52 protein-coding genes and 1 pseudogene (1 of these 53 running past the window's edge) are annotated in these 56,025 nt (G+C 64.5%); 36 read left to right on the forward strand and 17 right to left on the reverse strand.

From position 1 onward, the window contains the following. The 4 genes from benB to HDG33_RS08185 form a co-directional block, all read left to right on the forward strand. Positions 1-211 carry the end of a benzoate 1,2-dioxygenase small subunit gene (gene benB, locus HDG33_RS08170; RefSeq protein ID WP_184023816.1) on the forward strand. The gene continues 281 nt to the left of window position 1, outside the view, so the window shows 211 of its 492 coding nt (coding positions 282-492); its start codon lies off the left edge, out of view; its stop codon occupies positions 209-211. Positions 212-236: 25 nt separating this feature from the next. Beyond that, positions 237-1,259, forward strand: coding sequence for a benzoate 1,2-dioxygenase electron transfer component BenC (gene benC, locus HDG33_RS08175; protein WP_184023818.1), 1,023 nt, complete (start codon positions 237-239; stop codon positions 1,257-1,259). Continuing rightward, complete coding sequence (locus tag HDG33_RS08180) at positions 1,256-2,047, forward strand: 1,6-dihydroxycyclohexa-2,4-diene-1-carboxylate dehydrogenase (RefSeq protein ID WP_184023821.1); 792 nt, start codon at positions 1,256-1,258, stop codon at positions 2,045-2,047. The genes benC and HDG33_RS08180 overlap by 4 nt, the downstream gene beginning before the upstream one ends. Before the next feature lie 165 nt (positions 2,048-2,212). Further along, positions 2,213-3,430 carry a benzoate/H(+) symporter BenE family transporter gene (locus HDG33_RS08185; protein WP_184023824.1) on the forward strand — a complete coding sequence of 406 codons (1,218 nt, stop codon included), beginning with the start codon at positions 2,213-2,215 and terminating at the stop codon, positions 3,428-3,430. A gap of 13 nt (positions 3,431-3,443) precedes the next feature. Here HDG33_RS08185 and HDG33_RS08190 read toward each other — a convergent pair whose 3' ends face one another. The 5 genes from HDG33_RS08190 to HDG33_RS08210 form a co-directional block, all read right to left on the reverse strand. Beyond that, positions 3,444-4,901 (reverse strand): efflux transporter outer membrane subunit, encoded by a 1,458-nt coding sequence (locus HDG33_RS08190; protein ID WP_260330362.1) that lies wholly within the window; start codon positions 4,899-4,901, stop codon positions 3,444-3,446. A gap of 81 nt (positions 4,902-4,982) precedes the next feature. Continuing rightward, positions 4,983-6,098: an ABC transporter permease gene (locus HDG33_RS08195; RefSeq protein ID WP_184024287.1), complete on the reverse strand. Its 1,116-nt coding sequence runs from the start codon at positions 6,096-6,098 to the stop codon at positions 4,983-4,985. Between the two features lie 32 nt (positions 6,099-6,130). Continuing rightward, the gene (locus HDG33_RS08200) at positions 6,131-7,111 is read right to left on the reverse strand and encodes an ABC transporter ATP-binding protein (RefSeq protein WP_184023830.1); all 981 of its coding nucleotides are present in this window, start codon (positions 7,109-7,111) and stop codon (positions 6,131-6,133) included. Then, entirely contained in the window at positions 7,108-8,073 is a 966-nt protein-coding gene (locus HDG33_RS08205) for an HlyD family secretion protein (protein WP_184023833.1), read from the reverse strand. The genes HDG33_RS08200 and HDG33_RS08205 overlap by 4 nt, the downstream gene beginning before the upstream one ends. Then, positions 8,070-8,765: a TetR/AcrR family transcriptional regulator gene (locus HDG33_RS08210; RefSeq protein ID WP_090810826.1), complete on the reverse strand. Its 696-nt coding sequence runs from the start codon at positions 8,763-8,765 to the stop codon at positions 8,070-8,072. The genes HDG33_RS08205 and HDG33_RS08210 overlap by 4 nt, the downstream gene beginning before the upstream one ends. Before the next feature lie 349 nt (positions 8,766-9,114). Here HDG33_RS08210 and HDG33_RS08215 point away from each other — a divergent pair, with 349 nt between their 5' ends. The 12 genes from HDG33_RS08215 (at position 9,115) to HDG33_RS08270 (ending at position 24,728) form a co-directional block, all read left to right on the forward strand. Further along, positions 9,115-11,031, forward strand: a complete 1,917-nt coding sequence (locus HDG33_RS08215) for a potassium transporter Kup (RefSeq protein ID WP_184023836.1) — start codon at positions 9,115-9,117, stop codon at positions 11,029-11,031. Positions 11,032-11,375: 344 nt separating this feature from the next. After that, entirely contained in the window at positions 11,376-12,872 is a 1,497-nt protein-coding gene (locus HDG33_RS08220) for an alkaline phosphatase family protein (RefSeq protein WP_184023839.1), read from the forward strand. Between the two features lie 353 nt (positions 12,873-13,225). Beyond that, positions 13,226-15,034, forward strand: a complete 1,809-nt coding sequence (gene treA, locus HDG33_RS08225; protein ID WP_311548230.1) for an alpha,alpha-trehalase TreA — start codon at positions 13,226-13,228, stop codon at positions 15,032-15,034. Between the two features lie 149 nt (positions 15,035-15,183). After that, on the forward strand, positions 15,184-16,479 hold the full coding sequence (locus HDG33_RS08230) for an MFS transporter (RefSeq protein ID WP_184023846.1): 1,296 nt from the start codon (positions 15,184-15,186) through the stop codon (positions 16,477-16,479). A gap of 261 nt (positions 16,480-16,740) precedes the next feature. Further along, positions 16,741-17,604, forward strand: coding sequence for an ABC transporter permease (locus HDG33_RS08235; RefSeq protein ID WP_184023848.1), 864 nt, complete (start codon positions 16,741-16,743; stop codon positions 17,602-17,604). Between the two features lie 2 nt (positions 17,605-17,606). Then, positions 17,607-18,659: an ABC transporter ATP-binding protein gene (locus HDG33_RS08240; protein WP_184023850.1), complete on the forward strand. Its 1,053-nt coding sequence runs from the start codon at positions 17,607-17,609 to the stop codon at positions 18,657-18,659. 11 nt (positions 18,660-18,670) lie between these two features. After that, complete coding sequence (locus tag HDG33_RS08245; RefSeq protein ID WP_184023852.1) at positions 18,671-19,732, forward strand: extracellular solute-binding protein; 1,062 nt, start codon at positions 18,671-18,673, stop codon at positions 19,730-19,732. 3 nt (positions 19,733-19,735) lie between these two features. Continuing rightward, the gene (locus tag HDG33_RS08250) at positions 19,736-20,623 is read left to right on the forward strand and encodes an ABC transporter permease (RefSeq protein ID WP_090810837.1); all 888 of its coding nucleotides are present in this window, start codon (positions 19,736-19,738) and stop codon (positions 20,621-20,623) included. A gap of 73 nt (positions 20,624-20,696) precedes the next feature. Beyond that, a complete protein-coding gene (locus tag HDG33_RS08255; protein ID WP_184023854.1) occupies positions 20,697-21,887 on the forward strand; it encodes a Xaa-Pro peptidase family protein in 1,191 nt (396 codons plus the stop codon). Positions 21,888-21,953: 66 nt separating this feature from the next. Continuing rightward, complete coding sequence (locus HDG33_RS08260; protein WP_184023856.1) at positions 21,954-23,201, forward strand: amidohydrolase family protein; 1,248 nt, start codon at positions 21,954-21,956, stop codon at positions 23,199-23,201. 74 nt (positions 23,202-23,275) lie between these two features. Then, positions 23,276-24,196, forward strand: coding sequence for a LysR substrate-binding domain-containing protein (locus HDG33_RS08265; RefSeq protein ID WP_018422579.1), 921 nt, complete (start codon positions 23,276-23,278; stop codon positions 24,194-24,196). Positions 24,197-24,323: 127 nt separating this feature from the next. Further along, positions 24,324-24,728, forward strand: a complete 405-nt coding sequence (locus tag HDG33_RS08270; RefSeq protein WP_260330363.1) for a hypothetical protein — start codon at positions 24,324-24,326, stop codon at positions 24,726-24,728. Positions 24,729-24,753: 25 nt separating this feature from the next. Here the strand turns inward: HDG33_RS08270 and HDG33_RS08275 are convergent, their stop codons facing one another. Then, positions 24,754-25,464: a FadR/GntR family transcriptional regulator gene (locus tag HDG33_RS08275; protein ID WP_184023858.1), complete on the reverse strand. Its 711-nt coding sequence runs from the start codon at positions 25,462-25,464 to the stop codon at positions 24,754-24,756. Between the two features lie 500 nt (positions 25,465-25,964). Here HDG33_RS08275 and HDG33_RS08280 point away from each other — a divergent pair, with 500 nt between their 5' ends. From HDG33_RS08280 to HDG33_RS38205, 4 genes and pseudogenes are all read left to right on the forward strand, one after another. After that, positions 25,965-27,254: an MFS transporter gene (locus HDG33_RS08280; RefSeq protein ID WP_184023860.1), complete on the forward strand. Its 1,290-nt coding sequence runs from the start codon at positions 25,965-25,967 to the stop codon at positions 27,252-27,254. A gap of 48 nt (positions 27,255-27,302) precedes the next feature. Beyond that, entirely contained in the window at positions 27,303-28,850 is a 1,548-nt protein-coding gene (locus tag HDG33_RS08285; RefSeq protein ID WP_184023863.1) for a UxaA family hydrolase, read from the forward strand. Between the two features lie 146 nt (positions 28,851-28,996). After that, positions 28,997-30,415 carry an FAD-binding oxidoreductase gene (locus tag HDG33_RS08290; protein ID WP_184023866.1) on the forward strand — a complete coding sequence of 473 codons (1,419 nt, stop codon included), beginning with the start codon at positions 28,997-28,999 and terminating at the stop codon, positions 30,413-30,415. A gap of 55 nt (positions 30,416-30,470) precedes the next feature. Then, positions 30,471-30,602: pseudogene (locus HDG33_RS38205) on the forward strand (RNA polymerase subunit sigma); the annotation flags it as partial. Positions 30,603-30,639: 37 nt separating this feature from the next. Here HDG33_RS38205 and HDG33_RS08295 read toward each other — a convergent pair. Both HDG33_RS08295 and HDG33_RS08300 read right to left on the reverse strand, forming a co-directional pair. After that, positions 30,640-31,014, reverse strand: a complete 375-nt coding sequence (locus tag HDG33_RS08295) for a DUF3564 domain-containing protein (RefSeq protein ID WP_184023869.1) — start codon at positions 31,012-31,014, stop codon at positions 30,640-30,642. 87 nt (positions 31,015-31,101) lie between these two features. Further along, positions 31,102-31,407, reverse strand: coding sequence for a c-type cytochrome (locus tag HDG33_RS08300; RefSeq protein WP_409258988.1), 306 nt, complete (start codon positions 31,405-31,407; stop codon positions 31,102-31,104). Between the two features lie 225 nt (positions 31,408-31,632). Here HDG33_RS08300 and HDG33_RS08305 point away from each other — a divergent pair, with 225 nt between their 5' ends. The 3 genes from HDG33_RS08305 to HDG33_RS08315 all read left to right on the forward strand — a co-directional run bounded on the left by HDG33_RS08305 (position 31,633) and on the right by HDG33_RS08315 (position 34,303). Continuing rightward, on the forward strand, positions 31,633-32,622 hold the full coding sequence (locus tag HDG33_RS08305; RefSeq protein ID WP_184024290.1) for a zinc-dependent alcohol dehydrogenase family protein: 990 nt from the start codon (positions 31,633-31,635) through the stop codon (positions 32,620-32,622). A 158-nt stretch (positions 32,623-32,780) separates the two neighbouring features. Next, a complete protein-coding gene (locus HDG33_RS08310) occupies positions 32,781-33,782 on the forward strand; it encodes a universal stress protein (RefSeq protein WP_184023877.1) in 1,002 nt (333 codons plus the stop codon). A gap of 50 nt (positions 33,783-33,832) precedes the next feature. Beyond that, positions 33,833-34,303, forward strand: coding sequence for a universal stress protein (locus HDG33_RS08315; protein WP_184023880.1), 471 nt, complete (start codon positions 33,833-33,835; stop codon positions 34,301-34,303). Between the two features lie 33 nt (positions 34,304-34,336). Here the strand turns inward: HDG33_RS08315 and HDG33_RS08320 are convergent, their stop codons facing one another. The 3 genes from HDG33_RS08320 to HDG33_RS08330 form a co-directional block, all read right to left on the reverse strand. Further along, entirely contained in the window at positions 34,337-35,437 is a 1,101-nt protein-coding gene (locus tag HDG33_RS08320; RefSeq protein WP_184023883.1) for a PAS domain S-box protein, read from the reverse strand. A gap of 122 nt (positions 35,438-35,559) precedes the next feature. Continuing rightward, complete coding sequence (gene fnr / locus HDG33_RS08325; protein WP_184023887.1) at positions 35,560-36,342, reverse strand: fumarate/nitrate reduction transcriptional regulator Fnr; 783 nt, start codon at positions 36,340-36,342, stop codon at positions 35,560-35,562. Positions 36,343-36,358: 16 nt separating this feature from the next. Beyond that, on the reverse strand, positions 36,359-36,766 hold the full coding sequence (locus tag HDG33_RS08330) for a response regulator (RefSeq protein WP_184023890.1): 408 nt from the start codon (positions 36,764-36,766) through the stop codon (positions 36,359-36,361). A 663-nt stretch (positions 36,767-37,429) separates the two neighbouring features. Between HDG33_RS08330 and HDG33_RS08335 the strand changes: the two genes are divergently transcribed. Next, positions 37,430-37,891, forward strand: a complete 462-nt coding sequence (locus HDG33_RS08335) for a universal stress protein (RefSeq protein ID WP_184023893.1) — start codon at positions 37,430-37,432, stop codon at positions 37,889-37,891. A gap of 68 nt (positions 37,892-37,959) precedes the next feature. On the opposite strand, the gene HDG33_RS08340 is transcribed toward HDG33_RS08335, so the two are convergent. Together HDG33_RS08340 and HDG33_RS08345 are read right to left on the reverse strand one after the other, a co-directional pair. Next, entirely contained in the window at positions 37,960-38,463 is a 504-nt protein-coding gene (locus HDG33_RS08340) for a universal stress protein (protein WP_184023896.1), read from the reverse strand. Positions 38,464-38,486: 23 nt separating this feature from the next. Continuing rightward, a complete protein-coding gene (locus HDG33_RS08345) occupies positions 38,487-39,326 on the reverse strand; it encodes a universal stress protein (protein WP_184023899.1) in 840 nt (279 codons plus the stop codon). Positions 39,327-39,532: 206 nt separating this feature from the next. On the opposite strand from HDG33_RS08345, the gene HDG33_RS08350 reads away from it, so the two are divergent. The 3 genes from HDG33_RS08350 (at position 39,533) to HDG33_RS08360 (ending at position 41,143) form a co-directional block, all read left to right on the forward strand. Then, positions 39,533-39,880, forward strand: a complete 348-nt coding sequence (locus tag HDG33_RS08350) for a polyketide synthase (RefSeq protein WP_221311331.1) — start codon at positions 39,533-39,535, stop codon at positions 39,878-39,880. Positions 39,881-39,944: 64 nt separating this feature from the next. Then, positions 39,945-40,691, forward strand: a complete 747-nt coding sequence (phbB, locus tag HDG33_RS08355) for an acetoacetyl-CoA reductase (RefSeq protein WP_184023902.1) — start codon at positions 39,945-39,947, stop codon at positions 40,689-40,691. Between the two features lie 137 nt (positions 40,692-40,828). Then, positions 40,829-41,143: a hypothetical protein gene (locus tag HDG33_RS08360; RefSeq protein ID WP_184023903.1), complete on the forward strand. Its 315-nt coding sequence runs from the start codon at positions 40,829-40,831 to the stop codon at positions 41,141-41,143. Positions 41,144-41,211: 68 nt separating this feature from the next. Here the strand turns inward: HDG33_RS08360 and phaZ are convergent, their stop codons facing one another. After that, on the reverse strand, positions 41,212-42,510 hold the full coding sequence (gene phaZ / locus HDG33_RS08365; RefSeq protein ID WP_184023904.1) for a polyhydroxyalkanoate depolymerase: 1,299 nt from the start codon (positions 42,508-42,510) through the stop codon (positions 41,212-41,214). A gap of 349 nt (positions 42,511-42,859) precedes the next feature. Here phaZ and HDG33_RS08370 point away from each other — a divergent pair, with 349 nt between their 5' ends. After that, entirely contained in the window at positions 42,860-43,099 is a 240-nt protein-coding gene (locus HDG33_RS08370; protein WP_184023905.1) for a hypothetical protein, read from the forward strand. Between the two features lie 80 nt (positions 43,100-43,179). Here the strand turns inward: HDG33_RS08370 and HDG33_RS08375 are convergent, their stop codons facing one another. Then, positions 43,180-43,686, reverse strand: a complete 507-nt coding sequence (locus HDG33_RS08375) for a PRC-barrel domain-containing protein (protein ID WP_184023906.1) — start codon at positions 43,684-43,686, stop codon at positions 43,180-43,182. 129 nt (positions 43,687-43,815) lie between these two features. Between HDG33_RS08375 and HDG33_RS08380 the strand changes: the two genes are divergently transcribed. Continuing rightward, entirely contained in the window at positions 43,816-44,265 is a 450-nt protein-coding gene (locus tag HDG33_RS08380; RefSeq protein ID WP_184023907.1) for a hypothetical protein, read from the forward strand. 20 nt (positions 44,266-44,285) lie between these two features. On the opposite strand, the gene HDG33_RS08385 is transcribed toward HDG33_RS08380, so the two are convergent. After that, entirely contained in the window at positions 44,286-44,789 is a 504-nt protein-coding gene (locus HDG33_RS08385) for a flavin reductase family protein (protein WP_184023908.1), read from the reverse strand. A 490-nt stretch (positions 44,790-45,279) separates the two neighbouring features. Between HDG33_RS08385 and HDG33_RS08390 the strand changes: the two genes are divergently transcribed. The 7 genes from HDG33_RS08390 to HDG33_RS08420 all read left to right on the forward strand — a co-directional run bounded on the left by HDG33_RS08390 (position 45,280) and on the right by HDG33_RS08420 (position 54,298). Further along, complete coding sequence (locus HDG33_RS08390; protein ID WP_184023909.1) at positions 45,280-47,019, forward strand: methyl-accepting chemotaxis protein; 1,740 nt, start codon at positions 45,280-45,282, stop codon at positions 47,017-47,019. Between the two features lie 441 nt (positions 47,020-47,460). Beyond that, the gene (locus HDG33_RS08395) at positions 47,461-49,176 is read left to right on the forward strand and encodes a thiamine pyrophosphate-binding protein (RefSeq protein WP_260330378.1); all 1,716 of its coding nucleotides are present in this window, start codon (positions 47,461-47,463) and stop codon (positions 49,174-49,176) included. 248 nt (positions 49,177-49,424) lie between these two features. After that, on the forward strand, positions 49,425-50,459 hold the full coding sequence (gene pstS / locus HDG33_RS08400; protein ID WP_184023911.1) for a phosphate ABC transporter substrate-binding protein PstS: 1,035 nt from the start codon (positions 49,425-49,427) through the stop codon (positions 50,457-50,459). Between the two features lie 138 nt (positions 50,460-50,597). Next, a complete protein-coding gene (locus HDG33_RS08405) occupies positions 50,598-50,819 on the forward strand; it encodes a DUF3562 domain-containing protein (RefSeq protein ID WP_184023913.1) in 222 nt (73 codons plus the stop codon). An 86-nt stretch (positions 50,820-50,905) separates the two neighbouring features. After that, positions 50,906-53,332: a filamentous hemagglutinin N-terminal domain-containing protein gene (locus tag HDG33_RS08410; RefSeq protein ID WP_184023915.1), complete on the forward strand. Its 2,427-nt coding sequence runs from the start codon at positions 50,906-50,908 to the stop codon at positions 53,330-53,332. 280 nt (positions 53,333-53,612) lie between these two features. Beyond that, complete coding sequence (locus HDG33_RS08415) at positions 53,613-53,786, forward strand: hypothetical protein (RefSeq protein WP_184023917.1); 174 nt, start codon at positions 53,613-53,615, stop codon at positions 53,784-53,786. Between the two features lie 110 nt (positions 53,787-53,896). Further along, positions 53,897-54,298 carry a hypothetical protein gene (locus HDG33_RS08420; protein ID WP_184023919.1) on the forward strand — a complete coding sequence of 134 codons (402 nt, stop codon included), beginning with the start codon at positions 53,897-53,899 and terminating at the stop codon, positions 54,296-54,298. Between the two features lie 91 nt (positions 54,299-54,389). Here HDG33_RS08420 and HDG33_RS08425 read toward each other — a convergent pair whose 3' ends face one another. After that, positions 54,390-55,919, reverse strand: coding sequence for a CYTH and CHAD domain-containing protein (locus tag HDG33_RS08425; protein ID WP_184023920.1), 1,530 nt, complete (start codon positions 55,917-55,919; stop codon positions 54,390-54,392). Positions 55,920-56,025 lie beyond the last annotated feature (106 nt).

Consider the following 56,025-nt stretch of genomic DNA (forward strand, 5'->3'; position numbering starts at 1 on the left):
CAACGTCGAAGTGGAGAGCGCGGACAACGGCGTGTACACGGTGCGCTTCAACTGGCACACGCTGAGCCATCGCTACAAGACGAACTACAGCTACTTCGGCATGTCGCGCTACGTGATCGACTTCAACGGCGCGCAGCCGCAAATCCTGAGCAAGTACGTCGTGCTGAAGAACGACTACATCAATCAGGTCATCGACATCTACCACATCTAGCCGGTGCGGTTGCAGGAGACAGGTCATGGAACACACTATTGCACTTCAGTTCGAAGACGGCGTCACGCGCTTCATCAGCTGCCGTGAGAACGAAACGCTGTCGGATGCCGCTTACCGGCAGAAGATCAACATTCCGCTCGATTGCCGTGAAGGCGCGTGCGGCACCTGTCGGGGGCTGTGCGAATCGGGTGCGTACGACATGCCCGAATCGAGCTACGTCGAAGATGCGCTGACCCCCGAGGAAGCGAGCCAGGGCTATATCCTCGCGTGCCAGACGCGGCCGCGCTCGGATCTGGTGATTCGCGTGCAGGCGTCGTCGGCGGCGTGCAAGACTGGGGTGTCGCGTTTCGAAGGCACGCTCGCGGCGGTCGAACGGCTGTCGGATTCGACGATCCATTTCTCGATCGATATCGACGGCGCGGGCGCGCCGAGCTTTCTCGCGGGTCAATACGTGAACGTCGAGATTCCGGGCGCGAGCGGCGAGAGCCGGTCGTACTCGTTCAGCTCGGCGCCGGGCGCGACGCGCGCGGCGTTCGTCGTGCGCAACGTGCCGGACGGCAAGATGAGCGGCTTTCTGAGCAACGATGCGCAGCCTGGTCAGCAGATCGGCTTCACGGGTCCGTATGGCAGCTTCTATCTGCGCGATCCGCAGCGTCCGGTGCTGTTCCTCGCGGGCGGCACCGGCATCGCACCGTTTCTGTCGATGCTCGACGTGCTGAAGGCGAGCGGCAACCTGCAGCCGGTGCGCCTCGTGTACGGCGTGACCAACGACATCGATCTGGTCGCGCTCGAACAGATCGAAGAGGCGCAGCGCTCGCTGCCGAATTTCAGCTATCGCACCTGTGTCGTCGATTCCGCGAGCAGCCACGAGCGCAAGGGCTACGTGACCGCGCATGTGGATAGCGAATGGCTGAACGACGGCGACGTCGACGTCTACTTGTGCGGCCCGGTCGCGATGGTCGAAGCGGTGCAGGGCTGGCTGCGCGACAGCAGCGTCGAGCCCGCGAACTTCTACTACGAAAAATTCTCGGCGAGCAACGTAGCATGACTTCGACCTTTACCGATCGCTTCAAGGGCAAGGTGCTCGTCGTGACCGGCGCGGGCCAGGGCATCGGCCGTGGCGTCGCGTTGCGCGCGGCGCGCGAGGGCGCGGCTTTGGTGCTGGTCGACCGTTCCCCGATCGTGCACGAGGTGGCCGAAGAGATCGCACGCACAGGCGGCGAAGCGCGCGCGTTCATCGCCGACCTCGAAACCTATGCGGGCGCGGCCGCGATGACGACCTTCGCGATCGAGGCGTTCGGCCGCATCGACGCGCTCGTCAACAACGTCGGCGGCACGATCTGGGCGAAGCCGTACGAGGAATATGAAGCAGAGCAGATCGAGGCCGAGGTGCGGCGTTCGCTGTTCCCGACGCTATGGTGCTGCCACGCGGTGTTGCCCGTGATGCTGAAGCGTGCGAGCGGGGCGATCGTCAACGTGTCGTCGATTGCGACGCGCAGTATCTATCGCGTGCCGTATGCGGCTTCTAAGGGCGGCGTCAACGCGCTGACCGCGAGCCTCGCGTTCGAGCATGCCGAACACGGCATCCGCATCAACGCGGTCGCGACCGGCGGCACCGAAGCGCCGCCGCGCCGCGTGCCGCGCAATACGGCACCGCAAAGCGAGCAGGAAGCGACGTGGTATCAGGGCATCGTCGATCAGACGATCGCGTCGAGCCAGATGCATCGCTACGGCACGATCGACGAACAGGTCGGCGCGATCCTGTTCCTCGCTTCCGATGACGCGTCGTATATCACCGGCACCGTGCTGCCGGTCGGCGGCGGCGATCAGGGCTAGCGAGCGGCTGCGGCTGAACAATGCCGACAGGCCGCGCGGCGATCGTCCTTCATACTATCGGCCCGGAATGACTCCGCGCTCTGACGGTGACTTGCGGCGGCCAGCGGCAACCTGCGCCGCGAGGCGCGTGTCACCGACAGCGGGCCGCCTTGACCCACATCGACGATGAATCCCACCCCTACCCAGGCGCCGACCACGCGCGCCGTTGCGGGCGACTGGTCCGTGTCCGCCGTCGTGGCCGGCTTTCTGGCCGTGCTGATTTCGTACGCGGGCCCGCTCGTGATCTTCTTCCAGGCGGCGCAAGCGGCCCACATGCCCAACGAGATGGTCGCGTCGTGGGTATGGGGCATCTCGATCGGCGCGGCCGTCTCCGGCATCTTCGCGAGCTGGAAGCTGAAAGTGCCGGTCGTGACCGCGTGGTCGGCGCCCGGCACCGCGCTGCTGGTCGGACTGTTTCCCGCGTTGACGCTGCATCAGGCGGTGGGCGCGTATCTGAGCGCCGCCGTGATCATTCTGCTGATCGGTATCTCGGGCTATTTCGACCGCATGGTGCGCAGCATTCCGAAGGGCATCGCCTGCGGGATGATGGCCGGCATTCTGCTGCAGTTCGGCACGCATGCGTTCAAGGCGGCGGCGTCGATGCCCGCATTGGCGTTCGGCATGATCGGCGCGTACATCGTGTTCAGGCGCCTGCTGCCGCGCTATTGCATCGTGCTGGTGCTGTTGACGGGCACGGTGCTCGCCATTGCGCTCGGCGCCGCGCACCTGGGCGCGCTGCTGCTGCAAGTCACGCGGCCGATCTTCATCAAACCCGAATGGACGCTGAGTTCGACGCTGAGTCTTGCCTTGCCGCTCGTGGTTGTCAGTCTGACCGGGCAGTTTCTGCCGGGGATGGCGATTCTGCGCGTGTCCGGCTATCACACGCCGGCCCGGCCGATCATCACCGCGACGAGCATCGCGTCGATCGGCGTGGCGTTTTTCGGTGGCATCACGATCGTGATCGCCGCGATCACGGCGGCGTTGTGCACGGGCAAGGATGCGCACGACGACCCGGACAAGCGCTATATCGCGGGCATGGCGAACGGCGTGTTCTATCTGATCGGCGGCACGTTCGCCGGTGCGATCGTCGCGCTGTTCACGATGCTGCCGAAGGAGTTCGTCGCGATTCTGGCGGGCCTCGCGTTGATCGGTGCGATCACGTCGAACGTGATGGGCGCGATCCAGGACGAAGACCATCGCGAGGCCTCCGTGATCACGTTTCTCGCGACCGCATCCGGTATGACGTTCCTCGGGCTCGGCTCCGCGTTCTGGGGCATCGTGATCGGCTCGTTCGCGTACCTCGTGCTGAACAAGGTGCGGCGCGAGACGCCTGCAAACCGATGACCAACCGATCGACTCAAGGCCGCGCCCCGAGCGCCTGATACAGCGCGGCGGTATCGGCATAACGCTGCGCGGCGGCTTTGGTGCGATCGAGTCCGGTCTGCAATTCCTGGCGCTGCGTATCGAGCAGTGTCAATTGACTGATGCCGCCGGCCGCATACCGCTGACTCGCGATACCGGCGCCGCGTTGCGCGCTGCGTTGAGCCGCATCGAGCGCCTGCAATGCAATCGCGTCCTGATCGAGCGCGCGCAGCGCGTCGGCGACCTGTTGCAGTCCCTGCAGCACGGTTTGCTTGTAGACGGCGAGCGCCGCTTGCCAGGCCGCCTCCGACGAACGCTTGCGCGCCAGCAGCTCACCGCCGTGGAACAGCGGCTGCGTGAGACCCGCTCCGAAATTCCACACGTTGAAGCCCGTCAGCAGATCGGACACGTTGACGCGTTCGGTCGCCGCGCTGCCCGACAGCGTGATGCGCGGATACAGGTTCGCGGTCGCGACGCCGATGTTCGCACTCGCCTGATGCAGCAGCGCCTCGGACGCGCGAATGTCGGGCCGTTGCCGCGCGAGCGTCGACGGCAAGGTCAGCGGCAGATCGGCCGGCAGCACTAGCGTGTCGAGGTCGAGCGCGGCGAGGTCGTGGGTGGTGGCCAATTCCGCCGGCGCGCGTCCCAGATAGATCGCGAGTTGATGATCGGTCTGCGCAAGCTGCGTGCGCAATGGCGGTAACGTCGCGCGGGTTTGCTGCACGAGCGTGCGCTGGCTCAGCAGATCGACTTCGGAGATGCCGCCCGCGCGATAGCGGCGTTCGGCGATATCGAGTTGCTGCATCTGGTTGGCGAGCAGCGCTTCGGTGAGGGCGAGCTGCCGCGCAAGCGACGCGCGCCGGATCGCCGCCGTCACGACGTTGCCCGCGACCGTCAAACGCGCGGCTTCGAGTTCGTATTGCTGATAGTCGACCTGCGCGGCCACCGCTTCGAGCGCGCGGCGATTCGCGCCGAACAGATCGAGCGTGTACGACACCGTGACCTGTGCGCTGTACAGCGTGAACGGCGCAAACGCGCGGCCCTGCGTCAGCTGACCGAAGCCGAGCGCCTCGGGATCGATTTTCTCGCGCGTGGTCGACAGGTTCGCATCGACTTGCGGCCATAGCGTGCCGCCCGCCTGCGCGCGATAGTCCTGCTGCGCTTCGTCGAGTTTCGCGCGGGCTTGCGCGAGGGTCGGGCTATCGTCGAGCGCATGTTGCACGAGCGCGTCCAGCGCCGGCGAGCCGAAAGCGCGCCACCAGCCGTCGCCGGGCACCTCGGTCGGCACGAAGTGTTGCGCGGCGCCGCCGGGACCATCGGCTGCGACGGTGCTCGCCGCAAGCGGCGCGGCGGTATAGCTCGACACGCTGGTCACGTCGGGTCGATGGAAATCCGGGCCGACGCTGCACGCGCACAGTGCCCCGCTTGCGCAGAAGACGGCCAGCCGGCGCATGGCGGAACGCTGGGACCAACAAGCCGCGCGATGAAAAACCGTGTCACGAAAGCCAGGAGCGGAACACATTGCAGGCCTTCCTCAATCGAGCGTGCGCCGATAGAACTTCACGGCGATACCCATGACGACGAACAGAAAGATCAGCAGCGGCCATACATGGGGCCACATGTCGGCCCAACCGACGCCCTTGAGCAGAATGCCGCGCACCAGCCGGTTGAAGTAGGTGAGCGGCAACAGGTTGCCGATGTACTGCGCCCACTTCGGCATGCCCGCGAACGGAAACATGAAACCCGACAGCAGGATGTTGGGCAGAAAATAGAACATCGTCAGTTGCATGGCCTGCAACTGGTTCTGCGCGAGCGACGACAGCGTAATGCCGATCGTCAGATTGGCCGCAACGAACAATAGAGCGGACAGATACAGCGCGATCAGACTGCCTTCGAACGGCACGTTGAACACGAAGCGCGCCGCCGCGAGAATGATGCTGACCTGCACCAGGCCGATCGCCACGTAAGGCACGATCTTGCCGGTCATCACTTCGAGCGGCAGCACCGGCGTGGCGAGCAGATTTTCCATCGTGCCGCGCTCGCGTTCACGCGTGATCGCGAGGCCCGTCATCATCACCATCGTCATCGTCAGGATCACGCCCATCAGGCCGGGCACCACGTTGTACTGGGTCAGGCTTTCGGGGTTGTAGAGCCGGTGCAATTGAACGTCGAAAGCGGCGGGGCCGACCGCGAGCGTCGACAACGGACCCGTGAGGTCCTTGCGCAACACCGACTGCGCGATCGACGGCAGCGCGCCGAGCGCGGTGCCCACCGCGGTGGGGTCCGTCGCGTCGGCTTCGACGAGCAGCGATGGCCGCGCGCCCTTGGCCAGATCGCGCGTGAAACCGACGGGGATATTCAGCACGAACAGCACCTTGCCCTGCGCGAGCGCGCGGCGACCGGATTCTTCGTCGGGCAGCGTCGATACGATGTCGAAGTAATCGGAGTTGCGCATCGCCATCAGGAAACTGCGCGTGAACTCGCTGTGATCGGCGGCGATGACGGCGGTCGGCAGATGCTTGGGGTCGGTATTGATCGCGAAGCCGAACAGCGCCATCTGCATGATCGGCAGCACGATCATCATCGCAAACGTGATGCGGTCGCGCTTCAGTTGCAAAAACTCCTTGCGCACGACGCTCCACCAACGCATCAGCGAAAAGCGTGGAAGTCGGCGGGCGGAATTCACGATGCTTTGCCCGAAGGGGTGGCGTAATTGTCGGTCGAGCGGTTCATCATGAAGATGAACACGTCCTCGAGGCCGGTTTCCTGTGGTTCGATCCGCAACGCTGGGTCCGAATGAGCCAGCTGGTCGATCGTGGCGTGGAGTTCGGGCGTGTCCGGACCGCTCACGTGCAGCGACGAACCGAACGCCACCGTCTGCTCGACGCCGGGCGAGCGGCGCAGCCGGTCGCCGAGCTCGACGAGATTCTGGCCGTACACGGCCCACGTCACGAGCCCTTGCGAATCGATGACCTGTTTCGACGTGCCCTGCGCGAGCAGCTTGCCGTAGGCGATATAAGCGAGCTTGTGGCAGCGTTCCGCTTCGTCCATATAGTGGGTGCTGACGAGCACCGAGATGCCGCGCGCCGCGAGGCGATGCAACTCTTCCCAGAAGTCGCGGCGCGCGCTCGGGTCGACACCTGCGGTCGGTTCGTCGAGCAGCAGCAGTGCCGGCTCATGGAGCATGCACGCGGCCAGCGCGAGACGCTGCTTCCATCCGCCCGACAGTGCGCCGGCCAACTGCTTCGCACGGCTTTGAAGGCCAAGCTGTTCGAGCGCGCGATCGACCGCCTCGCGGCGGTTCTTCATCTCGTAGATGCGCGCGACGAAGTCGAGGTTTTCGCGGATCGTCAGATCTTCCCAATAGGAGAAGCGCTGCGTCATATAACCGGTGCGCCGCTTGATCTGCGCGCTGTCGCGCACGATGTCGTAGCCGAGACACGTGCCGCTGCCGGAGTCGGGCGTCAGCAGTCCGCACATCATGCGGATGCAGGTGGTCTTGCCGCTGCCGTTGGGGCCGAGAAAGCCGAAAATCTCGCCGCGCTGCACGCGCATCGTGACATCGTTGACCACGTGCTTGGTGCCGAAATGCTTGTTCAGCCCCTGCACGTCGATCGCGTACACGGGGTCGCTGGCATTGCCGGGGGGCGCGGGCGCACTCATTGCAGCGTGACCGTGACGGGCTGGCCGGGCCGCAGCTTTGGCGCATCGGCGGTCTGAGGTCGGGCTTCGACCATGAACACGAGCTTCGCGCGGCTTTCGTTGCTGAAGATTACCGGCGGCGTGTACTCCGCCTGGTCCGAAATGAAGCTGAGCACGGCCGGCACATCGGCCGCGCAACCGTCGCAATGAATCGATACGCGACGGCCCGGCGCGAGCGAACCGACCACTCCCTGGGGCACGAAAAAGCGCACCTTGACGTTCTCCGGCGGCAGCATGCGCACGACGGGGCTGCCGGCCGGCACCCATTCGCCGCTGCGATACATCGTGTCGAACACGAGGCCGGCGTGCGGCGCGTGCACGCTTTTCTGATCGAGCTTCCATTGGGCCTGGCCGAGCTGGGCCTGCGCCGCGTCGACCTGCGCCTGTTGCGCGCGGATCTGTTCGATCCGCCCAGGCAGACGCGCGACGGCCAGCTGGCTTTGCAACTCACGCACGCGCGCGGCGCTCGACAACGCGGTCGCGCGCGAGTCGTCGAGCTGGCTTTGCGCGATGCCGCCCGCGCCGAATTGCTGTTGGTCGCGGCGGAACTGCGTCGCGGCGCGCGTCGCATCGGCTTCGGCCTGCACGAGTTGCGCGCGCGTCACATCGACTTCCGGCGGACGCTTGCCGGTTCCAAGGTCGGCAAGCTGGGCGCGGGCCGAGCGCAGTTGCTCGGCCGCCTGCGCGACGGCGTCGGTTTCGTTCTGCGCTTCGAGCGCGAAGAGCGGCGTGTTCTGCGCGACGGTCTGCCCGCGCGAGACCGCGAGCTCGGTCAACTGTCCCGCCTGCGAAGACGCGAGGTACAGGAACTCGCCTTCCACATAGCCTTGCCACGTGTTCGCCGGTGGTCGCGAACAGCTTGCGCACGCGATGCACAGCGCGAGCAACGCGGCACGTCGAGATGAGCTGGCGAACACGATCATGACGGCTTCCCCTTCGCGCGGCGTGCGGTGGACGTCGCCCCGGTTGCGGCCTTCGCGTTGGTCTCGACCGCCGTGGTTGCGCTCATGCCCTGCGCGAGCAGCGCGACGACATGGCGTTCGAGCGTCGCGCGATCGAACGAGGTGCGCGGATTCAGGCGCTGCCAGATCCTCGCGGTTGCCTGCGGCAGCATCACCAGAGCGAGCACCGAGTTGAACAGCAGCAACGGTTCGAGCTGGGCGTTCAACTGACCCGACGCGCAGCCACGCGCGATGTTCTGACCGAACGCGGCGAGCTTTTGCACGGGGATGCGCGCAAACGCGCGCTCGCGCAGCAAACCGCCTTCGTTGACGATCTCGCGCAGCCAGAGCGAAGGCAGCCACGGCATGGTTTCGGTGACATCGAACATGCGCTTGACGATGCCTTGCGTCAGCGCGAGCGGTTCGTCGTGTTCGGGATCGACCGGGTCCCAGATCGCGCCGAACGCGGCGACGAGCCTTTCCTCGAACAACGCGTCGAGCAGCTTTTCGCGCGTCTGGAACCAGTAGTGCACCATCGCGGACGTCACGCCGCTCGCCGCCGCGATCTGCGCAACCGTCGTGTTGGCGATACCGCGCTCGGCGAACAGCGCCACCGCGACATCGAGCAGATGTTCGCGTGCGTCGAAGTCCTGCGGATGAGGACGGCGACCCATTCGGGAACGGGCGGCTTGCGGCATGGACACCAGACTAATTGATGAGTTAGTTAGTTTTAACTCATTGATAGTAGGATATTTTCCGGTATGGCGAAGGAGGGGAAACCCCTGGCGGCGGGCGGCCTTCGCTTTCGCCGTTCCGCCTGACGTTAAGCTGACCATGGACGGCAACTGGCATCCCCGCGCGAGGCGCATTTTCGCCGGAAATTTCTATACTTTCTCTAGCGCACACCCGGCACGATCCAGCCCGTACGACCCAAACGAATTCACATCAACGAAACGAAAGAATCGAAGCGAACCCGCGGCGCGCTCCTCACGGCTCACGCGCGATTCGTATGAGGAGGCAGACATGGCACATTCCGCATCCGCCGCGCCGGCGAAGGAAGGCCACGGCGAAGCGTCGCCGGCTCTGCCAGCGCTCGCGCTGGCCGCGCTCGGCGTGGTCTATGGCGACATCGGCACGAGCCCGCTCTATACGCTCGCCACCGTGTTCGATCCCAGCAACGGTCTCACGCTCAATGCTTTCAATATCGTCGGCATCGTCTCGCTGATCTTCTGGTCGCTGATGATCGTCGTTTCGCTCAAGTACGTCGTACTGATCCTGCGGGCGAATAATCATGGCGAAGGCGGCATCATGGCGCTGCTCGCGCTCGCGGCGTCGTCGATCGCGTCGCGGCCGCGTTTGCGTCGCGGCCTCCTCGTGGTGGGCGTGATGGGCGCGGCGCTGTTCTTCGGCGATAGCGTGATCACGCCGGCCATTTCCGTGCTGAGCGCCGTGGAAGGGCTCGAAGTCGTCGAGCCCGGGCTCAAGACCTATGTGATTCCAGTGACGCTCGCCGCGCTCATCATCCTGTTCGTCACGCAAAGGCACGGCACGGGCGGCATCGGCGCCGTGTTCGGGCCCGTGATGGTGCTCTGGTTCGTCGTGATCGGCGTGGCGGGCGTCGCGAACATCATGGCCGCGCCGGTCGTGCTGTATGCGCTCAATCCGCTGGAAGGGCTCGGCTTCGTCATGCATCACCGCTGGCTCGCGTTCGTCGCGCTCGGCGCGGTGGTGCTCTCGCTGACGGGCGCCGAGGCGCTCTACGCCGACATGGGCCATTTCGGCAAGCGACCCATCCGCCTTACCTGGTTCGGCGTCGTTTTTCCCGCGCTCGCGCTCAACTATCTGGGCCAGGGCGCGCTGCTGCTGGCGAACCCCGGCGCGGTGCAAAACCCGTTCTACCGTCTGTTCCCGCAGTGGGCCGTCGTGCCGATGATCGTGCTGGCGACGATCGCCACCGTGATCGCCTCGCAGGCCGTTATTTCGGGCACCTATTCGATGACAATGCAGGCCATGCAGCTTTCCTTCCTGCCGCGCATGAACGTCGTGCATACGTCGGAGCGCGAGATCGGGCAAATCTACGTGCCCGGCATCAACTGGATCCTGTTGATCGCCGTGGTTGCGGCGGTGTTGGGCTTCCGCTCGTCCACGGCGCTCGGGTCCGCGTATGGCATCGCCGTGACCGGCACGATGCTCATCACCACGTTCCTGACGTTCTTCGTCGTGCATTACGCGTGGCGCTACAACTGGCTGCTGTGCCTGCTGTCCACCGCGTTCTTCTTCGTGATCGACGCATTGTTCTTCTCGGCGAATCTGCTCAAGATCGTCGATGGCGGCTGGTTCCCGCTCGTGATCGGCGCGATCGTGTTCACGGTCATGGCGACGTGGGGACGCGGCTGGGAAATGATGCTGGCCGAGGCGCGCGTGCGGGCGGGAAAGACGCCGCTCAAGCCGTACCTCGCTGCGCTGCTCGAAAGTTCGCCGACGCGCGTGGGCGGCACGGCGATCTTCCTGACGCCGGACGCCGAAGCGGTGCCGCACGCGCTCGTCAACAACCTGCGGCACAACCGTGTGCTGCATGAGCGCACGGTTTTCCTGAGCGTCATAACGAAGAACGTGCCGTGGGTGGCCGAAACCGAGCGCGTGCAGATCCGGCCGCTGTGCACGGGTTGCTGGCACGCAACGGTGAAGTACGGATTCAAGGACGAAGTGGACTTGCCGCGCACGCTGGCCGCCTACAAATCGCCGGAACTGGCCTTCAATCTGGACGACACATCCTGGTTCCTGAGCCGCGCGGCCGTGGTGCCCAAACGCGGCCATGGCATGGCGCTATGGCGCGAGCGGCTTTTCGCGGTGATGCTGCACAACGTGGGCAATATCGCGGCGTTCTTCAAACTACCGGCCAATCGCGTGATCGAAGTCGGCGCGCGGGTGGAGATCTAGAGCGTGCCGTTCAGCAAGCGTGGAGCAGCGGCCGGCCTGCTTCGATACTCCTCGGCCAATTCGGGCATCGAGTAGGAGTGGTCTCCTGTAAGTTCGTCAGTCTGGTTGGCGTGACCAGGCTGCGTGAGCACCGTAACCGCCGCGCCTGCGTAGTCAGCACGCGGAGGCGAATCGCCCTTGTCCCACGCTAGCGTTGAGCGCCGCTTCGCAACGGCCCTCGGATACCTCGGGTTCGAAACTTGCTGCCCACGGCCAACCCGCCGCTCGAATCGGCGCGCGCGTTTTGCTTCGCGGCAGGCTGGCATGGACGGACGCCCGCGCCGCATCCAACGAGGAGACGTGTCATGGGCGACGAGACTCACCAGAATCACGGACACGACCGCCGCCGCTTTCTTGCGGGTGTGGCCGCGGTGGCCGGCAGCGTTGCGCTATCGGGTTGCGGAGGCGGCGGTGGATTGGGCGCAGACGACCAACCGGGCGGAGGGAGTGCCAGCGACCCCGCGCCCTCGATTACCGACATTCCATCGCCCAACGCCGCCGACCGCTACAGCCTGCCGCGCCCGGCGTTGCCCGCGCCGGCCAGTTCGGGCATCGACTTCATCGTGCTGGTCACGATGGAAAATCGTTCCTTCGACCATTTCCTCGGCTGGGTGCCGGGGGCCGAGGGCATGCCCGCGAACCAGCACTTCAAAGACGCGTTCGGCGCGACGCAAACGCCGTTTTCCCTCGCGGCAAATGCCGCGTACGGCTATCAGGCGTGCGCCTACCAGGACCCCAATCACGGCTTCTCGGGGGGGCGCACGCAACTGGCATCGGGTGCGATGAATGGCTGGCTGCTCACGCCGGGCACGAGCCTGATCCCGGGCGACCTGCTGCCTATCGGCTACTACACGTCGGCCGATCTTCAATTTTTCAACGCCGTGGCGAGCAGTCATACGATCGGCGACTTCTACTTCAGCGGCATCCTGACCAGCACCTTTCCCAATCGCCTCTATCTGCATAGCGGCGCAACCGATCGGCTCGACGACAGCACCGACACTTCGTCGCTCGCCACGATCTGGGACAAGCTGAGCGACGGCAATATCGACTGTCGCTACTACTACCACGACGTGCCGTTCACGGCGCTTTACGGCACGCGTTATCTGGGCATTTCGCGCCCGTTTGTGGATTTCCTCGTGAATGCCGCGGCCGGGACGCTGCCGCCATTCTGCATGGTCGATCCGTCTTTCACGGGCGAGCCGGAAGGCGTTTCCACCGACGATCATCCGCATGCCGACATCCGCGACGGCGAGGCGTTTCTCGCGCAGGTCTACGAGGCGCTGCGCACGAGCCCGACGTGGAGCCGCACGCTGATGATCGTCGTCTACGACGAATGGGGCGGCTTTCTCGAGCACGTGGTGCCGCCCACCAGGCCGATCAGCAACAGCGAGCTCACACTCGGCAACGACGGCAAGCTCGGCTTTCGCGTGCCGCTCGCGCTGCTCGGCCCGCGCGTGCGCGCGAACTCGATCACGCGCTATCCGTTCGACCCCAGCGCGATTCACGCGCTGCTGCAATGGCGCTTCGGCATACAGCCGCTTGGCGTGCGCGGCAGCGATCCGGCGACGTTCAATCTCGCCTACGCGCTCGCTCTCGACGACGCGCCGCGCACCGACGCTCCCGCGTTCACGGTCGCCCAAGGGCCGTTCGGCGGGACGTGTCTGGGGGCGGCCGCGCCTTCGCCGTCAAGCTCCGTAGCGGCGATCGATCAGTCGCAAAAGCTGGCGATCAACCCGACGGCGGACCGCTTCGCGGATCTGCGCGCGAAGGCGGCGTCACTAGGATTCCGGACCGGAGGCTAAGCTGGGTTTCCGCTTAAAATGAGCGGGCCGCAAGCCGGCGCCGGACCGGGCCGCGCTGGATTCTGAATGGCAGCGCGCACGGCGGGATGCACGGCCTGATGAAGGCTCATGCCTTGAGCGCAGTTTGGTGAGAAACGCTTGCGCGCGACATCGTTTTGCGAAGCGGGCTCCGCACTTGCTGGCGAGACCGTCTCGAAGCCCCGCGGCAGCGTGCAGCATGTCATCGGCGCGCGCGGCGGGCCGCCTACGTCGACCTCACCGCGTCGTCCTCAACGGGTCCGCCGATGCCATTTCGTTACGATCTTCCCGTTTGGTGTTCCCGCGAGCGGCCATACCGCCGCGTTGTAGCCTCCGTGGCCGCCGCGCTGGCGGTCGCCGCAAGCACCAGCGTCATTGCGCAATCCGCGCCGACGGTCGCGCAGACCCAGCCGGCCGTGCCGGCCGTTACGCTGCCCGCATCGGCCGCCGCCGCGAATGCCGCCAGCAGCGCCGCGGACCGACACGTCGAAAACACGGATCACGCGCAGCCGTCGCCGGTCGTGCCGACGCCGCCGTCCGAGCTGTACGGCGAGCTGTATCGTGACGTCGAACTCGCGCATCTTTACCCGGACAGCAAGACGTTTGCCGATATGTCGCCAGGCGAGCCGCCGGCCCAGGTCATCGCCGACTACGACAGCCAGCGTGCTCAGCCGCGCTTCGACCTGAAACAATTTGTCGAACAGCGCTTCACGCTGCCCCCGCGCGCGCCGAAGCGCTACGCGTCCGATCCTGACGAGAGCGTCACCGCGCACATCGATACGCTGTGGAACGTGCTGCGTCGCGAACCGGATGCGAGCGCGAGCCCGTACTCGTCGCTGTTGCCGCTGCCGTCGCCGTACATCGTGCCGGGCGACCGCTTCGACGAGATCTACTACTGGGATTCGTACTTCATCCTGCTGGGGCTCGACGCGAGCGGCCAGCACGCGCTCGTCGACGACGAGCTGAACAATTTCTCGACCTTGATCGACCGCTATGGCCACATCCCCAACGGCAATCGCACGTATTACCTGAGCCGTTCGCAGCCGCCGTTCTTCGCGCAGATGGTACAGCTCGTCGCGCGCAAGGAGGGCGATCAGGTCTACGCCCGCTATCTGCCCGAGCTGCGCCGTGAATACGCGTACTGGATGGCCGGCAGCGACCATCTCGCGCCGGGCAACGCGGCGCGCCATCTCGTGCGCCTCGCGGACGGTACGCTTCTCAATCGCTACTGGGACGAGCGCGCGGCGCCGCGCGACGAGTCGTACCGCGAGGATGTGATGACGGCGCAGCGGATGCCGCAACGCGATGCGCAGGATTTGTGGCGCAACCTGCGCGCGGGCGGCGAAACCGGCTGGGACTTCAGCTCGCGCTGGTTCGCCGACGGCAGGACGCTCGCGAGCATCGACGTGACCTCGCTAGTGCCAGTGGACCTGAACTGCCTGATGGTGGACCTCGAACGCACGCTCGCGAAAGCCTACCGTGTGACCGGCGATGCAGGCCACGCCGAGAATCTCGAACTACGCGCCCGCGTGCGCGCCGATGCGATCCGCCGGGTGCTGTGGGATCCGCAACTGCACGCTTTCGGCGACTACGACTTCGTGCACCGCACGCTCACGCACCGGCTTACCGCCGCGACGGTGTACCCGCTTTACGCCGGCGTCGCGACACGCAACGACGCGCGCGAAGTGGCGCAGACGATCCGGCGCGATCTGCTGCGTCCGGGCGGTCTCGCGACGACGCGGACCAACACCGGCCAGCAGTGGGACGAGCCGAACGGCTGGGCGCCGCTGCAGTACCTCGCGGTGATCGGGCTGCGCCGCTATAGCGAGCCGGAGCTCGCGCGCGATATCGCGACGCGCTGGATCCGCACCGACGTCGCGTACTACCAGCGCACCGGCAAGCTGGTCGAGAAGTACGACGTCGACGCGAGCGGCAAGTCGGCGGGGGGCGGCGAGTATCCGCTGCAGGACGGCTTCGGCTGGACCAATGGCGTGCTGCGCGTGCTGATGCAGCTCTATCCGGATGCGGTGAGTTCGACGAAGCCGGCCGATCTGCCGGGCGGCGCGGTGGGGGTGTCGGACGCGGCGGCATCGGCGGCGGCCGCGCCGCAGACGTCGCACAGCACGTCGCCCGCGGGCCACTAGTTGCAAAGGAGGCGCGCAGCCAGGCCCGCGCGTTCCGAAGAGGTAGTAGCGATACCAGGATGATGGGTTGACTGCCTGGCGGCGGCGCAGCCCGTTACGATGCTTTGGATAGCTCGAACAGACCCTCGTCACCCTGGAAAGCCTCGAAGATGAATCGCAAGCTCGACGTACCATCGGCCGAACCGGTGCCGCCGCAGTCGCAGGCTACGGCGACAGCCAAGGCCGCCCCGCCGGCCGGCGATGAAGCCGCCGCGCATTGGCAGCGCAATCTGTGCGTGTGCGTGTTCGGCTCGTTTACGACCATCGTCGCGATGACGCTGCTGCTGCCGTTCCTGCCGTTCTATGTCGAGCAGCTCGGCGTAAAGGATCATGCGGCGATCGTGCAGTGGTCCGGCGCCGCGTTCGGCGCGACCTTCTTCAGCGCCGCGCTCGTCGCGCCCCTGTGGGGCAAGCTCGCGGACCTCTACGGCCGCAAGCTGATGCTGATCCGCTCGAGCCTCGGCATGGCGGTCGCGATGTCGCTGATCGGCATGGCGCACTCGGCGTGGCAGCTGGTCGCGTTGCGGCTGCTCGCCGGGTTGCTCGGCGGCTATGCGTCGGGCTCGATGATCCTCGTCGCGACGCAGACGCCGAAGGCGCGTTCGGGCTGGGCGCTCGGCGTGCTGTCGTCGGGGATCATGGCGGGCAATCTGGTCGGCCCGCTGATCGGCGGCTTCCTGCCGCCGTTGATCGGCATCCGCGCGACCTTTTGGGCCTCGGGCGCGGCGATCTTCGTCGCCTTTCTCGCGACGGCGTTCCTGATTCGCGAAATGCCGGTTAGGAAGCGCGCGGACAGCGCGCCGAAGCAGGGCGCGTGGGCCTCGGTGGACGACAAGCGGCCGGCCATCGCGATGCTTGCCACGGGTCTGCTGCTGATGGTCGCGAACATGTCGATCGAGCCGATCATCACCGTCTACGTCGCCCAGCTCACGAAGCCTCAAAGCGTGACGATGGTCGCGGGCTTCGTGATGTCGGGCGCGGCGCTCGGCAGCGTGATCTCGTCGTCGCGTCTCGGCAAGTTCGCCGATCGCGCCGGGCACTGGAATGTGATCGTCGGCTGCCTCGCCGTATCGGCGGTGTTGCTCGTTCCGCAGGCGTTCGTCACCGCGAGCTGGCAGCTGATCGTGCTGCGTTTCCTGATGGGGATGGCACTGGGCGGCCTGTTGCCGTGCATCGCGAGCGTGATCCGCCATAACGTGCCGGCGAGCGTGACGGGCGCGATCCTTGGGTACTCGGTGTCGTCGCAATACGCGGGGCAGGTGGCTGGCCCGTTGCTGGGCGGTTTCGTCGGCGGACACGTCGGCATGCGCGCGGTGTTTCTCGGCACCAGCGTGCTGATGGCGGTCGGCGCGCTCGCGAACTGGCGCGTAAAGTCGGGCAGGGCACGGGCAGCGGTGGCGCACTGATACAAGCCACCTCGACGGTCAACACGTTTGCCATTCCGGCGCAAACACCGTTCCCCTGGGCGACCAGCGCCCGCGTAAACCCCAGCGCGCGTCTAGCCAGAACCCGCTTTGCTCCTTTTTTTATTCATGCTACTGTGAATCGCAGTTCGTCAGGCTATGCAAATTTACATTGTGACCAGCCGAGGCGAAGCGGGGGTGGCCTGACGTCGCCATTCCGCCGGACACACCCCAACGTGTAATCCCGACCAAGGAGAAAGCGCGGTGACGCAGGTTCCGATCGACGGTAGCAGCATCGTTTCCGCGCGCGCTTTGTCCCACCCACGTCTGTCCCCGGCGAAATGGTTCGTCAGGGCGGGCGTCGCGCTCATCTATCTGTTCATGCTGAGCCCGCTGATCTTCGTGATCTGGCTGAGCTTCTTCAAGGACGCGATCATCACGTTCCCGCCGTCCGGCTACACGCTGTCGTGGTACGTCAACGCATGGCGTAACGACGCGTTCGCGAATGGTTTCGTGCTGTCGCTGAAGCTCGCGGCCGGCGCCGCGATCGGCGGCGTGGTGCTCGGTATCGCCGCCTCGCTCGCGCTTGCCCGCTACCGGTTTGCTGGGCGTCGCCTCGTCAGCAACACGCTGCTGCTGCCACTAGTCGTGCCTGGTATCGTCGCCGGCATTGCGACCTATCTGTTCTACCTGCGCGCCGAGAATGCGCTCGACACCGACATCGTCGGCACGTTCGGCGGCCTGCTGCTCGCGCATGTCTGCCTGACGATCCCGTGGACGATCCGGCTCGTCACCGCGAGCCTGGGCCAGCTCGACACCACCGTCGAGGAGGCGGCGCGCAATCTCGGCGCCGGTGCGTGGCGCACGCTGTGGCGCGTCACGTTGCCGATGCTGCGGCCGGCGATCGTCGCGTCCACGCTGTTCGGCTTCATCGTCTCGTTCGAGAACCTCGAGATGACCTTGCCGCTCGTCGGCCCCGGCAAGACGACGTTGCCGATCGCAATCATGCAGTACCTCGAATTCAATCTCGACCCAACCATTGCGGCGGTATCGGCCGCGCAGATCGTGCTGCTTGGCATCGTGATGCTGATCACCGATCGTTTCGTCAAGCTCGGCAAGGTGATCTGATCATGGCTCAGGTATCCCTGCGCAATCTGCGCAAGCAGTACGGTGCGACGACCGCGGTCGCCGACGTGTCGTTCGATATCGCCGAGGGCGAGCTGGTCGCGTTCCTCGGCCCGAGCGGCTGCGGCAAGACGACGACGCTGCGCATGGTCGCGGGCTTCGTCGAGCCGAGCGACGGCGAAATCTGGATCGGCAACACCGAGGTCACGCGGCTCGCACCCGACAAGCGAAATACCGGCATGGTGTTTCAGCGCTATGCGTTGTTTCCGCACATGACCGTCGCGCAGAACGTCGCGTTCGGTCTGGAAATGCGGCGTGTACCGAAGGCGGAGCGCGACACGCGCATTCGCGAGGCGCTCGACATGGTGCGGCTGAGCTCGCTCGCCGAACGTTATCCCCGGCAGTTGTCCGGCGGCCAGCAGCAGCGCGTCGCGATTGCGCGCGCGCTCGCGATCCGGCCCGACGTGTTTCTGCTCGACGAGCCGTTGTCGAATCTCGACGCGAAGCTGCGCGTCGAGGTTCGAGAAGAAATTCGCGCGCTCCAGCAGCGTCTCGGTCTCACGACGATCTTCGTCACGCACGATCAGGAGGAAGCACTTGCGATGGCGGACCGCGTGGCCGTCATGCACGACGGACGCGTGCAGCAGATCGGCAGCGCGGACGCGTTGTACGAGCGGCCCGCCAATCCGTTCGTCGCGAGCTTCCTGGGCCGCATGAATTTCCTCGCGGGCCACGTCGACAACGGCCAGTTCATCACCGCGAACGGCGAAAAGATCACGGTCAACGCGGCCGCGCGCAATGCCAACACGCTCGGCATCCGACCCGAGCGCCTGCGTCTCGCCGCGGCGCCCGAGCACAGCGAAGTGTCGATCCCGGTCCGGCTGGCCGACCGGATCTATCTCGGCGCGACCGTCGAATTGCGCCTCACGAGCGAGCGCGGCCAGAGCCTCGTCGCGCTCGTGCCGAACACCGCGCACGCCGGTGCCGGCGCATGGTCGCCGGGCGACACGCTGCACGCGTGCTTCAGAACCGAAGATTGCCTGCTTTTTTCCGCCTGAAGGACCATAAAATGAGCTATCCCATCACGCGCCGCACGTTTCTGAAAGCTGCTTCCGGTCTGCTCGTCGCACCGTCGCTCGGTTTCGATCCGCGTACGGCGCTGGCGGCCGACGCTTGTCCCAACGTCGTCGTCGGCACGTGGGGCGGTGATTATCTGAACCTGCTCGAACAGAACATCGGCAAGCCGATCATCGAGGCCGCTGGCGGTCGCGTCACGTACGACTCGGCGGATCAGATCGGCCGCATGACGAAGCTGCGCGCGGAGAAGATGTCGCGTCACGGTTCGCTCGACGTCGCCTGTCTCGCCGACATCGACATGTTCGACGTCAACCGTTCGGGGGTGCTCGAACCGCTCGACACGACACTGGTGCCGAACTCGGCGCGCACGATCGAAGCGCTGCGCCGCCCGTATTCGATTCCGCACATCTTCAGTGCGATGGTGATCGTCTACAACCCGGAGAAGTTTCAGGCGAAGCCCGATTCGCTCGCGGTCGCGCTCGATCCGAAACTGAAGGGACGGGTAGGTTTTTCCGACATTCTGTACAACTTCAACGTGCTGCAGTCTTCGCTCGCGGCGGGCATGCACGATGGCGACACGGCGGCCGGCATCCAGTTTCTGCGCGAGGTGCGCAAGCAGCAGCCGAAGGTCTATCCGTCGAACGAAACGGTCGCGGCGGCGCTGAAAAGCGGCGAAATCTGGATGACCTGCATGTGGAAAGCGCGCGCGCTGCAGTGGAAAAAAGGCGGCGTGCCGGTCGACTACGCGTTCCCGAAAGAGGGCGGCGTGCCGGTCACGTTCGAGGCCGCCGTGCCGAAGAACGCGCCGACGCGTACGTGCGGCTTCAACTATCTGAACGCGATGCTCGATCCGCGCGCGCAGGTCGGCTTCGCCGAGACGATGGGCTATGCGCCGACCGTCACCGATGCGGCCTTGCCGCCGACGCTGCAACAGAGCGTCGGCTTCACGAATGCCGAGCTCGATCGCCTCGTGAAAGTCGACTACGCGCGTTTCACTGCGGAAAAACCAGCGCTGCTCGACTTCTGGAACAAGGAATTCAAGCCGGGACTTTGAACCATGACGACGAGCGCACTGAACGCCGCGCCGCGGCGCCGCGACTTCGCCGGGGGCCTGCTCGCAACGCCTGCCGTGTTGGTCGTGCTATTCGTGATCGTGCTGCCGGGCGTGCAACTGGTGCGCTACAGCTTCAATCATTTCGACTCGGTCCAGATGATGCAGGCGGCGTTCACGCTCGAGAACTACGTCCAGTTTCTGACCGATCCGTACTACCACGCGGTGCTGTGGACCACGATCAAGGTGGCCGCGCTGTGCACGGCGCTGTCGCTCGTACTCGGTTTTCCGGTCGCCTATGTGCTTGCTAAAACGCAGAGCCGCTTCAAGAGCCAGCTGGTGATGCTGCTGGTGTTTCCGCTGCTGGTCGGCAACGTCGTGCGCGCGGCGGGTTGGATGGTCATGCTCGGCAACGCGGGTTTCGTCAATGCGATGCTGATGGCGCTCGGCCTCGTCGATCAACCGGTGCGGCTGCTGTATACGCCGTTCGCGGTGGTGGCCGGCACCACCGCCGTGGTTCTGCCGTACATGATCCTGACCTTGCAGAGCGTGCTCGAAGGCCTCGATTTCTCGATCGAGGAAGCCGCGCGCAATCTCGGCGCGAGCTTCGCTCAGACGCTCGCGCGCGTCGTGCTGCCGATCGCGGCGCCCGGCGTCGCGGCCGGCACGATGCTCGTGTTCATTCTGTGCATGAACGCATACGCGACACCGGTTCTGCTCGGCGGCACCGGCATCACGATGATGACGCCGGCAATCTACGACCAGATCGCCAAGGCGAACAACTGGCCGTTCGGGGCCGTGCTGTCGATCGTATCGATGGTCGTCACGTTTGCGCTGGCGCTGTTGTCGCACTGGATCATCCAGCGGCGCTACGCGAAGACGATGATGACCTGAACTGGCAGGGCGCGCCGCGGGCTGGTGGGTGGGATGCGCCTCTCCTTAATTCTTCTTCCTGAAGGAACGACAGATGCCAATCCTCACCGACAAGACTCGCGCTTACCGTCACGACCTGATGCAAAAACTGATGGAACGTCAGCGAGTCGATGCGCTCATCTTCACGTCCGCCGACTTCTTCCAGTGGGCGACCAATTTCCACGTCGACGTGCAGACCTGGGAGCGGCCGATCGCCGTGTGCGTGCCGCTGTCGGGTGAGCCGTTCGCGATCATGAACGAGCTGTCGACGCATCACGTGATGATGGCGCGCGAGCGCGGACATCTGTGGCTCGACGATATCTCGTTCTACTCCGAGCATCCGCGCGTGGTCGAGCGGCAGCCGCTCCTCGCGGAAGTCCCGGAACTGATCGCCGCGCGTTTGCGTGCCGCCGGGCTCGGCGCATCGCGAATCGGCGTCGAAGCCGCCGGCGGTCCGCTCGGCCGCACGGCGGCGCTGCTGCCAGACGCGAAGTTCCTGCCGATGCTCGCCGAGCTGCGCTCGTTGCGCTGGGTCAAGCACCGGGAGGAGATTGCCATCATGCGGGCCGCCGCAAGCCTCGCCGATTGGGTGCAGGACCGCTATCGCGAGAACATTCGCCCCGGACGGCTCGTTCAGGAACTCGACTATCAGATGGCCGCCCTGATGGTGACCGAAGGCGCGCGCCGCTTTCCTGGCGAGAACCTCGAAGTGATGCGTTGCTGGACCTTGTCGGGACCGGCATCGGCGTCGCCGCACGGCGACGGTGCGTCGTGCGGCGCGCAGATCAAGGCGGGCGACGGTCTCGTCAATATCGTGATTCCGCGTTTGAACGGTCTCGTGATCGAGAACGAGCGCACCTGGTTCTGCGGCAAACCGGGCGCCGAGCAGGCGCGTTTTCATGAGGTCGCGCGCGCGGCCAACGAGGCGGCCGTCGCGGCGGCCGTCACGGGTCAGCCGGTTTCGGGTATCGACGCGGCCGCGCAGGCGGTGATCGAGCAGGCCGGCTGCGCGAAGTACATCCGTCATCGCACGGGGCATGGCATGGGCATCATCGGTCACGAGTATCCGGACGACATGGCGTTCAATCACCGCGCGCTGCTGGACAACGAGGTGTACTCGGCGGAGCCCGGCATCTATGTGTACGGCCTCGGCGGTTTCCGGCTCGACGATTCGGTCGTGACCGGCCCGACGCCGGAGCTGCTCACGAAGACCCCGCGCATGCTCGCGCACGCGACCATCGATTGAGTCGCGCAGCGCGCGACACCCTTCAACGTTGGAGATGACCCGGATCTTGTACCGGGAGGAGACCTGATGGAGTCGATTCTGTTCTCGCACTGCGCGCTGCTCGATCCGGCTGCCGGCGAATTGCGTGAGGACCACGCGGTGCTGGTGGAAAACGGACGCATCAAGGAGGTCTCAGACCGGCCGATCCGCAGCGCGTCCGCGCGCGAAATCGATGTGCGCGGCAAGACGCTGATGCCTGGCCTGATCGATTTGCACGTGCACGTGCATGCGACGCAACTCAATCTCGCGGCACAGGTGAACTTGCCGAACGTGCTGGTCACGCTGAAGTCGTTGCCGTTGTTGCAAGGCATGCTACGGCGTGGCTTCACGACAGTGCGCGATGCGGGCGGCGCGGGCTTCGCGCTCAAGCAGGCGTTGGAACAGGGGCTCGCCGAAGGTCCGCGCCTGTTCGTGTCGGGCCGCGCGATCAGCCAGACCGGCGGACACGGCGACATGCGCGGCCGCAGCGACTACATCGGCACCGATAGCCCATGCGCGTGTTGCGCGCGGGTCGGCGCGATATCGCGTGTCGCCGACGGCGTCGATGCCGTGCGTCGCGCGGTGCGTGAAGAGCTGCAGATGGGTGCCGACCAGATCAAGATCATGGCCTCGGGCGGCGTCGCCTCGCCCACCGATCCGGTCGGCGCATGGGGCTATTCGGAAGACGAGATCAGGGCGATCGTCCACGAGGCGCGGGCGCGCGGCACCTACGTGCTCGCGCATGCGTACACGGCCGAGGCGATCGCGCGCGCGGTACGCTGCGGCGTTCGGACGATCGAGCACGGCAATCTGGTCGACGAAGCGGCTGCGCGGGTGATGGCCGAGCACGGTGCGTTCGCGGTGCCGACGCTCGTCACCTACGACGCGCTCGCGAACGAAGGCGAAGCGCTCGGCCTGCCCGCCGACAGCGTCGCGAAGATCGGGAGCGTGCGCCAGGCGGGCCTGCGATCGCTCGAAATCTTCCGCGCGGCGGGCGTGCCGATGGGCTTCGGTAGCGATCTGCTCGGCGAATCGCAGCGTCTGCAAAGCGATGAATTCCGCTTGCGCAGCGAAGTGCTGACGCCGCTCGAGATCCTGCGCAGTGCAACGGTTGTCGGCGCGCAGGTGCTCGGCCAGGTCGGGCAGCTCGGGCAGATCACGGCAGGCGCGCACGCCGACATGCTCGTCGTCGACGGCAATCCGCTTGCGTCGCTCGACTGTCTGCTGGGGCAGGGCGAGCGCATTCCGGTCGTGATGAAGGGCGGTAGAATCCATGCCTTTGATTTGCCGGCGTGACATGCGCAGCGCTCGCTTCCGAGCGAGGTTGACAGCGGGGAGCGCCGGCGGCCCATGCAATCCGGAGAGAACGGATGGACTTTCGGCACATCGACGCATTCAGGGCGCTGATGCTCACGCGCACGACGACCCGCGCCGCGCAGGTCATCGGCACTTCGCAGTCGGGCATCAGCCGCCTGATTACCGATCTGGAGCGCTCGACCAGTCTCACGCTGTTCGATCGCAGCCGCGGCCGGCTCGAACCGACCGTCGAAGCCCTGGCGCTGTTCGAGGAAGTTGAGCGGCGCTATGCCGGCCTGGACAACATCCGCGAGTTCGCGCTGAGCTTGCGCAATCCGTCGACCGCGGTGATTCGCGTGGGCTCGGTCGTATCGTTCGGGCTCGGCTACTTCGCGCGCGTCGTGGCGAACTTTCATCGCCGGCATCCGGCCGTGCAGATCGCGTTGACGACCGGGGCATCGTCGCTGATTCGCGATCAGGTGGTGTCGCGTCAACTCGCGCTCGGTCTCGTCACGAATACGGTCGACGTGACCGGCACCGATTCGACCGCCTTCGCGCAGCTCGACGCGATCTGCGCGTTGCCGGCCGGTCATCCGCTGGGCAAGCGCAAGGTCATCAAGGTGGCGGATCTGCGGAATCAGCCGATCGTGTCGTACGATCTGCCCGACCTCGTGCGCTGGGGCATGGATCAGGTGTTCGCGACCGGACAGCTGCAATCGCAGGTGGTGGCGACCGCGCCGTATTCGGTCAACATCGCGACGATGGTCAAGGAAGGCCTCGGCATTGGTTTGCTGCATCCGGTGTCGGCGTACGACTTTCTCGATTCGAATCTGATCTTGCGCCGCTTCGAGCACGCAATGCCTTTCTATACGCTGAAGATCACGCCGCATGGCGCCGCGCCGGCTCCGCATCTCGACGAATTGTCGAAGGTGATGGAGGAGACGCTCGAAGAAGTGCTGGCGGCCGTGAATGCACGTTTGACGGCCGCGAGTTGACCTATTGCCGCTTCCCGGCGGCAGCGGCGTTCCCAACCTATCCCATGAAATACCGATCGGGCCACGGAGACCCGGCGTCGTCCTTTGCGGCTTCTTTTCGAAACCGCATTTCTCCTGAAGCGAGTGTATGAACCACATCAACCAGCCACGCCGCCGTTTTCTTCGATCGACGGGGACGCTCGTCGCCGCCTCCGCGCTGGGTCCGTTCGCGTTGGAAGCCAAGGCGGCCGGTGCGTGTTCCGGTCAGGTGGTGGTCGGCACGTGGGGAGGCGACTATCAACGCCTGCTGCAACAGAACATCGATTCGCTGGTGACGCCTACCGGTGATGCGATCACCTATGCGGTAGGCAGTGCACTCGCGCGGCAGACCACGATGCGTGCCGAAGCACACGGGCGGCGCAGCACGATGGACGTCGCGCTGCTGCGCGATAACGACATGTTCCAGATGTACTCCGAAGGCACGACCGCGAAACTCGATGACGCGCTGCTGCGCAGGTTTATACCGACGTGTGAGGGTGACGCGCACGGGTGAATCAGCGGTATTCCCGCAGCGGCACCTAAGATGTCCGCTGCCCCCCCGCAATCACCCGCTCCAACGACAGCTTCAAGTGACGCTGCATCGCCGCCTGCGCCTGAATCGCATCATGCGCCTCCAGCGCTTCCAGAATCACGAGATGTTCGTCGGGCACGGCGCCCCACGTCGTCTCGTTCTCGAAGTGGCCGCGCAGCTTTTCGGACAGCGGACTATGCCGCGCATCGAATAGCGAGCTGACGGTGCGCACGAGCACCTCATTGCCGGACATTTGCGCGATCGCGAGATGGAACGCGCGATCGGCCGCGACCGGAATTCTGCCGGCCTTTACTTCGCGCTCCATCTCGTTGTAGATGGCGCGCAGCATCTTCAGGTCTTTCGGTTTGCAGAACGGTGCGACGCTCGCGATGATCGAGCCTTCGATCAGGCAGCGCGCGCCGAGGATGTCGAGCAGGCTATCGCCGAGTTCGGCCTGCGACAGCGACGCATCATTCTGCGCGGACGGCGTCGCGCACAGGTAGACGCCCGAGCCCATGCGAATCTCGACGAGCCCTTCCAGTTCCAGCGCGACCAGCGCCTCACGCACCGACGGCCGCGACACGCCGAGCGTCTCCGCCAGCGCGCGCTCGGGCGGCAGGCGGCCGTTCGGCGCGAAGTCCGGCTGAGCGATCAGATCGCGCAATTTTTCGGCGATCTGAAGATAGAGACGGCGAGTGTCGGCAGGTTTGGCGGTCACGAAACGTTTCCCGGCGATGTAGTTTGTGCAAGCCCGATAAGGCGAGCGCCGATTGTAGATCGAAGCGCCCGGCGCGCAAATCGTGCGCGCTCGGCGGCGCGGCGACAGCGTTCGGGGTTTCCCCAACTTCGTGCGAATTGGCTTGACCAGTATCGCACTCGCCGTTATTTTTGCAAATTGGTAAGGCCAGATTGACGCCACGGAGACGCCAGCCGTGCAGCCCTGCTGGTCGCTCCGCATCCCGATACCCGATCACTTTCTCCATGACGATGAAGACTGTCATTTGCGAACAACCCGGCCAACTCGCGCTCGCCGAACGCGCGATGCCGGCGGTTCCTCGATCATCGCCTCGCCGACATCGCGCGCAATCACGAGCAAAAGAAAGAGCGGCGTTTCAAGCCGGTGATCGTCTGTAGCACACCCCGGCAGCACACCGGCGGCCACGAGGCCGCATGGTTCATCCAAATAGAGTAGATGCCAGCCCAGGAGGAGACGGTTTCATGAAGAAGAAGATGCGTTGGGTAGTGATTTTTCTGTCCTTTCTCGCGATCGCGGTGAACTACATCGATCGTGCGAATCTCGCGGTCGCCGCGCCGCAAATCGAAAAGGCGCTCGGCATCGGCCCCGCCGAGATGGGCTTCATCCTGAGCGGATTCTTCTGGACCTACGCGTTGATGCAGATGCCGTTCGGCTGGTTCGTCGATCGTGTCGGCGCGCGCATCGCGTTGCCGCTCGCGGTCGGGTGGTGGTCGGTGTTTACCGCGGCCACCGCGGTCACGACCAGCGTCGCGGGCATGTTCGGCTGCCGCCTGTTGCTCGGCGTCGGCGAGGCGGGCGCGTATCCGTCCTGCACCAAGCTCGTCAGCCAATGGTTCGCGCCAAAGGAGCGCGCGATCGCGACGAGCATCTTCGATAGCGGCTCGCGGGTCGGCTCCGCGCTGTCGATTCCCGTGGTCGCGCTGATCATCGGCACGCTCGGCTGGAAGGCTGCTTTCGTCCTCACCGGCTTGCTCGGCGCGGTGTGGATCGTCGGCTGGTTCGTGATCTATCGGAATCCCGTGCAGGACGCGATGGAGACCGCGCGCAACGCTGCGCCGGCGGCTCGAGCGAGAGGCGGCCAGGACAACGTGACGTGGGCATCGCTGTTTCGCCATCGCACGCTGTGGGGCATGATGCTCGGCTTCTTCTGCCTGAACTTCGTGATCTACTTCTTCATTACGTGGTTTCCGAGCTATCTCGTGCAGACGCGCGGCTTCTCGCTGAAATCGCTCGGCACGCTCGGCATGATTCCGGCGCTGATCGCGATTCCGGGCGGCTGGCTCGGCGGCTATGTGTCCGACGCGCTGTTCCGGCGCGGCTGGAGCCTGACGGCTGCGCGCAAGACCTGCATGGTCGGTGGCATGCTGGTGTCGTCGGTGATCACGCTGTCGGCATTCACGGAGAACACGTATCTGATGCTCGCGTTCTTCGGTATCGCCTATGGCAGCCTCGCGTTCGCCGCGGCGAGCATCTGGTCGCTGCCCTGCGATGTCGCGCCGACACCGCGCCATGTCGCGTCGATCGGCGGCATCCAGAACTTTGCGTCGAATCTGGCGGGGATCGTGATCACGACGTTCACCGGCGTGATGGTCGCGATGACGAAGGGCTCGTTCACGATCCCGCTCGTCGTCGCGGGCGGCTTCTGCTTTCTCGGCGCGTTCAGCTATCTTTTCATCGTGGGACGCATCGAGCCGCTGTCGCTGGAATCGGAAAGCCGCGATCTGCCGAAGGGCGCGGGCTCCACGATCTGACGTATTCTGTGTCAACGCATACGGATAACCCTGTTTTCGAGGCTTTTCATGTCGACTCAAGCTAGCGTCACGTCCGCGATCATCCGCCTGCATCCCGGCGACGACGTCATCATCGCGACCCGGCAGTTGCTGCCGGGCACGCGCATCGAGGCGGAACAACTGGTCGTCGCCGGACTGATTCCCCCGGGGCACAAGATCGCGACGCGCAACATCGCGCAAGGCGAGCCGGTCAAGCGCTACAACCAGATCATCGGCGTCGCGCGTGAGGCGATCGCGCGCGGCCAGCATGTTCACACGCACAATCTCGGCATGTCGGAGTTCGCGCGCGAGCACGCGTTCGGCGTCGATGCGCAGCCGACCGTCTACGTCGACGAACCCGCGCACTTCATGGGCATTCGCCGCGACGACGGCCGCATCGCGACGCGCAATTACATCGGCATTCTGACCAGTGTGAACTGCTCGGCGACGGTCGCGCGCGCGATTGCCGATCATTTCCGGCGCGACGTGCGTCCCGACGCGCTCGCCGACTATCCGAACGTCGACGGCGTGATCGCCTTGACGCACGGGCTCGGCTGCGGCATCGACATGCAAGGCGAGGGCATTACGATCCTGCGTCGCACGCTGGCCGGTTACGCGGTGCATCCGAACTTCGCGTCGGTGCTGTTCGTCGGGCTAGGCTGCGAGACGAATCAGATCGACGGCGTGCTCGCCGCGGGCGGTCTCGACGCCAGCACGACGAAGCTGCGCAGCTTCACGATCCAGGACAGCGGCGGTACGCGCAAGACGATCGAACTCGGTATCGCGATGGTGCGCGAGATGCTCGCCGACGCGAACCGCGTGCAGCGCGTGCCGCTGCCGGCTTCGCATCTATGCGTCGGTCTGCAGTGCGGCGGTTCGGACGGCTACTCTGGCATCTCCGCGAATCCGGCGCTCGGCGCCGCGGTCGATCGGCTCGTGCGGCACGGCGGCACCGCGATCCTGTCGGAGACGCCGGAAATCTACGGCGCCGAGCATCTGCTGACGCGGCGTGCGGTGAGCGCCGCGGTCGGCGACAAGCTGCTCGCGCGCATCGCATGGTGGCAGGACTATTGCGCGCGCAATGGCGGCGCGATGGACAACAACCCATCGGCGGGCAATAAGGTGGGCGGCCTGACGACGATCCTCGAAAAATCGCTCGGCGCGGTCGCGAAGGGCGGCACGACGAATCTGGTCGACGTCTACGAATACGCGCAGCCGATCGCCGCGAAGGGCTTCGTGTTCATGGATTCGCCCGGCTACGATCCGGTGTCGGCGACGGGACAGGTCGCCTCGGGCGCGAACCTGATCTGCTTCACGACCGGGCGCGGCTCCGCCTATGGCTGCGCGCCGTCGCCGTCGTTGAAGCTGGCGACCAACACCGCGTTGTGGGAGCGCCAGCAGGACGACATCGATATCAATTGCGGCGGTGTGATCGACGGCAGCGCGAGCATCGACGAACTCGGCGAAGCGATCTTTCGCATGATGCTCGACTGCGCGTCCGGCACGCGCACGAAGAGCGAGCTGCACGGCTATGGGCAAAGCGAGTTCGTGCCGTGGCAGGTCGGCGTGGTGACCTGAGCGGGTGCATTGCCGCGACACAGCCGAACAGCCGAACGGATCACGCACTGGAGGATGCAATTGGAACGCCGCCTTTATTCAGGCTTCAGGCCGCGACGTGAAGCGCGCGCAGCGGCTCTGCCCGCCTGACGAACTGGAGATATCCGATGCAGCACGAACCGATCTCCGCGACCCGCGGTAACGAAGCCGTCGCCGCGCTGCGCGCGGCGCTCGGCGCGGACATCGTGAGCCTGCCGGCCGAATTTGGCGGGCGGCAGTTCGCGGACTGGAGCGGCACGCCATCGACCGATCCGATCGCGCTGATGCGCCCGCGCACGACCGAAGAGGTCGCCACCGCGCTCAGAATCTGCCATCAATTCCGGCAGCCGGTCGTCACGCAAGGCGGCATGACCGGGCACGCGGGCGGCGCCTGCGTGCTTGGCGGGGAGGTCGCGCTGAGCGTCGAGCGGATGAACGGCGTCATCGACATCGATCCGGTCAGCGCGACGATGACCGTGTTCGCGGGCACACCGCTGCAGGTCGTGCAGGAAGCGGCCGATCACGCCGGCTTCATGTTCGCGCTCGACCTCGGCGCGCGCGGCAGTTGCACGATCGGCGGCAACATCGCGACCAATGCGGGCGGCAATCGCGTGATCCGCTACGGGATGATGCGCGACCAGGTGCTCGACGTCGAAGCGGTGCTCGCCGACGGCAGCGTGATCGGCGGCGAGCGCAAGATGATCAAGAACAATACCGGCTACGACCTGCGCAACCTGCTGACGGGCAGCGAGGGCACGCTCGCGGTCATCACGCGCGCGGTGCTGCGCCTGCGGGCCAAGCCGCGCGCGATCTCGACCGCATGGTGCGGCATGCCGGACTACGCGGCGGTGACCACGCTGCTCGGCCGCGCGCAGGAGCGGCTGCCGGCCGGCGTGTCCGCGTTCGAGGTCATGTGGCCGAGCTATTGCGACTTCGTGCGGCAACGCCTGCCCGAACTGCGCGTGCCGCTCGCGAGCGATCACGCCTACTACGTATTGCTCGAGACTTGCGGTGCGGACCCGGAACGGCAGTCGGCGGCTGTCGAGGAATTCCTCGCCGACATGTTGGACGCCGGCGTGATCGCCGACGCCGCAATCGCGCAATCGGACGCGGACGCCGCGGCGTTCTGGGCGATTCGCGACGCGCCAGCCGAATATCCGCGCCTGATCCCGGGACGCATCTCGTTCGACATCAGCTTCGCGGTCGCGCAGGCGGGCGACGCGGCGCAGCGTTGCGACGAGCGGTTGCGCGCGCGCTGGCCGCAAGCGACGATCCTCGTCTATGGGCATCTCGGCGACGGCAATCTGCACGTAGTGGTGCAAGAACCTGGCTGGACCGACGAGGCCATTGACGACGTCAAGCGCGTCGTCTATGAACTGACGGGGGAAATGGGCGGCTCGGTATCGGCCGAGCATGGGATCGGCGAGGAGAAGCTGAGCGTGCTCGGCCTGTCACGCTCGCTGGCCGAACTCGCCGCGATGAAGGCGATCAAGCTCGCGCTCGATCCGCACAATATCCTGAACCCTGGCAAGGTGATCGCGATGTAGTGTGCGCGGCGCGAATCTGCGTGCGCAGCCACGGCGCTTTCAGCCGCTCGGGAACGCGCGCAGCATGTTGCGCGAGTCGCTTGCTCAGGCACTCGATCTCGCCGGGCGCGGCGTGTTCGAATTCGGCGGGGCGCAGTGCGATCGCATCGTTGCGAGCGTACTCACGGAAATATCCGGCGGCGCGTCATGGCATCGGCGACGCGGTACGCCGGAGCTGTGCCGATTCAGGCGTCTTCGCCGGTTGCGAATACGCCGTTTTCCGGTGCCGTCCGTTCGACGTCGATGCATTGCACGCGCCAGTGGCCGCTCACCGGGATGCGGCCGTGCTCGGCGCACCACTGCACGCGGCCGACCTCGCCTTCGAACGGCCCGTCGAGCTGATTCAGATCGAGCCCCTCGAGCACGCAGACCGGCGCGGAGCTATGCGGCGCGCACACGAGCGTATTGCCGCAATCCATATGCAACGCGCCCCATTCGGGCAACTCGAGCCCGAAATGACCTTCGCGCGACCATTGCCGCGTGTCCTTATCGAGCCAGAGAATGGCGAAGGCCATCGGGTTGACACGATCGAACGTGTCGAGATGAACGGTCAAACGCATGACATGTCTCCGCAATGTATACGACTGATTCGCATTGCCGGCGCCATCGCGCGTCGGCAGCCGGCCCGCTGCGTGCGCATCGAGTCCTTATTGGCTAAGTACCCATTGCACGAGCGTGTGCGCGTCCTGCGCCGATAACGGCCCACCGCGCTCAGCCGCCGGCGGCATCGGCGTATCGCCCCAGTGCGCCTTGCCGCCGAGCCGCAGCTTGTGCTCGAGCATCGACTGCGCGTTTGGCACGTTGCGATAGCGCTCGGCGATCTGCTGGAACGACGGCGCGAGAAACGGCGCATCGCGCGTATGGCAAAACATGCAGTGCTGCTGATCAACGAGCGCGCTCGGCTCGGGCTCGCCATAAGCAACGCCGGCCGTCAGCGCGGACGCCGAGCACACGAGCAGACAGTTTCGGATTCGCGCAATCACGGCACGTACTCCCGTATCAGGAATAAGATCAGTGTACGGGCGGCGAAACCGCCCTCATTGACTTCGATCAAACGGTCTGCGGCGCGAGCCGATCGCGCGACACAATGGCGCGCCTACGCTGATGAGAACGGCGCGCGCCTCGCTGTCTGCCATGACGGCAGCTTGTCGCCGCCGAAGCATCTGAAGGAGAACCCGATGCGAGCGATGGTGTTCGACGGCAGCTCGGCGACGCTGACCGAGCGGGAAGTGCCTGATCCGCGGCCCGGTGCCGGGGAGATCCTGATCGACGTTCATGCGTGCGGCGTGTGCCGCACGGACCTGCATCTGGTCGACCGCGAGCTCGAGCATCCAAAGCGGCCGGTGATTCCCGGCCACGAAATCGTCGGCGTGGTGGCCGAATTGGGCGCGGGCGTCAGCGGTTTCACGGCGGGCGAGCGGGTCGGCGTGCCGTGGGTCGGGCGCACCTGCGGCCACTGCCGCTACTGTCTGTCCGCCCGCGAAAATCTCTGCGACGACGCTGGCTTCACCGGCTACACGATCGACGGCGGCTACGCCGAGCGCACGGTCGCCGACAGCCGCTACTGCTTCCATCTGCCGCCGCACTACAGCGATATCGAGGCCGCGCCGCTGCTGTGCGCGGGTCTGATCGGCTATCGCACGTTGAGCATGGCGGGCGACGCCGAACGGATCGGCATCTACGGTTTCGGCGCGGCCGCGCATCTCGTCGCGCAGGTGGCGCGTCACCAGCAGCGCACCGTCTATGCGTTCACGCGCCCTGGCGACCACGCGGCCCAGCAACTCGCGCTGCGCCTCGGCGCGGCATGGGCCGGCGGCAGCGACGAGGCACCGCCCGGCGAACTCGACGCCGCGCTGCTGTTCGCGCCGGTCGGCGCACTGGTGCCGCTGGCGTTGCAGGCGGTCGCGAAAGGCGGCGTGGTGGTGTGCGGCGGCATCCATATGAGCGCCATTCCGTCGTTCCCGTACGCGTTTCTGTGGGGCGAGCGGCGCGTGGTGTCGGTCGCGAATCTGACCCGCGACGATGGGCTTCAGTTCATGCGCAGCGCCGCCGAGATGCAGCTCGCGATCGAGACCACGACTTACGCGTTGCGCGACGCGAACCGCGCGCTCGACGATCTGCGCAACGGCAACCTGACCGGCGCGGCCGTGCTCGCGGTCCGCCCGTGATCCGCTAGCGAGCCGTTGGCGCTTGATACAGATCAAGCCGCGCGCCGCGTCGGCGTTCATCATGTAAGCGCGAACCGCTGGCGTCCCCGTCACGGGCCGAGGTGTGAAGCGACGCGGTCGGCGCGCCGCCTCGCGGTGCGACGATCCGAGGAGAGCCGATGAACACTGCTGTCGAGCGCAACACCTTCCACCGCGTGATGATCGCGTCCGCGGGCGGCAGCGGACTGCCGCTCGGCACGCGCGTCGCCCGGCAGTTGGTCGCGGCGGATGCGCGCTTTCGTCTCGTCGATATCGTTTGCAATCCTGCCGCGCTTTATCCGACGCTGATGCTCAGCTATCCGGACTGGTGCGAGGCGCATCGCGCGATGCTGCACGGCGCGCAGGCCGCGCTGCGCGACGCGGTGATCGCGTTGCACGGCGTCGTCGCGGCGAGCGACGCCGAGATCGTCGATCTCACCGCGCTGCATCAGGGCGCGGCCGAAGCGCTCGCCCACACGGCGACGCAATGGGACGCGGATCTGGTCGCGGTGGCCGCGCATCCGCGTGAACATCGCCGGGACAGCCGTATCGATCCCGAGGAACTGGTCGCGTCGATCGGGCGTCCGGTGCTGTACATGCCGGCGAGGTCGACCGACGCGAGCGATGCCTCGGCGGTGAGCCGCGTGCTGGTCGCGATCGATGGCAGCGACACCGCGCTCGACGCGCTGCGCACCGCGCTTGCGGTAGCGCCGCCCGACGCGCGCATCAAGGTCGCCTACGCGGCCGACGACCGCTTCGCGTGGTGCGAATGGTTACCGTTCGAAGTCGTGTCGCAGCATCGAATCGATGTCTTGCGGCGCGGCGCGGCGATGCTCGAACAAAGCCGGCGCGCGGCCGAAACCGCGTTGCTCGAGTTCGACGATGCTTCCGGCGATGCGTCGAGCGCGATTCTCGACGAAGCGCAACGCTGGCACGCGGACCTGATCGTGATGGGTTCGCACGGCATGCGCGGCGCGCCGCACCCGTTGCCGGGGCACGTGACGTCGCGCACGCTGCGCGACGCGGCGTGTCCCGTGCTCGTGTGTCCGCGCGGCGCGTCGTCGTTGCGGGCGGACGACGTGCCGCACGGCGAGTGGCGGGAGCCGTATCTGGGCAGTCCGGGCGGCCCCTTTTATCTGTAGCAGGAGCGCGCCACGCGCGTTGACAAATCCAACCTCAGTGGAGAATCGGCATGTACCAACATATCCTCGTCGCGCTAGATGGCAGTACTTTCTCGAAACGCGCGCTGAAAGAAGCGGTGAATCTCGCCGCGTTGACGAAGGGCGTCGTGCATCCGGTTTATGTGGTCGACAAGACGCCGCTCTTTTCCTATGCCGGCTATTACGACCCGCTCACGCTCGTCGAAGCCTTGCGCCAGGACGGCCAATTGGTGCTGGAGGAGGCCGAACAGGCCTGCGCCGCCGCCGATGTGCCTTGCCGCCCTGAAATGATCGAGTCGGAGAGCCTGTCCGACGACGTCGCCGCGATCGTGCTGCGCCACGGCGAGCAGATCCACGCCGATCTGCTTGTGCTGGGCACGCATGGGCGACGCGGCGTGCGGCGCCTCGTGATCGGCAGCGTGGCGGAGCGGGTGCTGCGTTTCTCGACCTGTCCGGTGCTGCTCATGCGCGAGCAAAGCAACGAGGATGCGCCTGCAGAGTAACCCGCGACAGCGGGGCGCGGCAGCGCGTGAGCGTTACGCGAGCGCGTCGGCCGGTATCTGGATCGAGATCCTGAAGCCATGGCCCGGCGAGCTGGTGAACGACACGTTGCCGCGCAACTGCCGCACGCGTTCGCGAATGCCGAGCAAACCGAATGAATCTGTTCCCTGCGACCGATCCAGCGCGACACCCACGCCGTCATCCTCGATATCGAGCGATACGATGGAGCCCGCGTAGGTCATGTCGATGCGTACGCGGCTGGCCTTGGCGTGCCGCGCGACGTTCGTCAACGCCTCCTGAACGATGCGAAACAGCGCCGTCGCCGCGAATTCGCCGCATACCGGCTCAGCCGGTTCGAGATGCACGCTCGAGCGCACGTTGTAGCGTTTCGTGAAGTCTTCGGCCAGCCAGTCGAGCGCGGCGGCGAGCCCGAGGTCGTCGAGCAGCGGGGGCCGCAGATCGGCGGCGATACGCCGCAGCGAAGCGGCCATCCAGTCGATCTGCTTTTGCAGTTCGTGCGTCTGCGCGGCCAGCGGCTCGGTGTCGGCCTGGCTTTTCAGCTTCGCTTCAAGCAGCGCGACGCTCATTTTCAGCGCGGTCAGCCGTTGGCCGAGATCGTCGTGCAGTTCGCGCGCAATACGTTTTTGCTCGTTTTCGCGGGCGATCTGTACGTGCGTGGATACCTGATTCGCGCGTTCGAGTTCCGCGAGGCGCATACGTTCGGTCAGGTCGCGCGTGATCTTGGCGAAGCCGAGCAGCGCGCCCGACGCGTCGTGCACGGCGGAAACGACCACGTTGGCCCAGAAACGCGAGCCGTCGCGACGTACGCGCCAGCCTTCGTCCTCGGTGCGGCCTGCGGCTGCGGCGATTTCCAGTTCGCGGGCGGGCTTGCCGGCCGCGATGTCGTCCGGGGTATAGAACTTCGAGAAATGCTGGCCGATGATTTCTTCGGGCGTGTAGCCCTTGATGCGCTGTGCGCCGGGATTCCAGCTGGTCACGCGGCCGGACACGTCGAGCATGAAGATCGCATAGTCCTGAACCGCATCGATCAACATGAAATAGCGATCCTCGACGGGCACGTCCGACACGGACGCCGCACCGGTGAAGCAGGAAGACTCGCCGCTCGACAGACCCATCGCTCCTCCGGGTGGTCACGCAAGGTCGCGCACCGCAACGCACCGAGTTATATCAGTTCGGGAGCGCTTGTTCCACCCCGCATGTCCCGCGAACGAATGTGAGGCGAGCGTCGCGTCGGCGTTCAAACCCGAGCCAGTCCTTCCGCGTCTTCGATGCGGATCGTTTTGCCGTTCGCCTTGACGAGGCGCTCGCGCTGGAACTTCGAGAACATCCGGCTCACCGTTTCGAGTTTCATGCCCAGAAAGCAGCCGATTTCCTCGCGGGTCATGCGCAAATGAAACTCCGCCGCGGAAAAGCCGCGCGCCTTGAAGCGCTTCGACAGATTCAGCAGAAACGTCGCGACGCGCTGTTCGGCGGTCATCGTGCCGAGCAGCATCATCTGGCTCGATTCGCGCACGATCTCGCTGCTCATCATCTGGTAGATGTGATGCTGCATCGGCTTCATCTCGCGACAGATTGCTTCGAGCTGCGCGAACGGAATGATGCACACGACGCTGTCTTCGAGCGCGATCGCATCGCAATTCTGCTTGCCCTCGCTGATGCCGTCGAGGCCGAGCGAGTCGCCGGCGATCTGGAAGCCAGTCACGTGCTCGCGGCCGTCGCGATGCATGACCACGGTCTTGAACGATCCGGCGCGGATCGCGTAGATGCTTTGAAACGCGTCGCCCGCGCGATACAGCGCATCACCGCGTTTGATCGAGCGCGTCGAGCAGATCAACGTGTCGAGTCGTCTCAGTTCGTCGGATGTCAGCTCGGGCGGCATGCAGATCGCGCGCATCGCGCAGGTCGAGCAGCGCGGCACGGCGTAGCGTGTGGCCGCGGTGCGTGGCACAACGTGGATCGGTACGACGTGCGAAGTGCGGGGCGCGTCGTGGCGGGGTTCACAGACTGTGGCAACTTGCATGATCGGCTCCTGGCGGTCAGACCGGATGCGCACGACGCGCATAGGCAATCGCTTCGATGGCACGGCAGGCGAGTTCGAACTCCGAGGTCTTGTCGAAGAAGAAGTCGGCGCCCGCCGCTTCGCACGCTCGGCGAAACGCCGTCGCGCAATGATTGGTCAACACGATGCTGACGATGGACGGCCGCACCCGCGACAGCGCCGCGAGCAGCAGCAGATCGGTCTTGCCCGAGAAGCACGGGTCCAGCACCGCGACATCGGCGCGACTCGCGACGATGTCGTCGAACGTGTGCTCGACGCCGGCGGACTCGCCGGCGATTTCGATGCCGGGAATCAGCGCGATCAGGCAAGCAAGCCGGCGCCGGACCTCGGTCGCATCGTCGACGAGGAAGACTCTCGATAAGGTGGCTGGCGGGGCGGTGTCCATACCGACCAGTATTGGCGACCTCATCTCAGAAATATATCGGCGGGGATTTAAGCGGCGCTAGGAGTTCGGGTAATGTTGTAGGAATATTCCTATGGTGTGCCTGCTTTGCTGTTCAATCAGAAGTGCCGGGCGAACATATCGGCGTGGAAAATATATTAATACGAAGTGGCATTAAAGAATTGGAAAGCTGTGCGATAGACCGGCCATTATGTATTTTCAATTATTCGAAGAATGGTAAGTGTCTGAGGCTTGTTACTGCCGGGGAAGACGTGCCTACGATGCAAATTATCGATATTTCCCACTCCTGCTCATCGTAGACCGTGCTGGCACGATAGACGATAACGTCTGGACGCTGCCTTCCGAGGCTGCCCGGCGTTTCTAGCCTGTCTGCTGTTAAAAACCTCATCGGCGTGCGGCCATTTCGTCCTTGCCTTTTTCTTCTCCTTACCTTAATGCTAGGAGCATCGGAGGTGCCACTATGGCAGCAGCAACTATCACTTCGAAGGGCCAGGTCACGATCCCGGTGGACGTGCGCAACCAGCTCCCGAGCGGCGACCCATTGACCTGCGTCAAGCCGCGCGGCGGCGCGCGCTTCACACTGTCGGCGCGGACACGCGACGGCACCGCTTCGGTTCATGCCAGCGCTTTCACAGGGAGTCCAACATGTATGCACGAATTCTGGTTGCGCTCGACGACAGTCCCAGCGCGCAGCGCGCCTTTGCCGAGGCGCTGAAGCTCGCGAAGCTGACGGGCGCCACACTCGAAGCCTGCTGCGTGGTAGGGCACGGCAAGTGGTCGGACAATGCCGATGTGGCTTTCGAGCCGGAACCGGCGACCGCGGCGCAAGAATTCGCCAGCCGCGCGCTCGATGCGCCGCGCGAGCTGATGCGCGAGGCGCAGGTGCCCGGCGGCGTGCGGGTGATCGACGCGTACGCCGAAAGCGTGTCCGCGGTGCTCGCGCGCGTCGCCGACGAGATCGAAGCCGATCTGATCGTAATGGGAACGCACGGTCGCCACGGCGTGCAGCGCTTTCTGCTCGGCAGCGTCGCGGAGTCGCTCGTGCGTGCGACCGACAAGCCGGTGCTGATCGTGCGGCATGACGAACACGGGCACGCGCGGCCCTGAAGCGCCGCGTCGCGCAGCCGTGGCGCGATCGCGTGGGAGCGGCCGCGCAGCAGCCTGGTTTTCGCGGCTCAGGTGAGTTCGTTTTCGGCGCAGGCCGGGACTGACTGATCGCGCGTCGCGCCGTTCGCGTGCGCGGGAACCATCAGCACCGGGCAGCTGGCGCTGCGCAGCACGCGCTCGGCGACGCTGCCGAGCATCAGTCGCTGAACACCACGGCGGCCGTGCGTGCCCATCACGATCGCGTCGGCGTGCCATTCGAGCGCCGCCTCGACGATGCGATGCGCGACGTCTTCGCCAGTGATCGCGGCTTCGACGGTGCGGGCCGTGCCCTTGATCCCGCGCGCGGTCATCCGGCTCTGGGCATCGGCCGCGATCCGCTTGCCTTCCTCGATGAAGGCGTCCTGGATCACGCAAGGGTCGAAGCCGGGCGCGTCGTAGGCGATGACGGGCACGTCGATCACGTACAGCGGCTGCAGCTCGGCGCCCGATTCGGCGGCAAGGGTCAGCGCGGCGTCGAACGCACGGGAGGCGGTGTCGCTGCCATCGAGCGCGACGAGTAGGCGGTGAAACATGGCGGACTCCTTAAGCGCGCACTTCAGTGCGACAACAGCACCGGCACTGTCATCGACTCGAGCATCGTGCGCGTCGCGCCGCCCAGTACGACTTCGTGCAGACGCGAGTGCGCGTAAGCGCCCATCACGATCATGTCGCAGCCGAGGTCGGCCGCCTGCGACAGCAGCGCGTCGCCGACCGGCGTGCCGTCCGCGACGCTCAGTTCGCGCACGTCAATCTTGACGCCGTGACGCGCGACGGTGAGTGCGATGTCGTCGCCCGGAACCGTGTCGCGCGGCGGACGATCGCCCGATGAATGAACCGTCAGCAGCGTCACTTTGGACGCGTGCGCGAGGAACGGCAGCGCGTCGTGGATCGCGCGGGTGGCTTCACGGCTGCCGTCCCACGCGATCAGCACGTGGCGGCCCGGCGCCGCGAAGGTGCCGCCCGACGGCACCAGCAGCACCGGCCGCCCGGCCGACAGCGCGACGTGCTCGACGAACTGTTCGGCGACGAACGCCTCGGGATCGGTCGGATCGGTCTGCCCGAGCACGATCAGATCGGCGAGACGCGCATAGGGCGGCACGACGTCGTTCGCGTAGCCGTTCGCGGCGATCCAATGACCGTCGACGTTCGCGCGCGCGAGTTCCGCACGAAACAGCCGCTCCAGCGCGCTGGCACGCTCGTGCCGCAGGCGCTCGTGCTCCGCGTAGTAGTCGGCGGTGCCGGCCATCACGAAGAACGCGTGCCGCGGTGGCACGTACGTCGAAAACAGGCCGGTCAGCGTCGCATGAAAGCGGTGTGCGAGCTGCAATGCGATTTCGAGGCGCGGATGTGCACGAACGCTCGTATCGAGGTGAACGAGAATGCTTTTGTAGCTCATCGCCAAAGCTCCGTGACAGAACGTGGGGAAACGGGCGCAAGCAGGCTCGAGCCCGTCGTCAAATGGAGTCTAAGGGCCCGGCGGCCGCGGCTGTTGATGCAGATCAAGCGGGGGCCGCCGCGCGGCTCAAATTACAGTAGCAGGCGCGCTCGACGGTTTGCAACCGCGCCTGGCAATCCTATGCTGTGCTCTGGAGGGCAGCGATCATGGTTTCCGAATCCGATGCGCCGCCCGGGCGCCCCGCTTCACGGTGGACCTTGACGGCGTCCGGACCGCCCGAAGGCTGGCTCGACTACGCGGTGGCGTATCAGACCGCACAGGGCGCGGCACACGAGTACGCCGAGCGGTGCTTCGCCGACTGGAGCAAGTCGATCGCTTTCGTCGCGCAGCGCGAGGCGGACTGGTTCGGCGAGGCCAACCGCGCTTGCGCCACCTGGTATGCGTGGTGGCAGGCCGCGTACGGCATCGCGCCAGGCGTCGCGCCGCTCGCGGGCGGCCTGAGCGCATGGTGGTGGAGCTCGCAGAACGCGCTGCCGTTCGCGGGCGTCGTTTAGCCGCGCGAGCCGGCAAGGCCGGCGCGCGCACCGTCAATGGCAGACACGGCAAGGAGGAGTTCAGATGGGAACGGATCGCGTGGCATTGGTCACAGGCGGGATGGGCGGTTTGGGCACGGCGGTCAGCCGGGCGCTTCATGACGCGGGCATGACGGTCGCAGTGACGCACTCGACGCACAACGATCACGTGTCGACATGGCTGCAGCACGAGCGCGACACGGGGCGCGACTTTCACGCGTACGAAGCCGACATCGCCGACTTCGATTCATGCGCGCGCTGCGCGCAGCGCGTGCTGACCGAACTGGGCGCGGTAGACGTGCTGATCAACAACGCGGGCATCACGCGCGACACGAGCTTCGCGAAGATGAGCAAGGAGCACTGGGACGCCGTGCTGCGCACCGATCTCGATGGCCTGTTCAACATGAGCAAGCCGCTGTTGCCCGGCATGCTCGAGCGGCGCCACGGTCGCATCGTCAACGTGGGGTCGGTCAACGGTTCGCGCGGCGCCTACGGGCAAACCAATTATTCAGCTGCCAAAGCGGGCGTGCACGGCTTCACGAAGGCACTTGCGCTCGAAACCGCGAAGCACGGCGTCACGGTGAACACGGTGTCGCCCGGTTATCTCGCGACCGCGATGGTCGAAGCGGTGCCGCGCGAGATCCTCGACACGAAGATCCTGCCGCAGATTCCGCTCGGCCGGCTGGGACGTCCGGACGAGGTGGCGGCGTTGATCGCGTTTCTATGCTCAGAGGAGGCGGCTTTTATCTCCGGTGCGGACATTGCGATTAACGGGGGTATGTATATGCAGTGAGGGTGCTCGCCTTCACCGCGCTTGACCCACGTCAATGACCGCCTTTCTGGCAAGAACAGGATAAGCCCCATAGCAGGCGCCTGGACCCTGAGTCTGCGCGCAACAGGTTCGATCGACACTCGCAAGGGGAGGCGAAGATGGGCATCGACATGCAGATCGTCTACCTTGGCTTCGCGGGTGCCGCTCCGCTCGAAGCGGAAGCTGGTGCGCAACTGGTGCGTCTCGCGCGGTTTGGCGCGCTCGTGTCGCACTGCCATCTCGCCATCGAGGCATTGCGTCCGGGATCGGCGCATCCGCTGTATGACGTGAGGCTGGATCTGGTCACGCCCGCGCACGAGCTCAAGCCCGTCGCGCACTGCACTGACGACGACGCCAAAGCGGCGATCCGTCGCGCGTTCGATGTGGCGGAAATGACCCTCGAAACAGCGATCGGCACCGAGCGTGGGAACTGACGAACTTGCGTCGTGACGTGACGCTCGACGATCGCCAGATGCGGATTGCTGACGTTTTCCCGGCCACCTCACGCCGATTTGCGGTTTGCCGAACCCCTGGCCGCGCGGCGCGGCCGGCAAACCTTCAACGCGGCGTGCTCGACATCGCGCCAGAATTCGCAGAGCCCCGGATAAACCGCATCGCGCCAACGCGGCCCGATGAAGAGGTCGTAGTGATTGCACTGCTCGATGGTGAGCTGCCGCGCGGCTCGCATCGGCGATGCATCGCACAGCGCATGCGCGCAATGCGTTTGCCCCGCGCCCGTGATCTCGTCGCTGTCACCCTCGATCGTGCACAGCGGGGTATCGCGCAGCGCGGCGATTCGTACCCGGCGCCCGGCGACCGACCACAGATCGCGCGGCAACAGATGTTCGTGAAACACCACCCGAAGCATGTCGAGGAAGTAGCACTCCGCCATGTCGAGCACCGCGGCATATTCGTTTGCCGAGCGCAGCGCCTGCTGCGCACCGGGCATGTCGCCGGCAAGCCATCGGGACCAGTAATCCGCTTCGAGTCGCAACTGCCGCTCCGGATGCGCGGCAAAAATCGCGGTCTGCTGGATGAAGCCCGGATACACGAGACGCCCCGCGCCGCAATAGGGCGGTGGAACGATATCGATCGCATGGTCGTGAAACCACTCGAGCGAATGGGAACTGGCGAAGCGGTCGGTGATGGTCGGGTTCAAACGGGTATCGATCGGGCCGCCGAGTAGCGAGAGGCTCGCGATCGGCGCCGCCTCGTCCATGGCGAGCAGCGCCGCGGCGCCGAGCGCAGGCACGCTCGCCTGACAGATCGCGATCACATGAACCGGCGAGCCGAACGCGCGGGCGGCGCCGACGAAGCTTTCGAGCGCCTGCACGTAGTCGTCGAGCGATAGCGGGCCCGCTTCGCGCGGCACGTCGCGCGCGTCGGCCCAATCGGTCACGAACACGTCACGTTCCTCGAGCAGCGTTTCGACGGTCTCGCGCAGCATGACTGAGTGATGTCCGGCGAGGGGCGCACACAACAGCACCGGCAGTTTTGCGTCGGTAGGGGGTGTAGAGGGGTTGCGCTTGAACCTGAGCAGCGCGCCGAGCGGCAAGGAGGCGACGACGCTTTCGTCGACGGTAACGCGGCTACCGTTGGCGGCAACGGAGTGGATCGCGAATGTCGGCGTTCGTTCGAAAGCGCAGGCGGATCTCAGCAGCCAGTTGCTGAGCGCGTCGGCCGCCTGTTCCGGGCCGAGCCAGCCTGCTTGCGGGCGCGGCCCCGACTCCGGTTCGGATAGAACTCCCCCGACCATCGCGCGCGCGAGGCGTTGCTGTGCATCGATGAAGGCGTACCACATGATGAACTCCGACGTTCGTCGATCATGAGGGCAGCGTTGCCGCACCGGCACGAACTCGTGACGCGGATACCGTCGCAAAGCTTACCGCGAAACGTCGGGGCGAGGGGCGCGAAATCGGTGCGCGCGGCGCGCTAAGCAGGCCGCGTGCAAGAGGCATTGCGCGTTTTCCCGGCAGGGTTTTCACGCGATGGCGTGCGTCTGAAACGGAGCTGAAAGTATCGGGGAAAGCGAACGACGTCGAGCGTGACTCATGGTTCGTGTCGACGGTTGACGTGGATCAACGAGAGAGGCGTTGCGCGTCATTACGCTGACGATGGCAGTCGCTCGCGACAACCCCGAGGAGCATCCAATGACCATATCAGCAAATGCGCAGGAAGGAACCTGGTCCGTGAGCGTCGAGACGCGGGAGGCGCAGGAAGGCGGGTTTCTGTCGACGATCCATGTCAAACATGTGTCGCCCGAGGGTGACTTCGAACGCACCTTTCATCAGTCGCAGGTGTTCGCCGTGGAAAGAGAAGCGGTACTCGAAGGCTTGCGCGAAGGCATGACGTGGATCGCGCTGAAGACGACGCGGACCATCGGGGTGTAACAGCGCACCGCGCCTCGCGTGCTCGCCGCAACAGGCAACGCGTGCGAGGTAGCGGTGCTCGAGCGTCGCGATGCGTGTCTTCAGATTCCGCTCGTCGGATCGACACGTGTCGCGGGATCGCTTTCGACGACACTGCGCGTCGCTTCCCAGTACGGTTCGCGATGATAGAACTGATGGACCGACGTCCCCCATGCGCGATCGGCCATCGCCGGCCAATGGTCCTTGTCGAAGCCCGGCGAGCTTTTCACCTGCTCGGCCGTGGCGTCCAGCTGGAAGCACTTGCGGTCCGTGTCGAGCGTCAGCGAACGCCACGGGATCGCGTGCAAGGTCCCGCCGATGCCGAGAAAAGCGCCCTCCGTCAGCACCGCATACGCGATGCGGCCGCTGCGCACGTCGAGCATGATGTCGGAGATTTTGCCGAGATCCTGGCCATCGGAAGAGATCACCTTGTTGCCGTCGAGCGTCGCGGCGGCCATGACCGCGGGTCCGGGACCGTCGCCGACGCCGCCGCCGGCGATACGTGCGCCGGCGCCGGGCTGTACGGGAGTCGCGGAGGCGTTCGGGTCGAGAGGATCGAGCGGGTTCATGTCGAAACTCCTGATTTCCACGGAATACCTGCCATTTGCAAGACGCGTACCCGATACTGGATTCGAAGACTAGAATAAAAACACGCCGTGTCGAGACGGCTGCGCTGCGCCCGGATAGGGGGAGCGATCATGCGTTGTGGAATCATTGGTCTATGCGCTGGCGTGGCGGGCGTATGTGCGCTGTCTGGCTGCCTCTATTACGGTCCTTATTCGTACTATCCGGGAGCCGGTGGCTATTACGCCTGCACCAGCGCCACTGCCACTGGCCCCGCGCAAGCATCGTCTGGCAACGCGCCTGTGCCGGCGAGCGGTACGGCGGCCGCGAATGCGGCGCCAAACGACTTGCCGTTGTCGGGACAGAATTGCACGTACGTCGCGGTACCTGCGCCTGCTTATTACGGCTATCCCGGGTATTACGGTTATCCGGGCTATTACGGCTATCCCTATGGCTATTCATGGCCGGGCTACTACGGATGGTGGGGACCGTCAGTGGTGATCGGAGGCTACTGGGGCGGTGGCCATGGCCATGGCGGCTATTACGGCCACTGGCACGGAGGACATGGCGGGCACGGGCATTGAGCAGCCAGCACGCCAGCCAACTACGAAAACGTCTCCGGATAAAGATCCTCGCTCATGTCGAGATTGCCAGTCTGCGCGTAGATCAGCGGGTCGCCGTCCGCGCCGGCCAGCGCGCCATCGACGACGCGCCCAACTATCAGCCGATGATCTCCCGCCTCGATGTCGCCGGTCACCCGGCAGTCGAAATGCGCGAGCGCATCGAGCAACAGCGGCGCGCCGGTCACACCGGTACGCCAGCGAGCCACCGCGAGCTTGTCGACGGCTCGGCCCGACTGCGTGCCGAAGTGCCCGGCGAGCTTCTGTTGATCCGCGCGCAACACGCTGATCGCGAACACCGCGCCGCTGCGCAGTAGTTCGCACGACTCATGCTCGGGACTGATGCCGAGCGCGACCAGCAACGGTGCAAACGAAACCTGCATCACCGAGCTTGCGGTGAACGCATTGCGGCGCTCGCCGTCCGCTACGCCGATCACATACACACCCGCAGTCAAATGCCGGAAAAGCTGCGCGATCCTATTGCTCATAGGGCCTCCTGGATAAAATTTCGTCGCGTGCTGCGTGCCTGTGCGGCTGCTCCGGAAGATGCAAAACTTAAATATTGAATCGATATAAACATATCGAAATAGAATGAATCTCAGCGCGGTTGTTCGTCGGAAGCAGACGTGACGCGGTGCACGCCTGTGGGACGAATTCAGGCTATCACCGGGTTATGCAAACGATAAATGTCCGGGGCGACCAAAAGCTTTGCACCAAGCGAGTGCGGCCGGCACGAGTGCGTGCACCGAGTGGCACTTTCATCGGCTCAAAAATAGAGCACTCCTTTTCTCTTATAGGGACGTAAAAAAACTTCGCGATGATCCCGCTATTCATCTGAAGAATGAGAGCGTATTGCCGATAACCAGTTATGTCCGGTACTGCGTTTCGCGTCGGTATGGCCTTGTGTTACAGCGGGCGCCAAAGCGGTGATGTACCTGGTTATCCGTTCGGGTTCTTACATTCTCAACAAAGCGAACTATGAATTTCGGCAATATGAAGCTCGGCGCCAAGCTGATCAGTGCTTTCATCCTGGTTTCGATCATCAGCGCTGTTGTCAGCGGGATCGGCCTGCACAACATGGCGGAGATCAGTGCGAACGCAGACAAGACGTATCGGCAGGACCTTGTCGGGCTCAACCTGATACAGCAGGCTAACGCCGACGTACTGCGAGTCGGCACCTATCTGCGCAACGCGGTTCTGGCCACGACGGCCGCACAGCGGGCTGGCTCGCTCGACCAAGCTGACAAGGCCCTCGCCTCGGCACGTGAGCACCTCAATCAGGCGGAGCCGCTCGTCTATACCGACAAAGGCAAGGCTACGTTCGCCGACCTCGATCAAGGTTGGCAGGACTACATCCAGGCCTTCAATGAAATGAAAGGCAAGATCAACGCGGCGGCGTTAGGGGATCGGGACAGCCTGACCGAATACATGCTGGGCGAGTACCACCACAAAGGCTTCAAGACCCTCGTGCTAATGGGCAATCTGGTTGCCCTGAAACAGGCCGACGCGCAACGGACAGCTGAATCCAACGATGCCGTGTACGAGGAAGGTCGAAATCTGATGCTGGTCTTCGTGGCGATGTCCGTGTCGATCGGCGTGGGAATCGGCATATGGATGATGCGTAGCGTAACGCGGCAACTGGGTACGGAGCCGGCGACGGCTGCTGCTGTGGCCAGAAGCGTGGCGGCCGGCGACCTGAACATCAGTATCGCCCTGCGGCCCGGCGACACGAACAGCCTGATGGCGTCGCTGAAAGCCATGTGCGACGCCCTGGTGCGAGTCGTATCAGAGGTGCGCGAGAACGCCGAAGGTGTCGCGACTGCGAGTGCACAGATCGCACAAGGCAATCTGGATCTGTCGAGTCGCACGGAGCAACAGGCGGCGTCGCTCGAAGAAACGGCTTCCAGCATGGAGGAACTGACTGCGGCGGTCCGCCACAACACGGACAATGCAACCCAGGCTGCCACGCTCGCGGGTACCGCCTCGAGCGTCGCGCAACATGGCGGCGAGATCGTCGGGCGCGTGGTTGAGACAATGCGCGACATCTCCACCAGCTCGGCCACGATGTCCGAGATCATCGGCGTCATCGAAGGCATCGCCTTCCAGACCAACATCCTCGCGCTGAACGCAGCGGTCGAAGCGGCCCGCGCGGGAGAACAGGGGCGGGGCTTCGCTGTCGTTGCGGGTGAAGTCCGCACGCTCGCGCAGCGCAGTGCGACTGCCGCGAAGGAAATCAAGGAGTTGATCTCGGACTCTGTCAGCCGGGTGGAGGCAGGCTCGATGCTCGTCGAAGAAGCGGGCGGTGCAATCAAGGAAATCGTGCAGTCAGTGAAGCGCGTGACCGACATCGTGGGCGAAATCTCGTCGGCATCGAGCGAGCAAAGCACCGGTATCGAACAGGTCAATCAGGCAGTCAACCAGATGGACCAGGTCACACAGCAAAACGCTGCGCTTGTCGAAGAGGCGTCGGCGGCAGCCCAGACAATGGCCCGGCAAGCGGAAAGCCTGCGCAAGACGGTCGCTTTTTTCAAGGTCGATGGCGAGAAGGCTGCTTCATTGCGAGCGACGACGCAAGCGGCAGTACCGCAACGGACGGCCCTGAACCGCGCCCCGTCCTCTGCTGTAACACCGGCAAAGGTCGCGAGGAGACCAGTCCCCTCTTCAGAAGGTCCGGTAGTCGTCGCCGCCGCGACTGAGGCGGACTGGCAGAAATTCTGAGCGATTCCGACCGGTTCCGGGTGCTGGATGACGTCGATTCATACCGTCGGCGCGTGCCAGCCCCGCGGGAGTCGAGCGGGCGAAGATCCGCGATACACGTGCGCCGGATGGCTATCAATGCGCCGCGGCGACTGCCTCAGGCACGCAGGCAGCGTGGATGATCAACAGTGCAGCCAGGGCGTGTGATTGTGGACGGAGACACCCGGGCCCGCCGGTCAAGCGGGTTCGAGGAAATAGCGTGATGCGCGACTGCACTCGACGTGCAGCGCCTTGAATGTCGTCTCGCCGTCTCCGCGCACTGGCCATCGCCGATCTCGTCTCGCGCCGCTCCGACATGCAGCGCGTGACGGGCAGATGCGCAGCGGTGAGATTCGATTAACGGTAACTCGTGAGATCGTAATCAAAACTATGGGATCAAACGCTCCGCTCAATGTCTCGACAATGGTTGTGAACTCGTTGGAGTCCGCCGGAATAGACCACGTGTTCCTGGTCCCGGGAAAGCTGATCTATCCGCTGCTGGACGCAATCGACAACTCCCCTTTGATTCGCGGAATCGTAGGCGCTCATGAGACTGGCAGTGCTTTCATGGCCGATGGCTATGCCCGCGCCAGCCGGAAATTCGGCGTTTGCGCAGGGATTTCCGGCCCAGGCACGATGAATTTCGTTCCCGGCATGGCAGCCGCTCACGCAGACCGGATTCCGATGCTCTATATTGCCGGCGGGATCTCGTCGCATGCGGAAGGCAAAGGGGCGTTCCAGGATGCCACGCCCGGAGGCATTTTCGAAAGCGGCGTGGTCAGAAGTCTGGTGACGGATATCGTCGAGCTAAAGAACAAGGAAAATACTCAGGCCGAGATGCGTCGTGCGATCGAAGGGTTGAACTGGATGCGTCGAGCGCAGTCATTCATCAGTATCCCCGTAGACGTTCAAAAGCAGGATGTCCTGCCCGGTCAGGACGTGGCACGGCAACCCTACGCTCACCGCGAATTCAACGCATGCGAAGTGCCCGCGAACCGCGCCGCTCTGGATGCGCTGTGCGATCAGTATCTGTTTCAGTCGAAGAGAGTCGCGTTTCTGGTCGGAAGTCGTGGCAATGATGCGGAAACTGCAAAGCTTCTTCTCGAGGTTGCCGAAGGCTTTCACATTCCAGTCGCAACGACACTATCGGGAAAAGGTGCATTTCCCGAGCAACATGCCCTTGCACTGGGTGTGTACGGATTTTCAAGTCATTCGCGCGCTGCACGGGTGATCAACTCCGACGAACTTGATGTACTAGTCGTGTTTGGTAGCGACCTGAACCAGCGAGACAGCATGAACTGGAGCAGGAGGCTGACAGGGGGGAAGGAGCTATTCATCTTTGATGACAGCTTCGATTCACCGGCGATGGGGCACATTTCGCGTCAAGGAATCTTCTCCGGAATTTCCGCGAGCTTCCGGTTGCTGGCCCAGAAAGCCGCGGACAACCCTCCCGGGCTGCCGCAAGCACTGCAAAGAAGAAAGGGGTGGATTGCCGAGATCAACGAGACCCCCCTGTACGACCACCGGTTTGAGCAGTTAGGAGCCCGAGTTTCCAGCGGTGACGAAGCGCTATATCCTGGAGACGTAGTTAAGCACTTGTGCCGGATGCTGCCGAAGGACAGCAACGTCGTGGTGGATTCCGGAGCCCACCGCATCTTCATGGCCCATTACTGGCTGTCGTCAGGTAAGGGCAACTACTTTTCGTCGAGCTCGCTCGCCCCGATGGGCTGGGCCATCGCAGCCGGAATCGGCGTCAAGCTTGCGGCCCCAGAACGCCCGTGTGTCGTGGTGACCGGCGATGGGTGCATGATGATGCACGGCATGGAGATTCAGACCGCGGCTCGATACCGAGTCAAGGTGATCTATGTGGTTCTGAACAACGCCGCACATGGCGCAATCCATATCGACGCTATCAGGAGTGGTTCGATTTCAGAGCAGTTCACCAAATTGCCCTGTCATAGCTGGTCGGCTTTTGCATCATCGATCGGTGTGGCCGCGCGCGCGGTTGAGCGCATCGACGAGCTTGATGGCGTATTGAGTGAAGCTTGTCAATATGACGGGCCTTTTCTGATTGAAGTCATCACCGGAGTTTTTCCCGCGCCGAACCGGTACTATGCAGAAGCCGAAGCCTGTCCGTGAGATTCCATCCTTCAACGCGACAAAGCCAACCGCATTGCTGAACGACGCCGCAATCAGACCATCTGAACGCCGCGCCGCAGTTGTCAACGAAATGTCATTCGAACCGCCTAAGTTTAGACGTTCGGGCCGATGGCAAGGCTCGACGCGGCGATGGGCACGCCGGGCCTGCGGAATGCGCAAGAGAGGGATCGCGGCGCGTAGCTTGCTGCAACCATTGAATCGGTCAGTCAATCTCGTGGAGGCAAACCATGCTGTTAAAACGCGGAATTGCAGTTCTTGCCGTTGCTCTACCGCTCGCGGCCGCGCAAGCGCAAACCGTCGACATCACCGGGGCGGGCAGCACTTTTGCGGCCCCGATCTATAACAAGTGGGCTGACGCCTACCATAAGGCGGGAGGCGGCAAGGTCAACTACCAAGGCATCGGTTCAGCGGGCGGCATCAAGCAGATCATCGCGAAGACCGTTGATTTCGCAGGTTCCGATGCGCCGATGAAGGACGACGAACTGGCGAAGACTGGCCTGTTCCAATTCCCGACCGTGGTCGGCGGCGTCGTGCCGGTCGTGAACCTGCCCGGCGTGAAGCCGGGTCAGCTCATTCTGTCGGGTGCCGTGCTTGGCGACATCTATCTGAACAAGATCAAGAAATGGAACGATCCGGCGATCGCCGCGCTCAATCCGGGTATGAAGCTGCCAGATACGGACATCGCCGTGGTGCGCCGCGCCGACGGTTCGGGCACGAGCTTCATCTGGACGAACTTTCTGTCGAAGGTGAACCCGGAGTGGAAGTCGAAGATCGGCGAAGGCACGACGGTGAACTGGCCGACCGGCACGGGCGGCAAGGGCAATGACGGCGTTGCCGCGTTCGTGCAACGCCTGCCGGGCGCGGTCGGTTACGTCGAGTGGGCATATGCGAAGCAAAACAACATGATCTACACCAGCCTGAAGAATTCGGCCGGTATCGTGGTTGCGCCGAAGACCGAAACCTTCAAGGCGGCCGCCTCGGGCGCGGACTGGAAGACGTCCTTTTACCAGATCCTGACGAACGAGCCCGGCAAGGACGCGTGGCCGGTCGTCGGCGCGACCTTCGTGCTGCTGCATACGACGCAGGACAAGCCGGCGCAAGGCGCGGCAACGTTGAAGTTCTTCGACTGGGCGTTCAAGAACGGCGAGCAGGCTGCCAGCGATCTCGACTACATTTCGCTGCCGGATTCGGTCGTGTCGGAAATCCGTGCGCAATGGAAGACCAAGGTCAAGGACGCGTCGGGAAAACCGGTGTTTCAGTGAAGGCCTCGATGCCACCCGCCTCAAACAGCTTGTAATCGATCATGGACGAAGTCAATTGACGCAGGTCAATTGACTGACGCATAGAGGCGGGTAACGTGTGTGTGACGGTCCTTTATCACCGCACGCTCGGAGCAAGCCATGGTCACGCGCAACGTCGAGGATGTCATCAGGCAGATTGCCGCTGCTACCGACACTCCTGAGGAAACGGTCTCGCAGATGTACGCGCAGACGTGGATTGAATACAGCGAAGGTGCACGAATCACGGACTACCTGACGGTGCTGGTCGCTCGTCGTGTGCGGGACGACCTGCGTAGGCGGCAAGTGCGGGATTCGCTGGTATCTCTCGGACAAGCTGACTAATATTCTGCGTTTGGGCTCACCACGGTTCACGCGACTCCGGTTGGATTGCGGGCCGATGGCGTCCAACTTCCGCGGAAGGGGGACATATGACACCTTTGTCATTAAGTCGTCCGACACTGCGCGCGCCCTATCGCCGACATCCGTCTCAACACATCTCACCCTTCATCGCTGGATTGTCGTTGGCGCACGCGGCCTTTGCCGGTGGCGTGCTTCCGCAGGGCGGGCACTATGTTGCCGGGGCGGGAACCATCGCCGGTCAGGGCAACGCGATCACCGTCACGCAGCCGAACTCGACTCGCGGCGTGATCGACTGGACCAGCTTCTCGATCGGCAAAGGCAACACCGTCAACTTCGACAACGGTTCGGGCGCAACGCTCAATCGCGTGACGGCCTGCGCGCCTTCCGCGATTCTCGGCAGCCTGAAGGCAACTGGCAGCGTGTATCTGATCAACCCGCAAGGCATCGTGGTGGGTCGTAGCGGGACTATCACTACCGGCGGACGATTCGTTGCTTCGACGCTCGATCTGCCGAATACACCCTTCGTGAATGGCGGGACGCTCACGCTCACGGGCACATCGAATGGCAATGTGGTGAATCTCGGCAAGATCAGTTCCAGCGGAGGCGATGTTTTCCTGATTGCACGCGGTGTCGTGGTCAATGCGGGCTCGGTCAGCGCACCGAACGGCACCGCGGAATTCGTCACGGGGCAGCAAGTGGCGTTGCTCGAATCGTCGGGCAGCAGGCAGGTATTCGTGCAGATAGGCAGCACAGGAACCGTGATAGATCGCGGTGCCACGCAAGCCGCGCAGATCAATCTGGAAGCGGCCGACGGGAATATCTATGCCCTTGCAGGTGGTGGCTCGCGTATCCGCGCGACGGGCACGGCGATGCGCGGCGGCCACATCTGGCTGGTCGCCGACACCGGGCACGTCACGCAGCAAGGCACGATCGCCGCAACGAATGCCGACGGCAGCGGCGGCACCGTCGATACGCTCGCCGACACACTCACGCTGGCGCATGGCGCCCGCGTGCGAGCAGGGCTTTGGAACGCATCGACGCCAAACTTCACGATCGATCGCGGCACAGCCGACGCTTTCATGCGCAGTCTGAACGCCGGCACATCCGTCGATGCAACCGCGACTGGCACGCATGGCGCAAGCGGCGACATGACGGTCGCGTCGAATCTCAACTGGCGAGGACCGGCGTCGTTATCGCTCGCCGCTTTTGGCAACGTGACGATCGCACCTGCGACGACGCTCAGGAGCACCGGCAGTGGCAACCTGAGTTTGCGGGCCGACGCGACGGGCATCGACAACGCAGCCAGCGTGACCAACCGCGGCACGATCGACTGGTCGGTAAGTACCGGTTCGGTGAGTTCGTTCTATGACATGAACGGCAGCTACAGCCCAGGGACCATCCGCTCGAATACCGCGTGGACTGCCGCGCCCTATAGCGGTCTTCTGACGCAAGTGACCGGCTACAAGCTCGTCAATTCGCTTTCCGACCTGCAGAACATATCGCTCGATCTGACCGGCAACTATGCGCTCGGCAAGGATATTGACGCGAGTGCGACGAATCTCTCTTCCACTCCCGCCGGCGGCGTCGACTTCATCTCGCTCGGCAGCGCGGCAATACCTTTTTCAGGCCAGTTCGACGGCAGGGGACATGTGATCGACCACTTCAGTCAGCAGGAGTATTACTCGCCGTCGGGTAGCCGGTCGCTTGGCCTGTTCGGCGAAATCGGGAGCACGGGCGTCGTGCGCAACGTCGGCATGACGAACAGCGAACTTACGGCCATCTTCGACATTTCGTTCAACGATCCCATCTCTGTCACGTACGGCATACTGGCCGGCCGGAACCAGGGGTTGATCACCTACGCATATACGACCGGCCTGCGCACGTCGCCCCACTATGGGAACGTTCCGATCGGCGGTTTGGTGGGCACCAATGATGGTCTCATCGAGCGCTCGTGGAGCAGCGCTTCAGTGAATGATGCCGGCGAGGCAGGGGGGCTCGTCGGCGTCAACACCGGCCGGATCGTTCAATCATTTACTACTGCGGATGTTAGCGGAAATGTGCGAATGGAACCGGGCGGACTCGTCGGCATCAACAGTGGCACGGTGTCACAGTCTTATGCCGCCGGCAGGGTGTTAGGGCTTTTTGCGGCTGGCGGATTGGCGTTCGCAAATAGCGGCGTGATCGAGCAGTCGTTCGCGGTTGGTCCGGTGCTAGGACCTTCCTACCAAGGCCCGGGCTACGGCACTTACGGGGGAATCGTGGCATACGGCGCCAGCGGAACGATTGCGGGCAATGTCTACTGGGACAAAGAGACGACGACACGAACGGTGAGCACTGGAGACGTGTCGCAACTGCCCGCGTCAAACGGGTTCACGACTGCTCAAATGAGCAACCCGGCGAGCTTCGACGCATCGTGGGATTTCAGTCCAACCGGCGCGTGGGTCATGCCTGCCGGCGCGACCCACCCCATCCTGCGCTGGCAACTCGGCCAGTAAGCGCTGCTGTGAGGCCGCGGCAGCAGTACCAACGCGCGCCCGTGAACGTGCCCTGATAGCTCGGCTCGTCCTTGCGTCTGACGATGCCAGACATAACGCGACATGGCGGCAGGCGCGCAATGTGCTTGGAGATAGACCCGTTGATCGCTTTTGCGGCGAGGGCGCCGTGTGCACCGCGCCATGCGCCGCTAGAAGTGCTGTCAGTGGATCGTCGGAGCGCACGGTAAATCGTGCAGCGCAGGCAACCGGCGTCATTGGCCGAAACCACGAGGAGAAATCGATGACCCTGCTCATCTATCTGGTCGGATGGATCATTTTCATTGGCGGCGTCGCGTGGGGATTGATGGCGCTGCATGTCGCGCAGCACGTCATCGCAATCGTGGCCGTGATCCTGCTCGGCATTGCGGTGATTACGGGCGCCACGCGTGCGCTTAATCGCGATCGGTCGTCATAGCCTTTGGCGTTTGCTTGTCGGATCTACCAGGTGGGAACGCTCATCACACGCCACGCTCGCGATGTACCATGTCTGCGTGAAATCTCGCGCTGGATATCGTGGAGTACATCATGGGAAGCGCATGGAAACGCCGCTTCAAACTGTTTATTCAGCGTTTCTGGCAGCCAACCAGCGCGTGCATGACCTGTATGCCGGGGAGCTGGGGCAACATCATGAGCCTCACGCACTGGGCGATCGCATTCAAAACCGGGCTGCTCACCGGTGTGCTCGCCCTGCTGCTCACCTTCACCCCGGCGGCGAAGTGGTACGGGAATCGCTATAGCAACGCGCTGCTCGTCGGTTGCCTGACCGCTATCGGCGATGCCTACTCTCATTCGAGCCACTACCGCTCTCATGTTCTCGAACACGTCGCGACGGGGGTCATGTCAGGCCTGTTCGCGCTCGCTGCGTCGTTCCTGTTCGAGGACCGCGCGCGCCGCATACGCGCGGCGTGGTCGCGTTTGTTCGGATAATAAGACTTCGATCTCGAACATCGTGAGACCTCACGATGAGTGTTGCGCGTGACACGTTCGTGCCCGGATACATCGCGGTGAATTGTTCGCGTCAGTGCGGTGACGAAAGCAGTTTGAAGCGCTTCCACAGCTTCTTCAATGTCTGATGATCGGCAGCGACGCGTGACGCGAGGAAGCCGCGTGCGAAGGCCGCGCCCGAGGCCGCTTCCGGCGACGTTTTCAACAACGACTTCAGAAGCTGATCGGCGACGACGGCATCGTTGCGCCAGCCGAGATCATCCTGAAGCGCGGTGAGCGCGTCGACATAGTGGCGAACGGCCTGCTTCGGGCATAGCGACGCAAAGAACTCGGTGGCGTATCGAACTTTTTTCGCCGCGATGCGGGCGCGGTGACGACGGTGATCGTCCAGATCGGCCAAACCCTTGCCACGTTTGATCAGTTTCTTGTGCCGACGACGCAGGACATCGGCGGCGAATGACTTCACCGGGCCGCTGATTGCGTTGCGCTGTTCGTCGGACATCTCATCTCGCCAACCTTTGCGGTTCAACCAGAGCGCGAACTGGAGCGCGAGCCGCGTGTAGCGAACCGACTCGACCGCGGCAGCCGCGCGCTGCCGGTTGTTGACGGCAATCTGCTCGCACGCCTCTCTGACGGGCCGGATCTCGTCCGCATTGCCGTCGGCGCCGGCATGGTCGAGCGTCGATCCCGCAAGCACTTCCCAGTCGCGCGCGCCACCGAGTTCCGAGGCAATCCAGCGCAACTCCTCGTCGAATCCGGACGAGGCGGGGATGACCTTCGCAAACAGGTCGAGAGCCGAACGCAAGCGACGAAGTCCCACGCGCATCTGATGGACGCTCGATGGATCGTGGCCCGACACGACGCCCCGTTCATTCGCGTGGACCTGGTCCAGACAGTTGCGCACAATCACGCAGAACGCATCCTCGACCGAATCGCGTTTGTTCAGTCGTACTGGTTGCGCTTTCACTGCCTCGCTGTGCTCGTCAATGAGCAGTGCATACCCGACATCTGCCTTGCTGCGATGATCGATACGCAGCGGCGCAGTTTCGAGCATTTCCAGCGCGACGCGGTACAGCACATCCGGATTGCCCTGTTTCAGTTCCAGTTCCACCGCGGCGATCTGCACTGATCCCGAATCCGCTTCGACGCTTCCTTCGTCGAGAGCAAGCTCGAGTTCGTCTCCGGAGGGCTGGCGCAGCACAAACGCTGACCGGTTGATCCGCGTGACGAACACCGGCTTCAGTTGGGCCGCAACGGTCTCGTCGCGAATCAGCTTTCCGCAGTCGCTGTCGTCGGGGATCTGGTCGTACAGCAGCGTCAGATCGGGCGCGTCGCTATTCACGGGCATCTCGAACTCGTCCCGGTCGAACAACCCCGCCTTGGCCGATCCTTCGCGCTTCAGCGTCTGGATTTTCTCGTTGCCGACGGTGCGCACGCGCAGCGAAGCCCCGCACCAGTGAAATGAAAGATCGGGCGTGTCGAAATAGGTGCTCGTCAGCAGGTGAGGCGTTCCCGCTGTAGCTTCCGATTGCGCAAGCGTCGACGCGTTGCGCAATTTGACGAGATCTTCGTTCGCAACGCGCAGCTTCAGCTCCCGTTCCATGCCGCCTCCGAAATGAGCACCAGACTGTCAGACTACACCGGATTTTCTGGACCGGGTCGCGGCCGATCGTCCCCAGTGGCCTCAGATAAAAGTCGTACACGGAAAA

It is taken from the genome of Paraburkholderia sp. Cpub6 (assembly GCF_014201065.1).
In the GTDB taxonomy this organism is placed as follows: domain Bacteria; phylum Pseudomonadota; class Gammaproteobacteria; order Burkholderiales; family Burkholderiaceae; genus Paraburkholderia; species Paraburkholderia tuberum.

What these genes read in the sequence shown, in the direction of transcription:
- benC (WP_184023818.1), top strand. Translation starts at nt 237, where the DNA reads ATGGAACACACTATTGCACTTCAGTTCGAAGACGGCGTCACGCGCTTC.
- HDG33_RS08180 (WP_184023821.1), top strand. Translation starts at nt 1,256, where the DNA reads ATGACTTCGACCTTTACCGATCGCTTCAAGGGCAAGGTGCTCGTCGTG.
- HDG33_RS08185 (WP_184023824.1), top strand. Translation starts at nt 2,213, where the DNA reads ATGAATCCCACCCCTACCCAGGCGCCGACCACGCGCGCCGTTGCGGGC.
- HDG33_RS08190 (WP_260330362.1), bottom strand. Translation starts at nt 4,901, where the DNA reads ATGCGCCGGCTGGCCGTCTTCTGCGCAAGCGGGGCACTGTGCGCGTGC.
- HDG33_RS08195 (WP_184024287.1), bottom strand. Translation starts at nt 6,098, where the DNA reads ATGCGTTGGTGGAGCGTCGTGCGCAAGGAGTTTTTGCAACTGAAGCGC.
- HDG33_RS08200 (WP_184023830.1), bottom strand. Translation starts at nt 7,111, where the DNA reads ATGAGTGCGCCCGCGCCCCCCGGCAATGCCAGCGACCCCGTGTACGCG.
- HDG33_RS08205 (WP_184023833.1), bottom strand. Translation starts at nt 8,073, where the DNA reads ATGATCGTGTTCGCCAGCTCATCTCGACGTGCCGCGTTGCTCGCGCTG.
- HDG33_RS08210 (WP_090810826.1), bottom strand. Translation starts at nt 8,765, where the DNA reads ATGGGTCGCCGTCCTCATCCGCAGGACTTCGACGCACGCGAACATCTG.
- HDG33_RS08215 (WP_184023836.1), top strand. Translation starts at nt 9,115, where the DNA reads ATGGCACATTCCGCATCCGCCGCGCCGGCGAAGGAAGGCCACGGCGAA.
- HDG33_RS08220 (WP_184023839.1), top strand. Translation starts at nt 11,376, where the DNA reads ATGGGCGACGAGACTCACCAGAATCACGGACACGACCGCCGCCGCTTT.
- HDG33_RS08230 (WP_184023846.1), top strand. Translation starts at nt 15,184, where the DNA reads ATGAATCGCAAGCTCGACGTACCATCGGCCGAACCGGTGCCGCCGCAG.
- HDG33_RS08240 (WP_184023850.1), top strand. Translation starts at nt 17,607, where the DNA reads ATGGCTCAGGTATCCCTGCGCAATCTGCGCAAGCAGTACGGTGCGACG.
- HDG33_RS08245 (WP_184023852.1), top strand. Translation starts at nt 18,671, where the DNA reads ATGAGCTATCCCATCACGCGCCGCACGTTTCTGAAAGCTGCTTCCGGT.
- HDG33_RS08250 (WP_090810837.1), top strand. Translation starts at nt 19,736, where the DNA reads ATGACGACGAGCGCACTGAACGCCGCGCCGCGGCGCCGCGACTTCGCC.
- HDG33_RS08255 (WP_184023854.1), top strand. Translation starts at nt 20,697, where the DNA reads ATGCCAATCCTCACCGACAAGACTCGCGCTTACCGTCACGACCTGATG.
- HDG33_RS08260 (WP_184023856.1), top strand. Translation starts at nt 21,954, where the DNA reads ATGGAGTCGATTCTGTTCTCGCACTGCGCGCTGCTCGATCCGGCTGCC.
- HDG33_RS08265 (WP_018422579.1), top strand. Translation starts at nt 23,276, where the DNA reads ATGGACTTTCGGCACATCGACGCATTCAGGGCGCTGATGCTCACGCGC.
- HDG33_RS08270 (WP_260330363.1), top strand. Translation starts at nt 24,324, where the DNA reads ATGAACCACATCAACCAGCCACGCCGCCGTTTTCTTCGATCGACGGGG.
- HDG33_RS08280 (WP_184023860.1), top strand. Translation starts at nt 25,965, where the DNA reads ATGAAGAAGAAGATGCGTTGGGTAGTGATTTTTCTGTCCTTTCTCGCG.
- HDG33_RS08285 (WP_184023863.1), top strand. Translation starts at nt 27,303, where the DNA reads ATGTCGACTCAAGCTAGCGTCACGTCCGCGATCATCCGCCTGCATCCC.
- HDG33_RS08290 (WP_184023866.1), top strand. Translation starts at nt 28,997, where the DNA reads ATGCAGCACGAACCGATCTCCGCGACCCGCGGTAACGAAGCCGTCGCC.
- HDG33_RS08295 (WP_184023869.1), bottom strand. Translation starts at nt 31,014, where the DNA reads ATGCGTTTGACCGTTCATCTCGACACGTTCGATCGTGTCAACCCGATG.
- HDG33_RS08305 (WP_184024290.1), top strand. Translation starts at nt 31,633, where the DNA reads ATGCGAGCGATGGTGTTCGACGGCAGCTCGGCGACGCTGACCGAGCGG.
- HDG33_RS08310 (WP_184023877.1), top strand. Translation starts at nt 32,781, where the DNA reads ATGAACACTGCTGTCGAGCGCAACACCTTCCACCGCGTGATGATCGCG.
- HDG33_RS08315 (WP_184023880.1), top strand. Translation starts at nt 33,833, where the DNA reads ATGTACCAACATATCCTCGTCGCGCTAGATGGCAGTACTTTCTCGAAA.
- HDG33_RS08320 (WP_184023883.1), bottom strand. Translation starts at nt 35,437, where the DNA reads ATGGGTCTGTCGAGCGGCGAGTCTTCCTGCTTCACCGGTGCGGCGTCC.
- fnr (WP_184023887.1), bottom strand. Translation starts at nt 36,342, where the DNA reads ATGCAAGTTGCCACAGTCTGTGAACCCCGCCACGACGCGCCCCGCACT.
- HDG33_RS08330 (WP_184023890.1), bottom strand. Translation starts at nt 36,766, where the DNA reads ATGGACACCGCCCCGCCAGCCACCTTATCGAGAGTCTTCCTCGTCGAC.
- HDG33_RS08335 (WP_184023893.1), top strand. Translation starts at nt 37,430, where the DNA reads ATGTATGCACGAATTCTGGTTGCGCTCGACGACAGTCCCAGCGCGCAG.
- HDG33_RS08340 (WP_184023896.1), bottom strand. Translation starts at nt 38,463, where the DNA reads ATGTTTCACCGCCTACTCGTCGCGCTCGATGGCAGCGACACCGCCTCC.
- HDG33_RS08345 (WP_184023899.1), bottom strand. Translation starts at nt 39,326, where the DNA reads ATGAGCTACAAAAGCATTCTCGTTCACCTCGATACGAGCGTTCGTGCA.
- HDG33_RS08350 (WP_221311331.1), top strand. Translation starts at nt 39,533, where the DNA reads ATGGTTTCCGAATCCGATGCGCCGCCCGGGCGCCCCGCTTCACGGTGG.
- phbB (WP_184023902.1), top strand. Translation starts at nt 39,945, where the DNA reads ATGGGAACGGATCGCGTGGCATTGGTCACAGGCGGGATGGGCGGTTTG.
- HDG33_RS08360 (WP_184023903.1), top strand. Translation starts at nt 40,829, where the DNA reads ATGGGCATCGACATGCAGATCGTCTACCTTGGCTTCGCGGGTGCCGCT.
- phaZ (WP_184023904.1), bottom strand. Translation starts at nt 42,510, where the DNA reads ATGTGGTACGCCTTCATCGATGCACAGCAACGCCTCGCGCGCGCGATG.
- HDG33_RS08370 (WP_184023905.1), top strand. Translation starts at nt 42,860, where the DNA reads ATGACCATATCAGCAAATGCGCAGGAAGGAACCTGGTCCGTGAGCGTC.
- HDG33_RS08375 (WP_184023906.1), bottom strand. Translation starts at nt 43,686, where the DNA reads ATGAACCCGCTCGATCCTCTCGACCCGAACGCCTCCGCGACTCCCGTA.
- HDG33_RS08380 (WP_184023907.1), top strand. Translation starts at nt 43,816, where the DNA reads ATGCGTTGTGGAATCATTGGTCTATGCGCTGGCGTGGCGGGCGTATGT.
- HDG33_RS08385 (WP_184023908.1), bottom strand. Translation starts at nt 44,789, where the DNA reads ATGAGCAATAGGATCGCGCAGCTTTTCCGGCATTTGACTGCGGGTGTG.
- HDG33_RS08390 (WP_184023909.1), top strand. Translation starts at nt 45,280, where the DNA reads ATGAATTTCGGCAATATGAAGCTCGGCGCCAAGCTGATCAGTGCTTTC.
- HDG33_RS08395 (WP_260330378.1), top strand. Translation starts at nt 47,461, where the DNA reads ATGGTTGTGAACTCGTTGGAGTCCGCCGGAATAGACCACGTGTTCCTG.
- pstS (WP_184023911.1), top strand. Translation starts at nt 49,425, where the DNA reads ATGCTGTTAAAACGCGGAATTGCAGTTCTTGCCGTTGCTCTACCGCTC.
- HDG33_RS08405 (WP_184023913.1), top strand. Translation starts at nt 50,598, where the DNA reads ATGGTCACGCGCAACGTCGAGGATGTCATCAGGCAGATTGCCGCTGCT.
- HDG33_RS08410 (WP_184023915.1), top strand. Translation starts at nt 50,906, where the DNA reads ATGACACCTTTGTCATTAAGTCGTCCGACACTGCGCGCGCCCTATCGC.
- HDG33_RS08415 (WP_184023917.1), top strand. Translation starts at nt 53,613, where the DNA reads ATGACCCTGCTCATCTATCTGGTCGGATGGATCATTTTCATTGGCGGC.
- HDG33_RS08420 (WP_184023919.1), top strand. Translation starts at nt 53,897, where the DNA reads ATGGGAAGCGCATGGAAACGCCGCTTCAAACTGTTTATTCAGCGTTTC.
- HDG33_RS08425 (WP_184023920.1), bottom strand. Translation starts at nt 55,919, where the DNA reads ATGGAACGGGAGCTGAAGCTGCGCGTTGCGAACGAAGATCTCGTCAAA.